Origin of the sequence: Okeania sp. KiyG1, assembly GCF_014132355.1 — a bacterium.
Lineage (GTDB): Bacteria > Cyanobacteriota > Cyanobacteriia > Cyanobacteriales > Microcoleaceae > Okeania.
In genome coordinates this window covers 57672-115342 of the sequence record NZ_BLZO01000011.1, presented here as the reverse complement: position 1 = coordinate 115342, position 57671 = coordinate 57672, and the positions used below count along the sequence as shown (strand labels likewise).

The window sequence follows — 57671 nt, the reverse complement described above, 5'->3', positions numbered from 1 at the left end:
TGCTTTAAGCAAATTACAAAGATGGGAAAATGCTGTTAATGCTTATAAAAATGCAATTAAAATCGATCGAAGTTTTCCTTGGTCTTACTACAATTTAGGTAATGCTTTAATAGAGTTAAAAAAATGGGATGAAGCTATATATAACTATATTTATGTGGTTAAGTTGCAGCCAGAATCACCAGGAATTTACAGTAAGTTAGGAGATGCTATAGAACAAAAATATCATTTCAATATAGATGCAGCAATTCAGGATTATCATCAAGCTATTCAGCACCGAGGGCAATATCTTATTTACGATAAATTACTGGAATTTTTAGAGGATAATCCAAATTTATTTGTAGAAATGGCAAATAATTTAGCTAAAGCAGATAAGAATAATGGGGCGATTATTTTTTATAAAATGGCTCTCGAGATTAATCAAGATGACTTAGACATTTGCCACAAGCTACAGCAAGTTTTAGATAAAAAATACCAGTTATCCCAAGAAATTTTAGAACTCCGAAGAAAAATAGAATTAAATCCAAATAGTCAGTCTTATTATAATTTAGGTATTGCCTTAACTCGACAGCAAAAATGGGATGAAGCAGTTGTAGCTTATCGTCAAGCTATTGAAATTAATCCAGACCTATCTTGGTGGTTTTATTACAATATATGGGAAGCTTTTGTGAGAGAGGATAAACTATCAGAAATACTCACTTTTTTCCAGAAATTTCAAAAGTCTAATCCTGATTCTTATTGGTCTTACTTCAATATAGGAGAGGCTTTAACTCGTTTGAATAAAATTGAAGAAGCTATACCTTATTATCAAACTACTTGTTATCAGCGAACTCAGAAATCATACCCTGAATTAGTATCTCAACCATGGAATTTAGAAGAAGTACAAGGACCGAATTTTATCATTATTGGAGTTCAAAAAGGAGGTACTACTTCCCTTTATAGTTATCTGACTCAACATCCACAAATTATTCCTCCGATTAAAAAAGAAATGGATTTTTGGTCTTGGAAATTTAATGAGTCTATAAATTGGTATCTAGCTCATTTTCCAGCAATTTCAAAAGGGAAAAATTTTCTGACAGGGGAAGCTAGTCCTAGTTATTTTGATTATCCGAATGCTGCAAGAAGAATTTTTCAAGTTTTCCCTAAAATTAAGTTAATTATACTTTTAAGAAATCCTGTGGATAGAGCCATATCTCAATATTATCAATGGCTACGATTAAACTGGGAAAATCGATCTTTTGAGGAGGCTATTCAATTAGATTTAGAGAAGCTAACGAAAGCTCCTGAAAAAGTTAATTATTGGATGAAGGAATTAAATTATTTAGCACGAGGAGTATATGTTGAGTTTTTTAAGGAATGGATGAGTTTATTTCCACGGGAACAATTCCTAATTTTGAAAAGTGAAGATTTTTATGCCTATCCAGAAGTTACTATGGGGAAGGTTTTAAAATTTTTAGATTTGCCAGAATATCGACTCTCGGAGTACAAAAATTATAATATGGGAAATTATTCTCCTATTGATGAATCAATCCGTAGGAGTTTAAATGATTATTTCCAAATTCATAACCACAGACTGGAAGAGTATTTAGGAATGAAGTTTAACTGGAATTAGGAGTAAATTCAGTTATCAGTTAATAGGTAAGCATTTCCTAGGTCATGCTGCGCAAACAGCGGTCAGCTATCAGCTAAGGAAGAAGGAAGAGGGCAAAAATTGATTTAATAGCAAATACATAACTTCTAACTTCTCTTTTTGGTCAAGTTTTATCTTAAAAAAGGTGTTTATAGAGTATAGTTTTAAGAGCAGAGTTTTATTGCTGAGAGCTGACAGCTAATAACTGAATGTTTACGTTAAAAGTTATCAGTAATTCCTGGAATAGGTAGGCAATAAAATACTGAATTTGATTTTTTATTCCCTCAAAAAGGAAGGCTTGATATCCGAAATTTTTGTCAAAAAAATAGAGATTAAAATCTGGGTGGACTACAATCAGGTTATGAGATTATTTCAAATATTTATTGATCGATCAATCCGTAGGAGTTTAAATGATTATTTCCCAATTCATAACCACAGACTAGAAGAGTATTTAGGAATGAAATTTAACTGGAATTAAGAGTAAATTTAGTTATCAGTCATCAGTCAACAGTTATTAGTACCTCTTGCAATAGGGAGGCAAGAAAATCCTGAATTTGATTTTTTATTCCTTTAAAAATTCAGCATGGAGACCCGATTTTTTTGACTTTTTTCCAAAAAAAATAGATTGAAATTTGGGTGGACTACAATCAGGTTATGAGATTATTTCCAACATTTATTGATGAATAAATCCGTAGGAATTTAAATGATTATTTCCAAATTCATAACCACAGACTAGAAGAGTATTTAGGAATGAAGTTTAACTGGAATTAGGAACAAATTCAGTTATCAGTACTTCGTGGAATAGGGAGGCAAGAAAATCCTGAGTTTGATTTTTTATTCCTTTAAAAATTCAGCATGGAGACCCGATTTTTTTGACTTTTTTCCAAAAAAAATAGATTGAAATTTGGGTGGACTACAATCAGGTTATGAGATTATTTCCAACATTTATTGATGAATAAATCCGTAGGAGTTTAAATGATTATTTCTAAATTCATAACCACAGACTAGAAGAGTATTTAGGAATGAAGTTTAACTGGAATTAGGAACAAATTCAGTTATCAGTACTTCGTGGAATAGGGAGGCAATAAAATCCTGAGTTTGATTTTTTATTCCTTTAAAAATTCAGCATGGAGACCCGATTTTTTTGACTTTTTTCCAAAAAAAGAGGTAAGCATTAAGCAATTAGCGGTGAGCTTTCCTCCTCCGGAGGAACTACGTTAACAGGAATTAGTAGTTTAAGGATTTGAGTAATATTGAGTCGTGAGCAAGTAGCTAATTTATTTCAGACTTTTAATTCTATTAAATCTTTCAACTCTGATTCCTCAAAAAAGGGCAATTAAGTTAATAGCTGATGGTTGATAACTGACACCTGTTTGCGCAGCATTCCGCAGGAAATGCTTACAAAAAGATAGATTGAAATTTGGGTGGACTACAATCAGGTTATGAGATTATTTCCAACATTTATTGATTTATCAATCCCTAGAACTTTAAATGATTATTTCCAAATTCATAACCACAGACTAGAAGAGTATTTAGGAATGAAGTTTAACTGGAATTAGGAACAAATTCAGTTATCAGTACTTCGTGGAATAGGGAGGCAAGAAAATCCTGAGTTTGATTTTTTATTCCTTTAAAAATTCAGCATGGAGACCCGATTTTTTGATTTTTTCCAAAAAAATAGATTGAAATTTGGGTGGACTACAATCAGGTTATGAGATTATTTCCAACATTTATTGATGAATAAATCCCTAGAACTTTAAATGATTATTTCTAAATTCATAACCACAGACTAGAAGAGTATTTAGGAATGAAGTTTAACTGGAATTAGGAACAAATTCAGTTATCAGTACTTCGTGGAATAGGGAGGCAATAAAATCCTGAGTTTGATTTTTTATTCCTTTAAAAATTCAGCATGGAGACCCGATTTTTTTGATTTTTTTCCAAAAAAAGAGGTAAGCATTTCCTCCGGAATGCTGCGCAAACAGCAATTAGCGGTGAGCTTTCCTCCTCCGGAGGAACTACGTTAACAGGAATTAGTAGTTTAAGGATTTGAGTAATATTGAGTCGTGAGCAAGTAGCTAATTTATTTCAGACTTTTAATTCTATTAAATCTTTCAACTCTGATTCCTCAAAAAAGGGCAATTAAGTTAATAGCTGATGGTTGATAACTGACACCTGTTTGCGCAGCATTCCGCAGGAAATGCTTACAAAAAGATAGATTGAAATTTGGGTGGACTACAATCAGGTTATGAGATTATTTCCAACATTTATTGATTTATCAATCCCTAGAACTTTAAATGATTATTTCTAAATTCATAATCAAAGACTAGAAGAATATTTAGGAATGAAACTTAACTGAAATTAATACCAATTCCCAAAAATAGTACTATACTTGTGCCATACTTCAGTTGTCAACTAATCAGCATAAGCAAAATTACTTTTTACTAATTTTAGCTAATTTAATGTTAATTATTCTTATGTTTGCTTCTCCCTCACTCCCCTACTACTCTACTACCCTGTTCAACAAAATGTAGAAAAGTTTTTGAGAAATGGTATAAGAGGGGAAAAGAGAGATTAAAATCTGGGTAGGCTACAATCAAGTTATAATATTATCTTTTATCTCAACGTTGGGATTTATACCCGCGCTCTCCTCGTCGGGAGCGTTGTAGAGAATTTAGAGTCATTGATAGATGGGAACCCACTTCTCAAAAATGCAGAGGTACTAATAACTGATAACTGATAACTGATAACTGATAACTGATAACTGAAATGACCACTATTATTTTCTCCTAAATTCTGACTGATAACTGATAACTGATAACTGATAACTGAAATGACTCCTTCTTCAATTCAAACATTTTAAAACAGAAATATGTATTCAAATTTAACTCCAGAAATGTCAGCTTTTAGTTTATATCAAGAAGCAGAATCTTATTTAGAAGCTGGAAAATTAGATGAAGCTTATTTATGCTGTGAAAAATCTCTAGAAATATTACCTGTTTATCCTTTGACTTGTAAAACATTAGGAAATATATTACAGGCAATGGGAAAGTTAGAAGAGGCGATAAGTTGGTATACAAAAGCTATAATGCAGCAGCCAAATTGGGCGGAGATATACATAAATATTGGAAGTTTATATGCTAAACAAAATGAATGGCAACCAGCTATAGCTTGCTATGAAACAGCTATTGAATTACAACCAAATTTGCCTGGTGCTTATCGAAATTTATCTAGGGTTTGCCAAAAATTAGGTAACTTAAGTTTGGCAAAAAAATATTGGTCTCAAGCTAAAAAAATAGAATTAGAAAAGACGGCTTTAGAAAAGGTGAATCATGGGGATATTTTATTAAATGAGGGTAAAACGGAAGAGGCAATAATTGATTATCGTGAGGCCATAGAATTAAATCCTAATTTATCGGAAGCTTATTCTAAATTAGGAGAAGTTTTAGTAGAGAGAGGGGAACTAGATGGGGCTATCAATTGTTATCAAAATTTAATTGAACTTTTACCGAAAAACTGGGTTTTATTTCACAAACTAGGAAAACTTTTCCAAGAAACGGGCAAATTAAATGATGCTGTTGAAGCATTTCAAAAAGCTACAGAATTTAATCCTAATTTTCCTTGGTCTCGCAAACATTTAGCAGATATTTTATATGAACAGGGTAAATTAAATGAAGCTCTTATTTTTTACGAACGAATAATTGAAAATAATCCTAATATTTGGGATAGTTACTGTAAAATAGGGGAAATATTTCTCAAGCAAGGAAAAATAGATCGAGCAGTTCTTATTTATCATCAAGGTATCAAGCTTAATCCCAATTTAGCAAGATTTCACTACAAGTTAGGAGAAGCACTAAGTCAACAAAAAAAATTACAGTTAGCAATTCAAGCTTACCGTCGTGCAGTAGAGTTAAGACCAGATAACTATCTGTTCCATGAAAAATTGGAGCGTTCTCTAAAACAAACAGATCTGTTCAAAGAAAAGGAAGAAATTAACTTTAGTCAAAGTAGTAAAACTATAAATTTTACTATTATCCCTACACGCGCTGGATTTACAGACCAATTACTTCAATTTATGATGTTCTATAAATTAGGTATGTCTTTAGGTTATGAATATATTCATACTGATTTCAACAGTAATCGTAGTTCTCAAAAAGTTTATGATTTTCTAGGGTTTAATCGATATTGGTCTGTTAATACTAAAAATATACATCTGAGTAATTATAGCTGGATATATTTACAGTTTAATGATGATAATTTTGCTGATTTAAAATCTATGAAGTCCCTAAATGAGTTACAGCAATATTGTCAGAATTTACTCGATAAACGTAATTTTAGTAATGATACTCTTGTGATTTTTATGCTAGATAAAGGCACGAGAGCTAGGGGAAAAATTTTATCATTAATTAATTCAGAAATTCATAGCTATCAAGACAATCTTAACTTCAGAAAAATTTACTTTGAAAATGATCGACATCAAGTTAAAATTCAGAAAAATTTTGATGTTCAAAAAATCAAGTTATTAGTTCACATTAGAACCGGTGATATAGCTCATATAAAAACTACTTGGGGTTCTTTTATCAAATCTATAAAGAGTTTAAGAGATGAAGAAAAAAATCTGGAAAAAGGTTAAATGATCTAAATTTTTTGTAGATACAGTAGATGCATTGTCTGTAGAAGATTACTATCAATTTGCTAAAAGTTTAATCTGCTATTTGGGAGAAGAAAATGTCTCAACCTGCATTTTTTCAGATGGTTATAAGCGTAGCTTTGATTTTATAAAAAGAAACATTCAAAAAATGAACTTGACTACTACGGAAGCTCAAGAAATTTTCAAACTTAGTAATTCCTATGAATCCAATCAATTTAGCAAATTTAATAGTCTAGAAAATTGTGCCTGCATAATTGGTGAGAATGATGAAAAACTTTTTAACTTAATTCATTCTTGTATGATGGCAGATATTTTTATCATTGGTTCTGAGCAAAGAATGATACCAAAAATCCTCTCTAATTATTCCGATATAAAGCGCCCACCTGTGATTTTTCTTTTATATAAAAATCGTAGTTTATCTTCAATAATGAAAACTCATTTTCAAGATTTACTACTTGATTATCGTCAGGTAACATTGATACCAGTTAATGTATATAATTATCAGATTAATGACTTAGTATCTAAAGTTATAGACAAGATAAATATTATTTAAAGGCATCAATGGGGAGTAGGGGAGTAGGGGAGTAGGGGAGTAGGGGAGTAGGGGAGAAATAAACATAAGAATAATTAACATTAACTAAGCTGCTAATTAGCAAAAAGGGACTTTGTCTGTATTATACCAATTTTAAAAAGAATGTTACGAATAGTAAGAGGAATAAAAAGATTTTACAGGATATACTCTTTGACAAAAAGGATGATTTATGCCTTTTAAATGGTATTTAAACCATTCATTCTGACTACTGACTTCCCCTCCTGGGAGGGGTTAGGGGTGGGTTGACTCCTAATAAATATCCTAGCTATTTGTAGCAAACATTTATCAATTTGGTATTAATTATTTAATAACTGAAACGTCACCTAAGTATAGCATTACTTTTGAGGTAAGCATTTCCTGCGGAATGCTGCGCAAACAGCTATTAGCGGTCAGCTATAAGCTTTTTAATGAATGAAGCAAGCATTCGTTTAATTTCTACTACATTCTCAACCAGATATTCGTACTCTGAAGCTTTGATAAAATTGCTTTTTTCTTCTTTAATAGTTGATGGCTGATAGCTGACGGCTGAATGCTTACGACTTTTACAGAAAAATTATGGTCTAAAGTCTCCCTTTTTAAGGGGATAAAAAAATAGGTAAGCATTTCCTAGGTCATGCTTACAAAAATAGAATATTCCTTATGTCAAACCTCCTTATTCCAGAGGTACTGATAACTGATAACTGATAACTGATAACTGAAATGACTCATTATCTGTAATATAGAAATTCATATTCACCAAACATAAAGAGTAAGAGTGTTGTCCAATTTTTCTGGAGCAAAAAAATAGTGGAACAGAAAATATCAATAGTCGATTTAAACCAAAAAGCAGAATCTTATTTAGCTCAGGGAAAATTAAAGGAAGCAGATGCCACCTGTAATGAAGTATTGGCAAAAATAGAAGATTTAGCATTAATTTTTAATACTAAAGGCAGAATAGTTGCAGCAATGGGTAATCTAGAATTAGCTGAGGATTATTATCAAAAGGCAATTGCCATTAATCCTGATTTCAGCCCAGCTCATTTTAATTTAGGTAATCTATATTCTCAACAAAAACAATGGAATTTAGCAACTGCGAGTTACGACAAGGCTATCAAACTTAATCCGGATGATTCTTGGTATTATCAAAAACTAGGAAGGGCATTAATGGAACTAAAAGAATGGAAGGAAGCTGTAAATGTCTACCATATTGCTATTGAAATTAATCCCAATATATCAATTTATTATAATAATTTAGGACAAGCTTTAGCTAAATTAAAAAAGTGGGATGAAGCAGTTATAACTTATCAAAAAGCCATAGATATCGACCCTAATAATTCTTGGTACTACAAGAACTATTGGGAAGCATTATTAAAGACAAATAAATGGCATGAAATAGCAGCTACTTATCAACAAGCTCTGGAAAAAAATCCCGATGCTTACTGGTATTATTATCAGCTAGGTTATATATTGCACAAACAAGGGTTAATAGATGAAGCGATCGCTTATTACCAAAAAGCCAAAGATTTTCAATCAGCTCTAGCTTTGGTTCATAAGGATTTAGGAGATGCTCTTTTAGAAAAAAGAAATTCGGATGAAGCTATTGCTTGTTATATAAAAGCTATTCAATTACAACCTGATTTATTTGCTGCTTATACTAAACTTAGAGCTATTCATCGTTATCAGCTAGTCAAATTAGATCAAAATCAATTAAACCAGTTGATTAATTGTTACCAAGAAGCTATTAAGATGAAGCCAGAATTTTCAGAACACTATTTGAACTTAGCTAATATCTTAACTCAACAAGGTAAAATTAAGGAAGCTAGTAGTTACTATCAAAAAGTTTTATCTACAAAACTAACAAGAAACCGTCCAGAATTTGTCAAAAAATATGGAGATTTTATCGGCTCAGGCAAACCAGATTTTCTGATTATTGGCACAGTTAAAGGTGGTACATCATCTCTATATTCTTATCTAATAAAACATCCCTCAATTTTACCTGCTGTTAATAAAGAATTACATTTTTTCGATCTGAATTTTCACCAAGGAATTGATTGGTATTCATCTCAGTTTCCGGAAATTCCAAAACAGTATAATTTTTCTACAGGAGAAGCAACACCTAACTATATGTATTCTTTAGAAGCAGTAAATAAAGTGTTTAACTATTTTCCCAAAATTAAGTTAATTGCTATCTTAAGGAATCCTATAGAAAGAGCAGTTTCTCATTACTATATGATTAAACAACAAGGAACAGAAAAAAGAAGTTTTGAAGAAGTAATAGCTAAAGAAATGAAGAAATTGTCAAAAACTACAAATCAATCTCAAATTATTAATGCAGATTTTCTGCGGAGTATCAAACCAAAATATTTAAGTCTGGGCTTCTACTTATATTTTATTCAAGAGTGGATGAATATTTTTCCAAGGGAACAATTTTTAATTCTGAAAAGTGAAGATATGTATGAAAATCCCGCAGCTACTACAAAGAAAGTTTTTGATTTTTTAGGGCTACCAAATCATCAATTATTAGATTATAAACATTATTTTTCTGGTTCTTATTCTCCAATTAATGCAGATATATATTGCCAGTTATGTGAATTATTTCAACTTCATAATCAAAAATTAGAAGAGTATCTAGGCATGAAATTTGATTGGAAGTAATTTTCATTCATTGATAATGGATAATGGATAATTGATAATTACCTCTGGTGAAAACCCTTACGGAATTGAATATAAGGAAATATTATTTCTTCTCTTGGTTGATTGGATATGGCTCCGAGACCTGGCCATCCCACCCTTCGGGAAGCTACGCTTTTTCCTGCGGAATGCTACGCAAAAATGTCGCGTAGCGTTAACGTAGTTATGCGCCAGCAAAACGACCACTTTTTTTCCCTTAAAAGGGGAAGCTTCAAGGAGCGAATTATTTAATTATTAATTATTATTTATTCGGTAAGCATTCAGACATCAGCTATTGTTTTTGATCTTGATTTAAACCCGATATTAAGAGTTCTTATTAAGCCAGAATCCAGTCATACCAAATGTAAGCATTTCCTGCGGAATGCTGCGCAAACAGCTATCAGCAATTACTAATAAATAATTAGGCTTTGCTGAAGAAAGTCTTTTTGCTCTTTGTAGGGAGTAGGGAGTAGTTAGGAGATAGAATAAATGGGAATTATAGAGTCAGTAGCCAAAAGAATAGTAAGAGTGATTTTTCTGTCATAGCTACCCGAAAATCCTTACTTTTTGAATCTGAACAACTCAAAAGCTAATACTTTTTCAAGACATAAAAAGCCTCAAACTAATATCAGTCAATGCTTTAATATTTAGGCTTTGCTGAAGAAAGTCTTTTTGCTCTTTGTAGGGAGTAGGGAGTAGTTAGGAGATAGAATAAATGGGAATTATAGAGTCAGTAGCCAAAAGAATAGTAAGAGTGATTTTTCTGTCATAGCTACCCGAAAATCCTTACTTTTTGAATCTGAACAACTCAAAATCTAATACTTTTTCAAGACATAAAAAGCCTCAAACTAATATCAGTCAATGCTTTAATATTTAGGGTTTGTGTATGGAAAGTCTTTTTGCTCTTTGTAGGGAGTAGGGAGTAGTTAGGAGATAGAATAAATGGGAATTATAGAGTCAGTAGCCAAAAGAATAGTAAGAGTGATTTTTCTGTCATAGCTACCCGAAAATCCTTACTTTTTGAATCTGAACAACTCAAAATCTAATACTTTTTCAAGACATAAAAAGCCTCAAACTAATATCAGTCAATGCTTTAATATTTAGGGTTTGTGTATGGAAAGTCTTTTTGCTCTTTGTAGGGAGTAGGGAGTAGTTAGGAGATAGAATAAATGGGAATTATAGAGTCAGTAGCCAAAAGAATAGTAAGAGTGATTTTTCTGTCATAGCTACCCGAAAATCCTCACTTTTTGAATCTGAGCAACTGAAAAGCTAATACTTTTTCAAGACATAAAAAACCTCAAACTAATATCAGTCAATGCTTTAATATTTAATCAGCAAACCCTAATTACTTCTAAGGTTTTGTCTAAGGAATTTGGCAGTAATTTTTTATTATTTTTAAACTTCAAAGGTTACTTTAACCTTCCCCAAAATTACCGAATAATTAATAATTAATAATTAAATAATTATGGTTTAAAGCCTCCCCTTTTAAGGGGAAAAAAGCGGTCGTGAGCGGAGCTTCCCGAAAGGTGGGATGACGAGGTCTCGGAGTCATATCCAATCGACCAAGAGAAGAAATAATATTTCCTTATATTCAATCAAGGACGGTTTTAACCAGAGGTAGTTATCAATTATCCATTAATGAAAGTACTTTTGAGGAAGCGTGAGGTACAGTTTTAAAATTAATCTTTTTTTTCCTACTCCCTACTCCCAAAGTCCTAAAATTTTGTACTTCATCAACTAGAAAATTGCTGTAATAGCTAATAGCTAATAGTTGACGGCTGAATTTTTACTACCAAATTAATATGAAGCTGCATAGAATAATATCTTGATTGAGGTTGACTGTAGATCGAGATAGACAAGTTAATAAATTTCATAATTCTGTGCCACTTCACATAAAATTGGTATATTTCCCAACATCTACAACCTACGACCTAACACCTAATAATGCTAATAGCTGTTAGCTCCGCATTCCGCAGGAAATGCTTACCAGCTAATTAGAAAAAACTATATTTTATGAATATGATAACTATAGCGCTACGGCTAAAGAATAGAGAATGGACAACAGCGAATAGTGAAGAAAAAGTCTATGAATAAAGAAATTTAGTTATAGATGATTTTTCCTTATCTGTCTTCATATATTTGCGTAGTGCTACACTATATTCTAGACTTTAAGATAACAGTCAAATTTCAGGTCTTAACTTCCTGATTTATACATAATTATTAATGGGGAGACTAGGAGCTGATTGCTACTATCAATATCTCTAGCAATTTGCGGCAAGAACTGAAAAAAAAGGGGATTTTTTTGACTTAGCCAAAAAAATACTTGACAACATGGTTGGAGGTGATTTGATTGTACGCCAAAAAATTGAAATTAAAACTCAGTAATCAGAAGCGTTCAAAAATGGCTCAATGTGCTAGTTATGCTCGTTTAGTTTACAACTATGGCATCTTGATGGTTAATGGAACTTCTGCCATGACCAAAGTTAACAAACGTGCAATGCGAACTTAGCTTGAGTTGCGCATTACGCATTTTAGAAGCTAAAAAAGTCTTTACTAACTATGTGAAAAAGCAACCAGAATCTGCCTGGATAAACAATTATTCGTCTCGCATTTACCAAAGTGCTTTAGTAATATTAATTTAATGGAAAATTCAGAGGTAGCAGCATTAAAATTAAACCAGCAAGCAGAAAATTATCTGATTCAAGGAGATTTTGAAAAGGCTTATAACGCTTGCTTAAAAGCTTTAGAATTAGTTCCAGATTTTGCACCAGCTAGTAATACCATAGGGCAAATTATGGAAAAAATAGATGCCTTAGACTCAGCTATTGATTGGTATAAAAAAGCTCTAGAAAAACAACCAAATTTAGCTGAAATTCATGCAAATTTAGGTAAAATTTATGTCAAACAACAGCAATGGCATCAAGCTATTACTTGCTACGAAAAAGCTACTAATATACAACCAAATTTTGCCAGTGCTTATAGTGCTTTAGCACAAATATTTACTCAAACAGATAAGCCAGAGTTAGCTGCCTCTTATTTGTATAAAGCACTGAATTTAAAGCCAGAATTGGCAAAAGATTTAGAATATCTGAAATTGGCAAAAACTCTATTAAAATACCAGCAAAAGAAAGAAGCGATCGCCTGTTACGAACAAGCGCTTAAGTTAAATCCAAATCTATCCCAAGCACATCATAATTTGGGGGAAATTTATAGTGGCGAAGGAAATTGGCAAGAAGCTATATTAAACTACCAAAAAGCTATTCAACTTAATCCCAAATTTTCCTGGTCTCATCACAGCTTAGGCAAAGCTTTCACCAATATTCAGCAGTGGGAAAAAGCTATTTCCTCTTATGAACAAGCAGTTCAACTAAACCCTGAAGCTGCTGTTACTTATCATTGTCTTGGAGATGCTTTAGTCAATCAAAAAAAATTAGATGCAGCAATTACTGCTTATCAAAAAGCCATAAAATTACAGCCTGAAACTTGGGTAGTTCATCATAAATTAGCAAATATTTTCCAAGAAAAAGAGGAATTAGATAAAGCTACCCTTGCTTACCATCAAGCTATTCAATTAAATCCAAATTTTCTCTGGTCTTACTACAGTTTAGGAGAAACATTCATCAACTTACAAAGGTGGAATGAAGCAGTAACAGCTTTTCTTTATGCCTTTAAAATTAATCAAGATTTGTCAAACATCCATGAAAAATTAGGATACGCCCTCGAACAACAATCTCAATCAAATTTACCAGAAACTATTCACTATTATTCCCAGATTATTCAAAACCCTCAACTACAAAAATCCAGCACAATTAAAGAATTATCAATTCAGCCAGAAGCACCAGAATTTTACTTAAAATTAGGAAACTTACTAGGACAGAAAAATTTATTTAATGCAGCAATAATAATTTATAACCTGGGTTTGCAAGTCCAGCAAAATCATCCAGAAATTACTAACAAACTGACTCAACTAGAAAACAAAAAAAATCAACGAGACCAGGAACTTACCAACTGCCAAAACACCGTCAACAAAAATCCCAAAAATTTCCGTTCTCACTATCAACTAGGCAACATATTCTTCAAACTTCAGAGATTTGATGAAGCCATAAAAACTTATATACACGCCATTCAACTCAAACCCGAATATCCCTGGTTTTTCTTCTATTCAAACTTATTAAACTTTATTATTAAACAAGGAAAACTCAAGCAAATATTAAAATTATTTCAAAAAATTACTCAAGAAAATCAAGACAGTATTTGGTCTTACATTAACCTCGGAGAAATTCTCACAGCAACAGGAAACCTAGATGCAGCAATCAAAAATTATCAAACCGCCTCCTACAACAAAACCCGTCAACTTAATCCCTCCTTTGTTAAACAACATTGGAATTTACAAAATGCCAGAGGTCCTAACTTTATTATTATTGGCGCTCAAAAAAGTGGTACAACTTCACTAGAAAATTACATCGCTCAAAACCCCCATGTAATACCAGCAATAAAAAAAGAAACACATTTTTGGTATCGAGACTTCAACAAAGGAATTAATTGGTATCTTGCTCACTTTCCTCCAATTCCTAAATCAGAAAATTTTATCACCGGAGAAGCAACCCCTAACTATCTAGAAAATCATCAAGCTGCCGAGCGAATATATAATGTATTTCCAGAAGTTAAACTATTAGTAATATTGAGAAATCCTATAGATAGAGCCTTTTCTCAATACCATCATTGGATTAGACTAAATTGGGAAGACCGCTCCTTTGAAACAGCCATAAATTCCGAGTTAGAAATACTCAGAAAAAATCCCGAAAAACCAGAGGGAGACAAAAATTATTGGCAGAAACCAGGTAACTATATAGGACGTGGTATTTATATAGAATTTATCAATAAATGGTTAACAGTATTTCCCAGAGAACAACTACTGATTTTAAAAGGAGAAAACCTTTATGAGAAACCTGTAGAAACCATGAAACAAGTTTTTGAATTTTTAGGAATGCCAGAACATCAACTGTCAGAATATAGAAAGTTAAACCCTGGATCTTATTCACCAATAAATAATCAGATGCGCCAGAGGTTGAGTGAATATTTTCAACCTCATAATCAGAGGTTAGAAGAATATTTAGGAATGCAGTTTGACTGGGAATAATACTGAGCTTGCTTCAGTTTTATGGAATAGTTACAATAAAAGTAAGTAAAATTAAACTATGTAATGATTATTAGTCGTAGGAGTAGGTAATGGGAAAATTTAAACTTATAAAAGACGAAAAATTACTGACAGAACCTCTCAAAAAAGATATTAAATGGACTCCTAAAAAATTAACTCTTGCTGGAATATGTTTATTAGTTCCCTATACAGCAATATTAGTCTATGTAATTTCTTCTGGTGCTCCTTTAGGTTTAATAATTTTGATGATCTCATTTCCTGTTGTATTTTTTGGGGGTTTTTCTCTACTATATTCTTTAACAAAAAATCTATGAAATGGCTTTGCTGCATGAATAGGCAATAGAACAGAGTTCAGTCCGCCTCCTCTGTTCAATTAACAGTTAACAGTTATCAGTTAACAGTGACTATCCCCTGAAGTTAGTAGCTTAAAATCAGGAGTATTTTAATTTTCATCCCCTCACAAAGAGAGACTTGTTCACTCTCTTTCTTAAACTCTTTTTCTTAGTGATTAACTAGACTAAAACTTAATGAAAGTAACTTATATGATGTCCGTTTAATTAGCGATAGAATTCCGTTCCACTTTCCTACGGAATGCAAATCAGGAATATTTTAATTTTCATCCCCTAAAAGACCATCGGAAGAGATAAAAGCAATTGATAAATTTGGATAGAATTAAAACTTACTGTAAAATTATGCTTCTTTAAGCTTATAAGAAATTATTCATTATTTGCTGATAGCTGACTGCTAATATCTGTTTGCGCAGCAGTCCGCAGGAAATGCTTACCTTATATGATGTCCGTTTAATTAGAGCTTGCTGATTAAATTTAAAAGGATTGACAGGTAAAAGTTTTAGCTTTTTTACAGCGAAAAAGAGTGCAACTTTTTCAGCTTTAGCGACCAAAAAGTTAGAATAAAAGGAAGAATAATTGCAGAAAAATCAAGGGATAAAATATCCGACTACCTCCTCTAAATTCCTCCTGACTCCTGACTCCTACCCCATACCAAAATACTTTTTCAGCAAACCCTAATTAGCAATAGAACTTCGTTCCACTTTCCTACGGAATACTACGCAAACGCGAACAAAAACTTCCTTCTTCTCTCCTGACTCCTGACATAATATTATTAAAAATTATTTAGGGTTTGCTGATTAAATCTAAAAGCATTTACAGGTAAAGGTTGAGCGCATTTTTTAGTTAAAAAAAGTCCAAGCTTAATGGTGGTAATGGTTCAAAAAATTAGCATTTTAGGCGGCTTTGTTGCGCAGAATAATCAAGGGATTATTCTTCCTTCTACCTCCTCTATAATTCCCTGTTCCTCCTGTCTCCTGTCTCCTGTCTCCTGTCTCCTACCCTTACCCATAAGACTTTTTCAGCAAACCCTATTTACATCCACATAGGAAAAGGATTTAATTCCTCTTCCTTTAAAGACTCTTTCAACCATCCCATTTTAACCGGAACATCATATAATCTTCCTAACCCTAATCGCTTCCACATATGACGCATTCCTGGAACAATGACCTTAGCTACCCTCAACCCAACATCACTACGAGTCTGGTCTAATACTAATAGTTCCATATCATTTTTCTCAACAATTTGCTGACACAATTTAACATCTTCTAATAGGTCGTCACTAGCTAATTGAAAATAATCACTACTTTTTTTAGCAATAACTTCATTATTAGGAACCAAATAAGGTTGATTAATTAAAGTTGCGGTTTGCCACCATTTAAGAGCTAATACATCAGCAGAAGGGGGATAATTCGTTGTGCCATCCTCCTGAAAAGATACTACATTAGGCAATATTTGATTCGCCTCAGTCAACGCTCGACTAATAGCAATTTCTGGGTCAAAATGCGCCCCATATCCCAATACAATATCTTCTACCTCTCTATCCTTTCTAGGACTAATAGCAGCAAAACAAGGAATATTCAAATCGCTCGTAATATCTAACACCCATAAATCCCGATTCAGACTTTGATAATATTGTTTTAACTGCTGAAAATAAGGCTGGTCAAAACTGTCTAAATCCACTTGAGGTGTTGACAACCGATTGTACCACCATAAAGCCACACAATCTCTTTCTACCAACTCCATAAAACCTTGTAAAATTGCCTCCTCTATCGTATTTCCCGCAGCACAACCATTAGAATCAGACCAACAATCTAATAAATCAGAAGAATCAGATTCAGGATAACCATAGTAACAGTAAGAAGTAGGTAAATATTTAAACTCTTGAGCTGTCAAAGACCATACAGGAGTCCAATCAATTATTCTCGTTTCATCAAAAGGTTCTGGTACTTTTTGAAACCACCCTTTACACTCAACATTCCACTCTTTTCGATTTTGATATTGTTCCTCGCTAAAAATCATGCACTGATTTGGATGAATAGCTTTTTCTACCAACTTTTCATAACTCCCTTGCTCCCTAATTTCATCTCCTTGAAAAACCCCAGAATAACGTTCGATCGCCTCACAAAAACCGCTTGCTCTTGCTTGACTATCGGTTCTTCCTTTCCCCGCACTTCTACCACCCATATTTTGCCGTAAACTATCTAAATTGTTGAAAACATTGCGAAAATGATGTTTAGCAACATAAGTATGAAGTAATCCTTGACTGGGAATTTTAGCTAATTCTCGTACAACACCTGTAATCGGACTAATATGATGTTGATACTTTCTCAAAGTTTCTTCGGGAGAACAAAAACGATGTCCGCCATCAGCAGTAAAGGCTTTTTTTCGATGTCCTAAAACTACAGGTAAAGGTTGTTTATTAAATACATTTCCGCAGCTATGACATTGAGGACGTTTAACTAAAATGTGGTTTTGAGTTTGTAGAGTTAGATGGTCATAAGTAATCAGATTTCCTACTAATCTAGGATTGCCTTTTTGGATAATCCATTTAAAAATTTCTGTCGCAGCTATATTTAAAGTTGTTTGAATTGTTGCCTGAGAAAAACCAAGGGGAGGAGTTAAAAGTTTTGCTCCTTCTTTCTTTCTATTAATAAACTCTTCAATCGGTCGATTATCTCGCCAACGTTGGGCAAAACAATCCCAACATCCTGTTTGATTAGGTTGGAATAAAGGTCCAATCCAAGCAATAGTTCCTAATGGTTTGATTAACATCCAAGGAGCTTGAGAGGCTAAAGCTTGTTGATTAAATTCAGCTAAATCAGGATGGAGATAATCGTCAGTTAGAATAATCGTTAAATCTCCGTCTTCAGCTACTTGAATATGAAAAGATTTTAACAGAGAAATAAATTCTTCATCTGTTACCGAACCTAATGTTTTGACAGTAACTTTAGTCGATTGTAATTGATGACTAGCTTGAGACTGAAGAATCTGGAGATGATGACAAAGAATAGCTAAATTAGACGGTAATAAATCATTGTTTTCTAATAGATATCCTTGTTTGTGTAATTGAAATATAGCTTGTTGGATTTTAATACTAAAATTCAGAATCTCTTGAAAAAATTAGGATTTTCTTGTGTTAATTCTTGGTCTTGTAGAATTTCTAATTGTAGAATATCGATAATTTCATCAACATTTCGCTGACCATCAATTAACTGAACTAAACGATAATAAAGAGGGTCTTGTAAACAGACAGATTCTCTTTCAGATATGAAAAATACCGTATCTGGTTCTAGGGTTTCAACTAAGTAAGCGGGATTAAAATTAGGTTGATTGAGCATATTTATTATTTCAGTTATTAGTTAACAGTTATCAGTTATCAGTACCGACCACTGTTTGCGCAGCATGACCTAGGAAAGTCAGAGACTTTAAATCTGGAATTTTCTTTTTTATCCCCTTAAAAGGGGAGACTAGAGACCTTATTTCTTGGTCAAATTTTCTTGCCAAAATAATTTTATTCTATCAAGGGTCATTTCAGTTATTCAGTTATCAGTTATCAATTGTAATCAGGACTTACGCAAATTGACTGTCAAACCACCATCTGTAGGGGGTAATGGCATTCGCCCTCTCTATATATAGAGTCTCTGCGTAAGTCCTGTGTAATAATACTTTTCCTTCTTCCCTCTTCCCTCTTCCTTCTTCCTTCTTCCTTCTTCCCTCTTCCTTCTTCCTTCTGCTATACAGAGAATCACGAGTAAATACTGATACATGAATTGAATTATTACTCAGTATCACGTATATTTGCAGATACGCTGATTATCTTATAATTATGGCTTTTACCTATTAATACTTAAGCTCCTCACTTACCTTAAAGATTGTGTAAATTATTACTATTTTAGTGGCGGATCGGCTTCTTAGTAGCTTAGATTGGAATTGTAGAAAAACAAGAGGGTCAAGGAGCAAAGTAGATGAATAAGTACACATCATTCCTAGCATTAGCAGCAGCGGTCGGATTTTTGGGAGCGCCAGTTTCAGCAAATGCTTTTACTCTAGGAGGTGTTATCAATGGCGAAGCAGATTTTAATAAACTAGGTGCAACAATAGATGTTGCTGCAGAGGGACGAATTGGGGATCTATCAGGAGCAGCAGAACATGAATTTAACATCCATTACGATAATGAAAATGGCCATCAAATAGTTCCCACTGAGTACCGTTCCTTTGATTGGGTAAACGGACAAGGAGAAGATTTTACTCTGACATTCGATGACGGTACACTAACCTACGAAATTGGTGGAAAAACTTTGGAATACAGTATTACAGATACTTTAAACGATTTATTTATCCGCACAACAGCTCGTAAACAAGATAATAGTGTTGTGGTAGATAATCTAATCCTAAATGGTCAGGCGATCGCGGAAAATTCTAGTTTTACCTGCTCTGAAGGATGTGATTATTGGAATAGTTCCCAATATTTATGGTTAACCGATCTAGAGGAGAGTTTCACATTGACGGGTACAACAACTATGACTTGGACTGGAGATCCTAGAGACCTTAAAGATAAAGATAACCCAGCTCCCCATCGTTCGGAACTAGCATTTCAAGTTAAACTAGGGGATGTGATTATAGGAGAAGGATTGGCAGATGAATTAGCAACAGTGCCAGAACCAGTTTCTATGTCACTATTTTCTGTTGGTGTTGTGAGTTTAGCAATGGCTAGTTTGCGTCGTCAGCAGAAAGGTTAACGAAGTCAGAAGTCAGAAGTCAGAAGTCAGAAGTTATTACGGTGATTTGAGCAAACCTCTAAAAATATTTGGCCTTAAAAGGTGAGGTTGCACGACCCAATTATTTTGATAACTGATAGCTGAAATGACTGGTCTTTTTAGATGATTAAATAACAATTTGAGGAGGTATTAAACAATTAATAATTAATAATTAATAATTAATAATTACCTCTCCCTAAAAGGAAGAGGATTGAATAAAAGGAAAGTTTTTTCTTGTTTCTCCTTTAAAGGAGAGGCTTTAAACCTTAATTATTCGGTAAGATTTATGATGCCTTTCGATTTAGATAGCACTAATAATCAAAAATTATCTGGATATGAAGTTCTATCCCCAAATTTATCTCAGGGGAAAATTTTCAATACCAAATTCTTTTAGTGGAAGAAGATGATAACTCTCATCTCGGAATCAAAACAACAGTATATACAGGAACTAAAAAATATTTAAAAGAAAAGTTGCCAGGAATAGGAAATGAAAAAATAGACAATTTTCCCCATGAGGGATTAGACATGAAGGCAGTGATGAAGTTTAAGAAAAAAAGCATAGATGATAAGATGTTCATCAATCAATATCATGCTTTGCGGAGGCTTCTGGCAGCTAGAAAATTATCTCAATTGATTGCTGAGACATGGCTCAGGGACGATCAAATAGAGGCTACCATTGATGAAAAGACATCATTAGTAGACCCAAAAATTAGTAGTAACCAAGAGGCTGAAATAAAAGAAGAGAAAGTATTAGCATTAAAGATTATTAGGAAACTATTTCTGAGTGCTAATAGACCGCCAGATCGTACTAAGTCTGAATCTTCAGCAACTAAATCTGACCGTCAAATGATTATCAAGAAAAATCAAGAAAGTTGGCGAAATATCTGTTTGAATTTGTTGTTTTGTGGACAAGCTTATTACAAAAAAGGCGATCGATATATAGAAGTATTAAAGAGTCCCATTATGTCTACTTATGAAGCGTCTTGTTTATACAGTATTCAGGTCGTTTGGAACAGCTTTGTAGGGACTATGGAAGACATTCAGCAGGTAGGAAAGAATCAACCTCCTTTCTATAGAGTGTTTATTCCTTATCCTCAACGTCCTAATGTAGTAGAAAAGGCAGATTGCGATGACGATGGACTATTTCAACCCATACTAACTGCCGATACTATCAAAAATTGGGCATATTCACAAGATATAGTACGGAAACCAAAATCTACAGAATTCCCATTTGCAAAGAAAAAGTGGAACTCAAAAGATGGTATTCATATAGAATATGTTTTACCTCCCTATCCTTATTTACCAATGAGTTGTTGTACTTAAATTAAGCCTTAAAAAAATGAGTCATAAGTAAGCAAAGTGGTAAACTTCACTCGATCGCCTGACGATAATATTGTCACTGTCAATGTTATATTGCGGCTGACCCATCTGAAGCTTATCTTTCTGGGATAATTGAATTTATTGGGTCTGATAATTTAACATTTGGCTCAGATTATCCACATATTTATCGTCAGCCAGATATTGTGAAAAATGTTGTTGAACTTGAGGGAAACTTATCTCAGGAGATAGTTAAAAAGATTGTTTGGGATAATCCTAAATGTTTCTATAAAGTTTGAGGAGTTTGAGGTAAAATTTGCAGGTTTCAATTTGCTAGGATATAGTCTAAATACCTTTCTCCTTTTTTGGAGAACTGGTATCATTAAACTAAAAATTTCAGACTCTTTTAGAGAAAAGATTTTTCAACTTTAATAAAAGACTATTAGGTAGGTTGCACTATGGTATTATCGCCCGAAAATTTGCGTGTAAGCGATCGGCAAAAGTCTTCAGAGTTAGCTGAAAACCAATTGTTAGAAAACTCAAACTCTGACAAACTATTTCAAGGTTCATTTCTGCGACATGCACTGACTCGAACAAAGATGATTTCTCAAATTATTTCCTATATATGGTTATATGCAGAATCAGATCCTTTGGCCAAACAAGCTAGACACTGGTTTCAAAACCCTACAAAAAATTTTGATAAGTTAGAAAACCATACTTCTACAGATAAATTGCCTTCTTTGGCAAAATTAATGGGTGCAAAACCTCAAGACAAGACTATATACGGTGAATTTTTGAGTAAAGTTTTTGCTGACGTTAAGGATGAAAGCAAAGGTCTTTATAACTTTCCACTTTTTAATAAGCATGACATTGAGTCTGGCATAGTAGTATTTAAAACTGATGCTACTATTGCTAATGGGTCTATTCAAGATCCTACTCCAAATAGTCCTAATGTTTTGACAGTAATGATTGCCTTTCCACCTTGCCCACAATTTAGTGAAGCAACACTCACAAAAGAAGAATTATCAAACTGGCTTAACAACCGAGATAATAGTAATTATACACCTCCTAATTCATATATTCCTTGCTGTTGTTCTTAGTAACTAGGATAGACCCAAAATTTGGGTTTAAAGTCCTATTTCCACAGGCCAAAAAGAATATCTAACCGCAATACTTTAATAATCTCTCATTAACCAAACACAGTTTTAATGGGAGATTCTTTGCTTTATTGGCGGCTATTAAGTAGACTTGCTTATGGCGGTTGGATGAAGAGTACAAAAATTTATATTGGGAAGTCAAAGATATGGTGAAATTCTTACCTTCAGAGTATTTTCGCCTAATAATTAACAATTAATAATTAATAATTACCTCTTCTTATAAAGAAGAGAATTGGCTAAAAGGATTTTTTTTCTTTCGCCTGAAGCACACTTGTATTGCATTGTCTTATTGTGACATACGCATGAGTAGAGAAGGAAGATGTTAACTAGGAGGTTTATAGAACCCATTTGATATCTATTTAAAATAAAGATGGGGTTGATATTTATGTGTAATCTGACTGAAAAATAAAGAGGAAGTAGGAAGTGGAAAATTTATCGCTAGATCATACTCCCCTTCTCTAAAAGTAACGCTAACTTGCCGTCACAAAAAAGATGTTTTATAGCCTCTATCTTCATCTACAGTTTTTTGATTTAGTCACTAGAAAATATTTATAATTAGGGTTTGCTGATTAAATCTAAAAGCATTGACATATAAAGGTTGAGCGCATTTTTTAGTTGAAAAAAGTCTAGCCTTAATGGTTGTAATGGTTCAAAAAATTAGCATTTTAGGCTCATAGTTGCGCAGAATAATCAAGGGATTATTCTTCCTCCTACCTCCTCTATAATTTCCATTTCTCCTGTCTTCCCCTCCTGGGAGGGGTTAGGGTGGGTTGTCTCCTACCTTCCTCCTGGGAGGGGTTAGGGTGGGTTGGGAGGGGTTAGGGGTGGGTTGTCTCCTACCTTCCCCTCCTGGGAGGGGTTAGGGTGGGTTGGAAGGGGTTAGGGGTGGGTTAAAAGACTTTTTCAGCAAACCCTAATTAGGGCAAATAAAATTTAAAAAACTTCTGCTCCCTGAAACTGTTTAACCTGCTGAATATTAGCAGACTCTCCACAAGTTCTAGGTGTAGGAAATATTTTTTCAGGATTAGCTAAACCCTTGGGATTAAAAACACTCCTTACCCATTGCATCGTTTCTAAATCTGTCTCATTAAACATTAAAGACATATAACATTTCTTATCTGAACCAATGCCATGTTCTCCAGATAAACTACCACCAACTTCTACGCAAATCTTGAGAATTTCTCCACCTATTTCTTCCACAGTTTCAAAAGCACCTTCAACAGCATCATCATATAAAACTAACGGGTGAAGATTCCCATCCCCGGCATGAAATACATTAGCAATACGATAACCATATTTTTGACTAATTCCTTCAATTTCACCTAAAACATAAGCCATTTTTGTCCGAGGAATTACTCCATCTTGTACATAGTAATTTTTACTAATATTACCAGCAGCAGCAAAAGCAGCTTTCCGTCCTTTCCATAACTTCATCCGTTTTTCTGGTTCATGAGCAGTAGTTATTTCTATAGCTCCATTTTTTTCGCATATTTCTTTGATGCGCTTTTTGTTTTGTTCAACTTCTACTTCTAAACCGTCTAATTCTACTAATAAAACAGCAGCAGCATTTCGCGGATATAGATTGGTTTTGACCACATCTTCCACAGCATTAATACTGAAATTATCCATAATTTCCATCCCCCCAGGAATAATGCCAGAACTGATAATATCTGACACAGTTTGTCCGGTAGATTCAATATTAGGAAATCCTGCTAAAAGCACGCAAACTGATTCAGGAGATTTGAGGATTCTGAGAGTAATTTCTGTAGCTATTCCCAGGGTACCTTCGGAACCTACAAATAAACCTGTTAAATCATAACCAGGCATCTCTGGAATTTGTCCGCCAATATCAACTATTGAACCTTCGGGAGTAACTATTTTTAACCCTAAAACATGATTAGTTGTCACACCATATTTGAGACAATGAACACCCCCAGAATTTTCGGCAATATTCCCACCAATAGAACAAATAATTTGACTAGAAGGGTCAGGAGCATAATAAAAACCAGCTCCACTAACTGCTTGTGTTACCCAATTATTAATAATTCCTGGTTGTACAACAACTTGTTGATTTTCTAAGTCTATTTTCAGGATTTTCTGCATTAATGAAGTGACAATTAAAACACAATTTTCTATTGGTAATGCTCCTCCAGAAAGACCAGTTCCTGCACCTCTAGGAAGCCAAGGAATATTCAAGCGATCGCATATTTTTACTGCTTCTGCGACTTGTTCAGTAGTGCGTGGTAATACTACTAATGCGGGACGTTGACGATAGCTAGCTAGACCATCACATTCATATACTAATAATTCTTCTTTGCGTTGAACTACGCCTTTTTTGCCTACAACTGCTTCAAATTGTTTGGCTATTTGTTTCCAATTTTGTTTTGTTTGTTGTTTATCTTTAGTAAGCATTTTAGTTTTATTTATAATACTTGAATTTTCATGAGGGGTTACACAAGGTATGAGGTATAAACGCTATATATCTGTAACGTTATAGTTTTTGTTTACTATATATAGTGTTTTTGTGTGACTCGTCTTAAATTAAGATTTTTTAATTATACCATCCGATCAAGGATTTTTTCTAGGGAATGGTTGAGTATATTAATTTATTTTTACAACAAAAAAACAAAGTATGTAACAAAAATCAAAGTAGCTAATACCAAGGGTGATAAGTACTTGTTATAAATAGTATTAGCAGGGAAGAATTCATTAATGGATAATTAATAATGGATAATTGATAATTACCTCTGGTTAAAACCGAGAGGATTGAATATAAGAAAATATTATTTCTTTTGCTTTTAGTTTTAGATAAAAACTTTACTAATTGAACCAGAATTTATACTTACTATAAAAGCTAGCTGAAACAGTCTATATTCATTTAAACCCTGAAGCTAAGAGCTGAAAGCTGAAAGCTGACAGCTAATAGCTGTTTGCGCAGCATTCCGCAGGAAATGCTTATACCAATTTGATAAGTGTTTGTTACAAATAGTAGGGACGTTGCATAAGGGCGTCCGTACGAAAGAAGGAAGAAGGAAGAAGGAAGAAGAAGGAAATATTGAAAAAAAGGTAAAAAAGATATGAATAACTATTCAAAATGCACGATAGCCACTATTTTTAAGTATGTCTGGTCGAGAGGCACTTTTCATAGCATTCTTTTTTCAAATTGGTATTACTGTATAAGTATTCAACCAGACATAATATGTAAGCATTCAGCCGTCAGCATTCAGCTATCAGCCATCAGCTATCAGTTTTTTTTATTACCTTTAAAGGAGAAAAAAGTAATTGAGAGATTTCCAATAGACATCTGGTAAAAATCAAAAATAAAATCAATTATTACCCATAAATTATCAATTATTCCTCCCTGTTCCCTGTTCCCCGTTCCCTCTTTTCTGGAAATTTCCAATAATTAGTTGAAAATGTATTATGAAGTTAAGCCGATGGTTGCTTTGTTAATTAAAAAGCTGAGAGCTGACTGCTTATGGCTGAATACTTACAGCTTTACTTTACTAATTGAGTCAGAATTTATAGTTCCTATAAAAGCTGGCTAAACAGTCTATATTCATTAAAACCTCCTTCTTTTGCTGAGAGCTGACAGCTAATAGCTGTTTGCGCAGCATTCCGCAGGAAATGCTTACCATAATATTACTTACTATTTATCTGTAATTACTATATCTTTTTTCCATTCTTCTGGAATGCCGTAAATTTGAGATTTTTTACAACGTTTGAGATAAAGTTTTACAGCTTTGTCTTCGGGGTTGATGTGGAAAATATTTAAGAAAATTTCTTTTGCTGCTGAATATTTCTGTTGATAATAAAAAATAATAGCTTGTTCAAATTCAGTTTTGGTTTGAATTTTTAATTGCTTTTGTGCTTCAGCATCTCCATCCAAAATTTCAAATACTGCAACTGCTTCTTTTTTGCCTTTGACTTTAACTCTATCTAAAAACGATAATTAAATTTATCGAATTCTTCTAAATCAAATAAAGTATTTTGACTGATTAAAATATTGGCTCCATAGAACTTAGTTAAATTTTCTAAACGAGAGGCTAAATTAACAGCATCGCTGATTACTGTACCATCAATTCTTTTACCACCTCCCACAGTTCCTAACATTAGGTCGCCGGTATTTATTCCAATGCCAATTTTAATAGGTTGCTGCTGGATTTTTTGGCGTTCTTGATTATATAAATCCAGACTTTTTAACATATTAATTCCGGCACTAACCGCATCATCTGCTCTTCTTCCAAAAAGAGCCATAATGGCATCACCAATATACTTATCAACAAAGCCTTCATTCTCTAAAATTGCTGGTTCCATTCGAGACAAATAAGCATTAATGAATTTAAAGTTTTCCTCTGGAGTCATAGTTTCACTTAAGGTTGTGAAAGAGCGAATATCAGAGAATAAAATTGACATTTTTTTCTTGACATTATCCCCTAATTTGACATCCACAATACTCTCGCGTCTTAAAAAGTGTAAAAAACTATGGGGAACAAAACGACCATAAGCAGCATTTATTTTAGCTAAACGAATATGAGTTTTAATTCTGGCAAGTAATTCTGGTTTAGAAAAAGGTTTCGTTAAGTAATCATTTGCCCCTGAAAGAAAACCTTCGACTAAATCAGAAATTAATGGTTTTGCTGTTAACATCACAATTGGTAATTCACTTTGTAAAAATTTTTCCCTCAGCTTCTTTGTCACTTCATAACCTGTCATGTGAGGCATCATTACATCCAGTAAAATTAAATCTGGAATCAAGCCATTTTCAATTATTTCTAATGCTTCAATACCATTATTAGCTTGAGTAATAGCATAATTTTGTAAAGCTAGATTATTTATGATAACTTGGAGATTTACTGGTTCATCATCCACAATTAAAATTTTAAAGTCTCCACTTTCGGCTACTAAACCTTCTAAAGCTATATCTTGATTTTTTTGCCCCAATTCTGTAATTAAAGATATTGGTAAAGGGCAAGAAAGTTGTGGAAAATCAACTGTTTGATTTTGAGATATTGGCAAAGTAAATTTGAACTTAGACCATACTCCAATTTCTGATGAAACATACAAATTACCACCATGTAATTCTACTAATTTTTTAGTAATAGCTAAACCTAAACCTGTTCCATTATATTCTCTAGCTGTAGAGCCATCTGCTTGTTCAAATGATTCAAAAATTCTCTCTAATTTATCCTCTGGAATGCCAATACCTGTATCGGCAATAGTAATTTCTAGTAGGGGAAGTTGATTAGTAGATTCAATTTCTTGATTTTCTAAAAGTTTAGCCGATACTTCAACAGTACCTGACTCTGTAAATTTAATTGCATTACCAATTAAGTTGTAAAAAATTTGCTGGAGTCGATTTTCATCAGCATCCACAAACGGCATATCATGACTAATAGAATTAATTAGTTGTAAAGACTTTTTGCCAATCATGGGACGAGAAATAGTCAGCACTATTTCTGTTAGTTCTCTAACTCCCACTGGTTTTATTTGCAACTCAATATTTCGATGTTTAAGTTTAGAAAAATCTAGAATATCGTTAATCAAATTTGATAATCTTCTACCAGAAGTAGCAATCATAGAAAGATTAGTTTTAACTTGGGATGGCAATTTTCCTGCGGCTCCATCTATCAATGATTCTGCAATGCCAATGATTCCATTTAAAGGAGTACGAAGTTCATGGGATGTATTAGCTAAAAATTCATCTTTTAATTTATCCAAACGTTCTAGTTGTTCATTCTTCGTTTTGAGAATATCAAAGGAATTTCGTAACTGAAAAGCCATAGAATTAAAAGCTTTACCAAGGACACCTACTTCATCCTCGCGTTGTAAATTTATTATCTGATTAAATTCTCCTTCTGATAAAGCAGTAGCTGCATCTTTTAATTGTAAAATTGGCTGCACCAACCAACGAGATGTTAAAATTCCAATTGCCGTTGCTAAAAGTAAAGCTAATAGACAAAGTACAATCGTAATCTTTGTCTGTTGATATATTTGTTCTAGAAAATCTGTTTCTGGAATTACTACTACTATCAACCAATCTAAACCATATTTATCTTGAAAAGGTTTGACATTAATAAACTCTCGTTGACCTTCAAATTTAAATTCTAGATATTGTTGACTATTAATTGATTGATTGAAGTTAAACTCTTTGGCTAAATATTTTGCTGTAGCTCTAGTCAAATCATTCTGGCTTTCAGTAGCTTTAACTCGTTGGGCTCCATAAGCTTTATTTGTAGTATGAAAAGGCTTTTCGCCCGTAGAAGTAGCCACTAACATTCCCGAACGCTCAATAATAAAAACTTGTCCTGTTTTACCAACTTTTAAGCCACCTAAAAAATCTCCAATTTTTGACAGATTAATATTAGTTAGTAATACACCCTGCAATTTTCCCTGCTGATTATAAAAAGGCATCGATGCACCAAGATAAGCAGTAATACCAGCAGTATTAGGATAAATTTTACTCCAAATAAGTTGACCGCTTGCCACAGCAGCTTTATACCAAGGTCGAGTGCGCGGATCGAATTTAATACTGCTTAATAACTCAACCCGCTCGCCAAATTGATTTGTAGAATAAGTTTCAAAAATATAGTTACTTTCTGCGGTGGAAACTCTCACAGTCAGAGTACCATTATCAAATCTTTCCGCCCCCAAATTGACCTTATTTTCTAACCCTAATCCCGTAAAAGTTAAAACATCAAAAATTTGTAGTTGTTGCCAAAAATAATTTTCTAATAGAGAGGTATTTTCTAAATCTAATTGACCATTACGAATAGCAGCAGCATTAATTTGATTAACCTGATGAGGAACACGAAGATAAGCTTCTAAACTTTGTTCAACCCTAGCAACTTGTTCATTTAATAGTTGAGTAACTACATCATTAACAGCTCTCTGGCCATTTCTCATGGAAATATATCCCACCAAACTTACCACCCCAAAAATTTGCACTACAAATGGCACTATTAGAGTGATACGGATGGGAACTTTTCCGGAAATTTGAGCAACTAATTTAGTCAGAGATTTTAAATACATGTTCAACAATTAATAATTAATAATTAATAATTAACAATTACCCATCCTTGAAAAGAAAAGGATTGACTAAAAAAAAACTTTTTTTCTTCTCTTGGTCAATTGGATATGACGAGGGGATTTCACTTTGTTTATTTCTGAAGTTATTCTATTCCCTATCAAATAGGCTAATAATTATTTATCTCAAAATTACACAACGCATGAGTGTTAAAAACTAAATATTTCTACGGTTATATAGCAGTATTAAATAATTTATAAAAACAAATAAATAGACCGAAATTCAGAAATTATTTTCCCGTATTTCATATTCTCAGTTCAGATGCTCCTTAATTTGAAGATATTTTATGCCTAACTAAAATAAGATTATTATAGTTTTTGTTTACTATATACTACAGCAATTCTCAAGAAGCGTCAGGTACAAAAATCCTTCGTTTTACGGAGTAGGGAGTAGGGAATAGAAAATAAAAAAAATAACTGTACCTTAGTAACTTGAGAAATGCTATATATGAAGTACAGATATTAACAATTAATGTTTCCTGTGAGGACATCTTGCCCGCTATAGCATATTGCCAGCAATGGGTGTACCTCACCAATATGGAATCCGCTATATATAGTATCTTTTCATTTCTTCTGTATATATATAATACCAAGCGTGAAAAAAGAATGTTACGAATAGTAAGTGCGATAAAAAGATTTTGCAGGAAATATATCTTTGACAAAAAAGAGAATTTACAACCTAAAAACTGGTATTGAAGCAATTCCCATACGACTCCTGACTCCTGACTCAGTGACTCCTAAGAAATAGCCTAACTATTTGTAGTAAATATTTATCAATTTGGTATAACAGCAGTTATAAATGTATTTGACTTATAAGATAGTTGCAAGCTTGGGAATATCAATAATTAAACTTTTTATTTTTTGCCTCTTCTTTATTCTTTGTGCTATAACTCATAATTCTAAGTTTTGACAGTATTTTCAGATATATTTTCTGATGTATAACAAATGATTAGGTTGAATAAGTTCAAAATATATCAAGATATTTTTATTTATGCTTGATTTAATAACTCTAAAAATTCGGCTATAACTTTATCTGGTTGTTTAGTACAGGAGGAAATATCATAATTTTGAATTAATTTAATTTCGGCATCCAAGTTTGTATCTGGGTAAAAAGGTTTGTCACTAATTTGAATAATTCCTATTTTTTTCTGTGTAATATGACGAAATTAACTATTTTATTTTCTCTACCTGTGGCAGTGGTCAATCTAATTTTTGTATTAGGGAAAAATATAATATTGGCGCGATCGAGTGCTTCGGCAATTTTTACTTCTGCCTGAGAATTAAAATCTAAACCATTCCAGTTAACTGTGTTTTTCAAGTAGGATTTATTTTGTTGGTGATCGGCTTTAGTACTTGTACTTTCCTCCTCTAATTTTTTACCATTTGTCAGTACGATTAACTCATGTAAATCTGTTTGACATAAGTTAGCTTCATTTACACTTAAATTAGTTCCACTGAGATTTACTCCTATTATTTGATTTTGATTTGATATAACTTTCTGTCTCTGTAAATATCGTCGAATAACTGACCGAAGATTATTTTTTTACCTTTTCATTAAAAGCTTTAGTTTTCGATAATTTTTTCCATAATTTTGCTGCAACAGACTTAATATATTCACTATCATAGGGAGAACTTTTCGCCATTTCTTCATAAGACTGTTTACCTTGCCAACATTCCCTAAAAATAAACTCTTCAATATCATTCAGGCAGTCTTCATCATCTAAGACATCTTCTACAATAGCCAGTGCTTCTTCCACATTCATTCTTGTCAACTTAGGAATTAGTTTTGTATTGTACTTTAACATAGCTTTGAATAATGCGCTACTTTTTGTCACTTTTTATCAATATTTATCACTGACAAAAGAAAAATTTAGTTGTTAATATATACCTATTTGTTATTTTTGCTATCCATTTAAGTAAGTGAGCATAAATAAACGCAATATTAGAGGGTGGATTTTTAGAACTCGTAAGCGCTGAAGTCAAAGCTTTCGGTTAAACCCGCCCCGACAATTTTTTTAACGTTTAATTAGACCTACCTACTTACTAAAATCATGTCATATATAATTTTCAACTTTCATACAACTATTTTGTATGAAATTATTGTCAGTTAAACTGTTCAGTTAAATCAATCTTTGCTTTTAATTTTTGACTTTTCTGAAAAGATATAGGAGTTGTTGTATAAGAATTATTCTTTGTATTCTTTTGATGCCAATTTCTCTATGAAATAGTATCTGATTTATCTACTCGACTCCCTAAAAAATAGGGATGCTTCATTCTCCGAAAAAATTTTCATTTTCCTAGTACACGAAGGATGAAATTTTGCTACTAGCTGTGTAATTTATTAAATTGCTAAGGTCAAGGGAAATATTTTTACTCATAACTTTTAATTATGGAGCAATATATCAATATTCATTCCTTCTCCAAGAACAATCAGTTAATAGCTGATAGCTGAATGCTCTGATGAGTGTGGCTTATTGAAATCAAATAAATCAAAAAAACCGATAAAATTTCCGTAGTAAAGGAATCTTAAATCAGAAAATTTTAGAGTAAAGCAGTCTTGGCTGACAAAGGCAAAAATTAGTTGCACCATTCAAGAGAAAAAGTATTAGTTATCGATTACTTCATCAATACTAAACAGGAGGTATTTAATTGAATTCTGACAAATTTACCATGCAGATAAGTTTTTTTTTGCTTTTGAAGTGTCTGCTAAACAGGAAAAAGAGTTTTTCGACTCTTGGAAACAATTAGAAACTAACTTAAAACAAACTGGTAGTTTGATTGACGCTAAAACTTATATAGAATTTATCGATCAAAAAAATAACAATCAGTTACCAATCCGGAACTGGTCAATTCAAACTTCATGGTACTCTTGGAAAGGTTTTTTTTATGGGATGTCAACAGCAGAATTTCAGAATTTTATTCACAAGTGGGAAATTGCAGAAGCATCACCTACCAGTTATCCAGTAATTAGGGAAAATCAAGTATTAAAGAGCGAAAATAAACTAATCAACCAAAACAAAAATAACCATAAATTAAAAAAATTCCAACTAATCTATTGATGGTAATACTTTGGGTTGTAGCAATTATTATTGCTGGAATTATGCTGTTTTTTAGGTAATAGGTTAAAAAGTTTAGCTAAGGAGTGAAATAAAATGCGAATATTTTTAGGTATTTTGATAATAGGGTCTCTTTGGGACTTGGTTACAAGTTTTCTCGGCATAGTAGGGTTATTGGGAGTGACTAATTTGAATCAAGGAAATATTGGTATTTATATGACTGCCATAGTTGGTAGCGCTTTAATTTTAGGATTGAGTATTAGTACAAAAGATATTTGGTCAGAATGTGAAACAAATATAATATACCTAGTGTTAAAAGTAGTTCATGTGGCTGCCATTATTTTTGATGCTTATACCTCTTTTTTAGGAACTGCGCAAAATATTTTATTACACGATAGTCGCACAGCTTTTCTCACTATAGGTTTAGAAGAAGCCTGGGAAATGACAAATGTTGAACAAAAAATAGCACTTTTATTTGTGACAGTATTAGTTACAATTAGTCCTATTGCATTCTCAACATTGAGAGATTAAAAATTATTGATACCAAATTAAAAAAATAATTACAGTCAAACTACCTACAAAACCTAGCAAAACTCTTAATACCAATTTAATAAAATATTACTACAGTCAGAGAGTAGGGAATAGGAAAAATGGAACAGATAAGTATTAAAAAAAAGAAGATAAATGGTTTGAATTTTACAATATATGCTTCTTGTTATCGGTGCATCTCAGTTTTAACAAAACACACTTTATCCAAGGCTGAAACTTTTATTATCTCCTTACCTGAGTTATCAATTTACAAATATTAAATGCACCCTTTGATGATTTTCTGACTGTAGAAATAAATTACCGATTTAGATGGAACAACCTTTGAGTTAATTTCATATCAGAGATTTCCACTTTTTCTAACTCTTGTACAAGTAATCTTTTATAGAATGCTTCGCAAACATAAATTGCCCATACTCTTATCAACAACTTTTTAGCAATATTTTTTGAAGCTGGTTTAGATATAAATAGATGGGGAAACTAAACTTATGAATAAACCCAATTAATAATCTTATTAATTTAACTCCGATGAACAACTGGCTACCAGGTACTACTTTAAATAACGGCAGATATTCCATAGAAAAAAATTTAGGAGAAGGAGGCTTCGGCATCACCTATTTAGCATGGGATAATCAGAATATCGGCACAAAAGTAGTTATTAAAACCTTAAATAATCGGGTACAAAAACTACCTGATTTTGGTAAATTTCAAAAGCGATTTCGATACGAAGCTGAACAACTAAAAAAATTCCAGCATCAGAATATCGTCAAATTTTATCATTCCTTTCAAGAGGGACAACTCTATTGTATTGTCATGGAATTTATAGAGGGAGATAACTTAGCTGATGTTATCAATAAACAAGGAATATTACCCGCACAAAGAGCACTCTATTATATTCAGCAAATTGCTAATGCACTAATAGTAATTCACAGCAAAAAAATTCTGCACCGGGATATCAAACCAGAAAATATTATATTGCGCAAAAACACACAAGAAGTAGTTTTAATTGATTTTGGTATTGCCCGTGACTTTATTCCCAATCAAACCAACAGCTTCACCCAATTTTATACACCAGGTTATGCACCTATAGAACAATATACTCGCAAACATAAACCAGGAGAATATACAGATATTTATGCTTTAGCAGCCACACTTTATGTACTTCTCACTAACTCTCCATTACCTAACTCTATAGATAGATATCATACTCAATTAGCCATACATAAAACCCCCTTACCAAAACAAATCCGCTTCGCTTTAAAGTTGATTTTCAAGCTGATAAAAAAAACCGGTAAACAAGACCTATTAGTAGAACCAAAACAAATCAATAAAAAAATTAGCGATCGCGTGAATAATGCCATTCTTAAAGGAATGGAAATTCAACCTGAAAACCGCCCTCAGACTGTACAGGAATGGTTGACATTACTTCAAGTTAAACCTCAGAGTCTTATGTCTCAAATATCTCAGGTTTCTCGAACAATTATGTCTCAAATGGCTACCTTAAATATTCCAGGTATCAAACCTCTTTATCAAAATTCTGTCAAAACTTTTTATCAAGGACAAGCAAATATATTACCAATTGGAACAGGTATACTCATATTTATTGTTGTGACTTATATCTATTCTCCCAAGCTGAATTTTTCGATAACTTCTCGCCCTTCACCCCCTCAACCTACTCCTATCCCACAACAAAAATCTCATCCCACTACACAACCTCAAAAAGTACCCCAACCTTTACCCGAAACTAATATTCCAGATATTCCCCAAACAACTATTAACTATATAGATAAAAAAGTAGATTACACAACTTTGGAAAACCTATTATCATCCGATAAATTTCAAGAAGCAGACCGAGAAACATTCAAAATTATACTTTCACTGGTAGATCGAAAAAAACACTATTGGCTTAATTTAGAAGATATCGAAAATATCCCCTGCAAAGACTTAGATAAAATTAATCAATTGTGGATTAAATATAGTGATGGTAAATTTGGATTTAGCATTCAAAAACAAATTTGGAGCGAGGTAGGAGGTAAACCAGGAATTCATAATGTAGCTATCGCTGACATTTTTATCAAGCAAGTAGGGTGGGGCGAGAAGTATAAAAGATATAAAAATATTACATATCAAATTTCAGCTCCTTACGGACATCTTCCTTTTAGAGTTACTTCTCATGTTTGGAATTTTGGCGCTCCTTATCTAGCAGAAAAACTCGCAAAATGTAACATTTGATAGTCGAGATTATTCCTACTCTAAAAAACTGAATAACTTTTTTGATAATTAGCACCCTAGTTATTATTAATTATTCTTATGTTTACTACTCACTCTCGGACGTTGTATGCAACGTCCCTACTCTCCTATTCCCCATCCTAGGAGGGGTTATACCAATTCCCAAAAGTAATGCTATACTTAGGTAACACTTCAGTTATTAAGTAATTAAAAAGAGCCGAATAATTTTTTTGCTAATTTGAGTAAATTTAATGTTAATTATTCTTATGTTTATTCTTCCCCTCCTGGGAGGGGTTAGGGTGGGTTAACTCCCCCACTCCCCTACTACCCTACCCAATAAAATGTATAAAAGTTTTTGATAAATGGTATTAGGGGTGGGTCACCAGTTCAAGAAAATGTAGCAAATATTTATCAAGCTTGGTATTAGTAGCTCACTAATCAAACAATTATCCCATTTTTAAAAGTCATTATATATAGAAAATACAAGAAAAATAACATCAATTAATTGCTAGATTAATTACTTATCAAATATTCCAAATATTAATCCTGAATCAAGGGAAAAACATCAGGATAAGCTTGCCAAACTTTCCTGACAAAATGTTGTAATTTTTGGTGTGAAATTTGCAGACTTTTCTCTTGACTGTCTAGCAATTCTAATTCAGTCAAAAGTGGCATAAATTCTGTATCAATAGCTTCCCTGAATAAACATATCGGCCAAACCAAATCAGCACCATCTCGCAAATCCCATAAATTTGATTTTTCTAAATTGTTTTGATGATTTTCACTCCTAACTTCTGAAGTAGATAATTTCAATAACAAAGGACGAACCCAACACATTTTGCGTTTTTCTAATACTTGAATTACTTCTGCATATAAACAAGTATTTTCATACTCCAAACAAACAATTTGCCTAGATTGAAAATTAGGGATAAAATTTGTGAATACTGACTTCATATACAAAATATCCTCATATAGCAGTCTTAAATGTACAGGGATTTTCTACTAAATTAAGTACAAATTTTTAGAATTTTTGGAAATAATAAATAGCGGTCGTTCTTAAACTTTTCCTAACTATCCGTGTAAACTTCTATAAAGTTGTACAGAAATACAGAAAAGGTAAAAAAGATAGGAACTACAAAAATTTGAAGTTCTGTAAATGTAGTGATATTGATAAGTAAATCCCTTTCATTTTTAGAAAAAAACTATAAAAATTACTACTTGTATATCACTACTCAAATATTTAATATTATGATGTTATAGCAGTCAAAAGAAAGAGCGCGGATATATCAAAAACTTAAAACTCAGGCAACGCCAGATTCTTCCTTCTTCCTTCTTCCTTCTTAATTCTACTATATATGAAATATGAAAAAGAATGCTACGCAATATCTCCCTTAAACCTCTTTGACAAGAAAAAGGGTAAATAACAAAAATTTTAGTATTTCATATTAGTTTTGGATTTTTTCCAAATTATTGATAACTATCATACTATAACATTTTTCAAAAAAATCTTACCGAATGATTAAGGTTTAAAGCCTCTCACTCGCCGTGGAGAAACAAGAAAATATTTTCCTTTTATTCAATCCTCTTCCTTTTAGGGAGAGGTAATTATCAATTATCCATTATCAATTATCAATTATTGAAAAATAATGTAGTTAACGAAGAAGGCTTGAGTTATCTAGAAAAGAATGAATAAGTTAGAAAAAGCAATAACAATAACAATAACAATAATATATTTCCTCGCTGAGTTAGCTCAATAACTTTTGACAAAAACAAACCAACCCCATACAAAAATCATCTATTATTTGTAGCAAACATTTATCAAGCTAATATTATATATTTTTTGAGAGTATTCAGGTGTGCTGAAAATTTAGGATAATCAAGAATCTTTTAAAATCACTATAAATAAATAAAAGCCTTTTCCATATTCTTAGGTATAGAATATTGATTTTGCCATAAAATTTAAAAACTTTAGACTCACAATGAAAGTTAATTATTCACCCTGATTAGCGAGAAAAATATATTTATTATTCCTTCCTCTTTCTTCTCTGATTTACCAAATAATCAATATTTAGGGTTTGCGCTCAAAAGTCTTTTAGTAGGGGTAGGAAACAGGAGACAGGAGACAACCCACCCCTAACCCCTCCCAGGAGGGGAAGACAGGAAGAACGGGGAATGAGCGAGGAGGTAGGAGCTAAGTTTTGTCCCAAGATTATTCTGCTCAACTATGAGCCTAAAATACGCTCTTTCTTTGAGCATGAAGAGCTGAAAACCAGGCACTTTTTAAAGGCCCCAAAAAGGCACTTGTCTTTATATGTCAATGCTTTTAGATTTAATCAGCAAGCCCTATTTATAACCTCTGATTTAAAGAATAGATGGGTGCATCTCATATTTGTAAAAATACTTTTTTCCTATTCCCTGTTCCCAGATCCGGTGTTCCCTAAAAGCGATAAATTTTTGGCTTTATTCACGCATTGAGATACACCCGAATAGATAAATTAAAAAAATATTGTTAGCAAATTCTATCCATTTTCAGGAGGAGTAATAATTAATAATTAATAATTAATAATTAATTGTTAATTGTTGAATGCCCATCTATATTTTTAAGCGCTGCTTCTAAATCCATAGTTAAATTTTGTGCCTGCTTTTTACATGAACCATAAATATAATCTTTTACAGATAAAGGAACACCAATACGAACCATAACACTACAACCACGACGTGGAATAACTGGATTGTAATTCAAAGATATAGGCACTATTTTAACATCAAGATTTTCTTGATAAGACTCAGCTTGTAATCCGATTCTAGCTAATCCTGTTTTGAGAGAATGAACTTGGCGATCGCGGAAAATTTTACCTTCAGGAAATATCACTAACATTTCCCTATTTAACATTAATTCTACTCCATGACGAAAACAAGAAACTGTCAGATTTTTTGGGTTAACAGGAAATCCACCCAAACGCCTAATAAGCCAACCTTGTAAACCTCTAACTTCATCCATACTAACCATAAATCTTAGGTCTCGACCAGTCACTAACCTACCTGTTGTATAAGGTATAATTAACCCATCCCAACGAGAACGATGAGTAGGAGCTAAAATCACAGCTCCATCTTTCGGAATATTCTCTTTTCCAATAATATTTATTCTACGAAAATAAAACGGCATTAGTATGTGACGACCTAAAAAATAAGACAAAGATGCTAACCAAGGAGAAATGCTAGAATATTTTGAATTTATTGGAGAATGTACTTTCCTTAAAAAAGCTTGGATAAAGTCAAGATTTATCATAGTTTTTTAGCTCAATCATCTAACTTAATTTCTTGACTCTAAGCTAAATTTTATTCCTGGTATAGTGGCATTCTTAAATGACACTTATTCTACTGTCAACTATGATATAAATTAACACCTCAGTTATCATCTTTTTGATTTTTATGGACCTATCTTATACTAAATCCGGTTTTCATAAACCTTTTATCTTTATCGCGTAACAGCTTGATATAAAAGATTTAGTCAATATTAAAAAGTTGGTTTTACAACCGGATTTAGGATTACTTTCAAAGTTAGTTACTTTACTAAATAAACACAAACTGAATAACTTTTTTGACAATTATTAGCTAGTTATTGTTAATTATTCTTATTTTTACTTCTCCCCTACTCCCCTACTCCCCTACTCCCTCACTCCCCACTCCCCCACTCCCTACTCCCTTACTCAAGAAAATGTAGCAAACATTGATCAAATTTCTATTATTTACCGAAGACGAGCAAACCAAGACTGTAATTCTTGACGACAAACAGATTCCATTACTCCTCCCAATACAGCCAGACGATGATTAGAAAAAACGCTATCTGGAAAATTAGCAACAGTTCGTATTGTGCCAGTTTTCGGATCGTCTGCTCCATAAACCAATAAACCTATTCTTGCCTGCAATATTGCCCCTGTACACATCGGGCAAGGTTCTAGATTAACGTAGAGAGTACATTGATTTAAGTGCCAATTCCGCAAAATTTGTCCCGCTTGTCGCAAAGCCAATATTTCTGCATGAGCAGTAGGGTCAAAATCTCGCTGCCGTCGGTTTTGAGCTTCTGCAATCAACTTGCCATCTGAGTTTACTATTACAGCTGCAACTGGTACTTCTCCCGCATTACCAGCAATTTTGGCCAATTCTAATACTCGACTCATCCACTTTTGATGGACTATATAACTCGAATGGTCAATCATCGTAAAACCCCTGAATACTTATCATATATTTGAGAGTGGGGGAGTTAGGGAGTAGGGAAGTGGGGGAGATTGAAGTAATTTAAGAAATTATCAACATAACCAGATTCTATATAATTTCTAACTTCTGACTTCTGACTTCTGACTTCTGACTTCTCAAAGGAGTGGGAGAGATTGAATATTAAAGTAATTTAAGAAATTATCAACATAACCAGATTCTATATAATTTCTAACTTCTGACTTCTGACTTCTGACTTCTGACTTCTCAAAGGAGTGGGGGAGATTGAAGTAATTTAAGAAATTATCAACATAACCAGATTCTATATAATTTCTAACTTCTGACTTCTGACTTCTGACTTCTGACTTCTCAAAGGAGTGGGAGAGATTGAATATTAAAGTAATTTAAGAAATTATCAACAAAATATCTATCAAAAATCGAGCTAGTGAGGACTCCCGGTATAATCTCCGATTTACCAGGAGATGAATCGCGACCAAACAAACAAGCCAGCACTCTATTGATATAGAATTATGATGCAATGGGAACATCATAACACTGAGTTGTCACTGCGGCCTTTGCAGCTCGTGGAGCAAATTGACGCTCGTTGGTGTACTGTCGGGGACTGGCAACAGTCTAGATAAGTGCCACTCAAGCTGTCACCCTAAATCGTGAAGTTTGGCAATCTCCCATTATAATCTTTGATTTAACGGGAGATAATGTCAACAACTTCTAAAAATATGAGTAATCAGCCTTTGCAAATAAAGTGGCAAATTGTTAAAGAGTATAGCGATATTCTTTACCACAAAACTGATGGAATTGCCAAAATAACTATTAATCGTCCCCACAAGCGTAATGCTTTTCGTCCTAAAACTGTGTTTGAACTTTATGATGCTTTTGTTGATGCTCGTGAAGACCCAAATATTGGAGTGGTTTTGTTTACAGGTGCTGGACCTCACACAGACGGTAAGTATGCTTTCTGTGCTGGTGGAGACCAAAGTGTAAGAGGTACAGCAGGTTATGTTGATGAAGCTGGAGTACCACGACTGAATGTATTGGACTTACAACGCTTAATTCGCTCCATGCCCAAAGTTGTCATTGCTTTAGTTGCTGGATATGCTATTGGGGGGGGTCATGTTTTGCATATTATTTGTGACTTAACTATTGCTGCTGACAATGCAATTTTTGGCCAAACTGGACCTAAAGTAGGTAGTTTTGATGGTGGTTTTGGGGCCAGTTATTTAGCTAGAATTGTTGGTCAGAAAAAGGCACGAGAAATTTGGTTCCTCTGTCGGCAGTATACAGCTCAAGAAGCTTTGGAAATGGGCTTGGTTAACTGTGTTGTACCTGTAGAGGAACTAGAAATAGAGGGTATTAAGTGGGCATCAGAAATTCTGGAAAAAAGCCCGATCGCTATTCGTTGTCTCAAAGCTGCTTTTAATGCTGACTGTGATGGGCAAGCTGGTCTACAAGAATTGGCTGGTAATGCTACTCTTCTTTACTACATGACAGAGGAAGGAGCTGAAGGTAAAAAAGCATTCCTAGAAAAAAGACCTCCAGACTTTCGTAAATACCCTTGGTTACCTTAGATTGAAGTTTTCCCCGGCTAAAGACACCAAGATTCTAAATATCACTATTTAAGCTTCCTCTTTCGTCGAGTCGGCTTACTTGTCTGAGTTTCCCTATTCAAGAACAGGTCGGTCTCTTTGCTAGGCGTTATTTTCCCTGCGCCCCAGGATAGGTAAGGATAAAAATGTAGCTTTTTTTTACCGAAAAAAATGGGTTTAAAGCCCCGTCCTGAAAGGACGGCTTTTTTGGCAAGTTAGTTGTCATTTTCTGGCTTTTAATGCTACATCTATCGTAGGTAAAAACAATAAAACCATGCTGGTTTATGAGATGAAATTAGAAGGAGAAAAATTCCAATACGAAAAGCTGGATGAGGCTATTCGTACGGGGCGTTTTGTCCGCAATAGCATCATCAAAGCATGGATTGACGGGCAGGTTAAGAGTCGTAGTGATGCCTACAAATACTGTAAAATCTTAGCAGATAATCTAGATTTTCCCTGGGCAAAAAAACTGAATTCAATGGCAAGACAAGCTCATGCTGAGAGGGCTTGGGCAGCTATTGAAAGATTCTACAAAAACTTTCAACAATTAATAATTAATAATTAATAATTAATAATTACCTCTCCTTGAAAACGGATAGGATTGACTCAAAGGAAATTTTTTTTCTTTTTCCCCTTAAAAGGGAGGCTTTAAACCACAATTTATCGGTAAAGCTAAAGTGCCTGGTAAAAAAGCGGTGCGACCCCGCGACGACGGAAGTCGCAAGGGAACGCGCACCAAGAGAGGGTATCCTAAGTTTAAAAAGTATCAGGTTAGAGCCTCGGTTGAATATAAAACCTCTGGTTGGAAACTTTCAGAAGATAGACGTTATTTGACTTTAACGGATAAATTTGAAGTTGGTACTTTTAAACTATGGGGAAGTCGCAACCTTCATTATTATCAACTCAAACAAATTAAACGAGTTAGAATAATTAGAAGGCATGACGGTTATTATGCTCAGTTTTTAATTGACCACATCAGGGAGGAAAAAAAAGAATTAACAGGAAAACAAACGGGATTAGATGTAGGTTTAAATCATTTCTACACCGATTCTGAAGGTAATCAAGTCGATAATCCTCGGTTTTTCAGAAAGGATGAGCGCCAAATCAAAAAGCTACAGAAGCGTTTATCTGGTACTAAAAAAGGTAGCAAAAACAGGATAAAAGCAAGGAATCGGTTGGGTAGAGAAGGCGCGGGTGCGGAACCTGCGTCCGCACATAGAGCGCCGTCGCATCTCAAGGTATCACGCAGACGTAACGATTGGGCTTGTAAAGAAGCGCAGCACGTCATCGAGTCTAACGACTTGGTAGCGATAGAAAACCTAAAAGTGCGTAACATGGTTAAAAATCATCATTTGGCCAAATCAATTAATGATGCAGCTTGGTATAAATTCAGGGAATGGTTAGAGTATTTTGGCAGCATTTATGGCATTCCAGTTATTGCAGTTGAGCCATTCAATACATCTCAAAACTGCTCAAACTGTGGCAAAAAAGTAAGCAAAACCTTAAGCACTAGAACCCATAAATGTCCCCACTGTGGTTATGAAGCAGATAGGGACGAGAATGCCGCAATTAATATTCTCCAATCTGCTCTCAAGCAACTATCAACTACCCCGGGGCGCGGGGAAAGTAACATCTCTGGAGAGACTGGCCTCTGTCTGGATGGGGAAACCCAAACAGATAAGCCGACTCGACGAAAGAGAAAATCTGGATAGTGATACTTAGAATCCTCTTGCCTTTAGGCAGAGGAGAACGTCAAGTAAGATATTAACTTATATTTCTCATAGTAACTAACTCCAATTTTGTTAGTTAGTTGAGCTAAAAAAATTGGAGATCAACCTTATTCTTAATAAAAGGGTATCAAGCACTTTCTTGAAAGAAAAAACAAACAAGGCTTTTAACTTTGATTTCAAGTAACACTAACTACTTCCAAATTTTGCTCAATTTGCTGATTCCAGATAGCTATGGTCTCAATATTTTCCCAGGATTTATTAAAGGGAGATGAAGCTAATGAACAAGCTTTCCAATTACTTTCAACTGGCGTTGTTAACTTTTGACAAACACCACCACGTCTTCCTTCTGGTAAATAGTATCGACAATTACGACAAACTAAAGTGGGTTTCATAAAAAATTTTCCTAAATTTAATTAAGTCTATCTTAATATTTTGAACCCTAGTGACTGGTGGTTTTAATCTATTAAATCCATTGTGATATCTAGATTCTGAATATCCCTATCAATTGAATAAAATTTATATTATTTTTATAATTGCTTTATAAACAGAAACATTTATGTAAAATCTTGTAAGAGAAAATGTATTTATTCATACATTATTTCGGGAAACTTGATAGGGATCAAGTTAAACGGTAACTCAGATCAAAGTAAAATAGATAATATTTAAACCCAGTAATGGAAAAGATTTTTGCCTCAAAGCCCATAAAGATAGATGAAAAAAAACTATCAAAAATTTTTAGTCACCTACTTAGTATAGAAATTAATGTTTTTGTCTTTTCAATTACGTTTTAGGAGTTAAAATTATGAAAGAATTAAAGCTTAACTTGATGACCACTGTTTAGTGGCACAAATTGCACATACTGACCAACGTTGAATTTCTCCTGGGGGTGTAGGACATTGGCATTGAGGACATAGAGGTAAACCTTGAAAGCGGGTATTGATAGTTTTAGCCCAATTTTTAAATGTGGCTTTAGGACTTTGATTTTTGTGAGTCGAGTCTTCCAAGGTTACTTTTTGAGATTGAGGAATCATGCTAGGATGCTCTAGCCAATCATTTTTTTCAGTTTGTCTCGACTTATGAGAGTCAATTGGATGCCAGTGAGCAGCAGAAAACCTGATATTGTCCAGGGGTGTGGGTAAAAAATGATTGAGCTTATCTAAAAGTTGGGGCACCCGAAAACTAAGTTCTTGAGACAAAGCAGCACTAGATGTTGCTACATATAAAACTCCCCGGTCTATATATAGAGGTTGAGTTTGGGTAGCCATAACTCCTAAAACTTGCTCCCAATATTCCATCAGCTTCAGAAACTGTTGTTGTTGGGGCGATCGCTCCATAATTTGGAGATAGCCTAAAATCTGATTGAGAGATTGAAAATCCATAGTAGTTTTACGATAGTTGGGACATTCTATCTAAAATATAAAATGTATTGAGTAAGTAATAGGAGTTCTCAAATGAGTCAAAGTTCTTTGGTTAAGTCCACTAAAAGCTCTACAGACCAATTGAATCCCACTTTGCAAGCTGTAATGGACAGCTTAGATGTACAACTAGAAGCAGAATTAACAAGATATCGCAAGTACCGCAGGCAAACAGAACAATTACAAGTTTCTCAGCAAAATAGTAATAAACAAATTTATAAAACACCCGAATTAATTTCTGTATCACCAGGAGATGACCAAACAGCATCCCCATTACCTTTATCGGAACCAAAATCATTACTAGAAGACTCTAAAATATCTAATACTTCAGCTAACAAAAATTCACCAGTAGAGATCGAACCTCCAACTCCATCAGAACTTACTATGGCCAACAGAGGTGATGCAGAAGATCGGGATGGCCAGAAACAGACATCTCAATTAGATACAGATAATTCCACAGCGCCAGATGACAACCTTGAATCTTCAGAAAAACTTCTAGAGAGTTTAGACGAATTAAAATCGCGTCGTCAGGAGCAACCTAATTACTTAGCAAGTTTGTTTACTCCTCTAGGAATAATTTCCATGTTTCTGTTTTTGATTTCTTGTACAACTTTGGGTTATGTTCTGATGAACCCATCAGGTCTGAAAAATCTTGGTTTAGACCGTTTGTTAAGAAATACTTCAGCTCAACAAGATACAGATGAGACTACTGCTGGTAATGGTCAAAATAGAGAAGAGCAACCTTTACCAAAATCTCCTGACTTGGCATCTCAAGAATTTGTAGATTTAGATTTGAACACCCTAAGTAATGTTAATCCTCAACCTAGCCAGTTTCCATCTCCCACTGCCACATTAAGACCTGCGGTACCACCTCCAATATCGGGAAGTTCTAATACTGTGGCACAACCTACTTATAAACCAGGTGCAGAACTTGATAATCTCAGCAGCACCTTATTACCTCAGTCTACTCAATCTGCTAATCAACAATCTGTTGTAACTACTCCATCTTCTCCAGTGCCATCTCCAACAGTAGACAGTTCTCAAATAACTACTCCTATACAGTCAGAGAATGGTTGGTATTATGTTGTTGTAGATTATGTGAATGAAGAGTCTTTATACAATGCACAGCAAGTAGTCTCAGATGCTTATATTCGTGAAACCCCTAATGGTATGAAGATACAAATGGGAGCTTTTTGGGACCCAGAAAAAGCAAAGGAATTTCTCCAAGAATTACGGCAGGAAAAGGTTAATGCGAAATATTATAAGTTACCACGTGAGAATTATTAAAATTGTTGGCCTAAGTAATTTTAATCACCACTCAAAATTGAACACTTAACTCCATTAGACCTCTCCAGAAAAGAGGGAGTAGGGAGTTTGTAGGGACGTTGCATACAACATCCCTACAGAACAGGGAGAAAGTATTGATGATTTTTGCCTGATAATTGATTTGATTTTTGACGACTGTGCCTATGTCTATTGAACTAATAGTTAATATGATGTGGCTGATATTTTAACTAGACTGATATGGATTTCAATATAACTACTAACTACTGAAAAAATAATCAACTGGATACATTGAAGTGAGCTTTGTCTTCCTCTTAAACTTTGCTAAGATTGACCTAATTCCCAAAAATTCATTCCTTCCTTGATTCAACAGCGCCCTATTTTTTTAGCTGACCCGCCAAGAAGCCTCACACCATAATTTTAATTTGGTGTGAGACTACTTGGCGGTAAATTAGTGGGAGGAGATGTCCCACTAATTTACAATATTATTCTGGGGTTTTCTGATTTTCAATGTACTTTTTCAAAGTGGAAATTGTTACCCCACCGCAAGAAGCAATAAAATAAGAGCCATTCCATAAAACATCGCATCCAGTAAATAGCATTAAAATGTTGCTGAAAATTCTTTTCTTAATCGTCGGCTTGTAACTGTTTTAACGTTATTAACTAGCTTGCTTAACATAACGTTGGGATGATACTGAAACAAAATATGAACGTGGTTTTCTTCCCCATTAAATTCTACTAATTTACACTCCCATTTAATTAATAATTCTTCCAAAATTTTATTTAAGCGAGCCAGCATTGATGCTGTAAAAACATCTTTCCTGTATTTGGTTGTTAAGATTAAATGGGCTTTTAAATCTGACACTGAACGACCACTTGATACAAAATCCGATTGCATATTAGTTGTCATTTTCAAAATTTGGTGTTAAAATAAAAGCATACACTAAGTTAAAGCAGATATGCGCACTGCCTACCAATACAAGTTAAGGCCGAACAAAGAACAAATAGCCACAATAGAACTGTGGTTAGAATTGTTACGTCGGCAGTACAACTATAGATTAGGCGAGCGGTTCTCATGGTGGTCAGAAAACTGTTGTCCGGTTAACGCTTGCCCCTTAGTGATGCCAATTCCTCAACTAAGAGATAATCCAGATTATTACTCTCAGAAAAAGGATTTGGTCAATACCAAAGATAAATTTCGGGAGTACAAATTAATTCATTCTCAGGTATGCCAGGATTGCATTAAACGGGTAAAACTAGCTTTTGTGCTTGTGGTTTAAAGCAGATAAAAACGGGCAGCGATTAGGCAAACCAAGGTTTAAAGGAAAAGGACGTTATCGCAGTTTTACTTATCCTCAAATCAAACTTAACTGTATTGAAGGAAATCAGATTAATTTGCCCAAAATAGGAAAAGTAAAGTTAATTCAGCATCGTCCAATACCAGAAGGTTTTCAAATTAAAACAGTAACAATTAGCCGTAAAGTAGATGGTTATTATGTAACTTTATCCCTAGAAGACAAATCAGTTCCAGCTTTAACAACTAAAGTTGAACCTACATTAAAAAACACTCTGGGAATTGATATGGGACTGAAGGAATTCTTAGTAACAAGTGAAGGAGAATCTGTCCCCATACCCCAATACTATCGAAAATCTCAGCAGCGATTAAAGACTCTACAGAAACGTTTATCTCGTAAAAAGAAAGGTAGTAAAAGATGGTTAAAAGCTCTTCTGTCTGTAGCGAAACAACACAAAAAGGTAGCCGATAAACGTAAAGACTTTCATTTCAAAACAGCTAATGAATTGTTATCAAAAGCCGAAGTTATCGCCCATGAAAATTTAAACATTAAAGGGCTAGCAAAGACTCGTTTGAGTAAATCAATTAATGATGCTGGCTGGGGACAATTTCTAACTATTTTAACTGTCAAAGCCGAAAATGCTGGACAGAAAACTATAGCAGTGAACCCCAAAAATACCAGCCAAAATTGCTCAAACTGTGGAAAAAAAGTTCCCAAAAAATTAAACATACGAACTCATTCTTGTCCGCATTGCGGTATTGCGATCGATCGTGATGTGAATGCAGCAATAAATATCAAAAATAGGGCGGTAGGGCATTCCGTCCTTAAAGCACGCGCTTGTCCGACGGGGTACCGGGACTGGGAAACGAGAAGCCCACACTATACCGCAAGGTTAGTGTGGGAGTATGTCACTCAATTAACTATAGCAATAGACAGCTAGTTTAGGACTTATATAGAATCCGGTTATATAGTATATGTTGATAGTTGATAATTTCTATAATTACTTCAAGCCTTTAATCTCCCCTACTCCCCTACTTCCCTGCTGCTCCCCTACTCCCCCACTCCCCTCTTCCCTCCACGGTCGGGGTTAGGGTGGGTCCCCTACTCCCAACTATACAATAACTATTCAACCGGATTCTATATTATGCGGATGATGATCCAAATCAAGGGAAATGTTTTTCCCACTTTTTCCTGTTCTCTGTTCCTTGTTCCCTGCTTATAGATAATATCACAATATAATAAATAATAATGAAGAGGGATAGTCTTTATGGGACTTTTAGACCGTGTTTGGCGGGTAATTCGTGCTAATGTTAATACTTTAATTTCTGGTGCGGAAGATCCAGAGAAGGTTCTGGAGCAGACAGTGACAGAGATGCAAAATGACCTGGTGAAACTACGTCAGGCAGTGGCACAGGCGATCGCTACTCAAAAACGTACTGAACGACAATATTCTCAAGCTCAGTCTACTGCAGATGAATGGTATAGGAGAGCGCAGTTGGCTTTGCAAAAAGGCCAGGAAAATTTGGCACGGGAAGCTCTAACTAGGCGCAAGTCATACCAAGAAACTGCTACAGCGATGAAAGTTCAGGTGGAACAGCAAAAACAGGTAATGGAAAAGCTGAAGCAAAATATGAGACAGTTGGAACAAAAAATTAGTGAGGCCAAACTAAAAAGAATATGTATATTGCTAGGGCACGTTCTGCTAAGGCCTCGGAAAAGTTAAATGAAATTTTGGGCACTGTGAATACTGGTAATGCTTTGAGTGCTTTTGAGAAAATGGAAGAGAAAGTAATGCAGCTTGAGGCTAAGTCTGAGGCGATCGCTGAGTTGGGAACTGATAGTTTAGAAAAACAATTTGCTTCTTTGGAAGAGGGTAATGATATTGAGGCTGAGTTGGAGGCGATGAAGGCGGAAATGTTGCCTAGAGGAACTAATTCTCAAAATCCAACTTGATTTGGCAAGGGGTCTCCTGTTATAACGTCTGATTTAACGGGAGGGGAATTGCCAACAGCAAATTAAACAGGTATCGATTGATGTTCAAGTCCGAGAAAAACAGAATAATTATTTGTACGCCTTTTCAACCACTTACCAGAAAATTGGGTTTAAAGCCTCGCCCATAAGCGGGCGACTTTTTAGTCGTTTATTTTATTTCAATAAAAACTAACCATAATAAATGTCATTCTCATCGGTTAAAAAAATTAACTCACAAACGAAATAGTCGAGTAGAAAATTATCTCCATTAATATAATTAAAAAGTAATTTCTGATGTCTTCGACCAAGGAATAAAGGGTTTGCCGTTTAACCCTGTGGTGGTCGATCCACTTGTGTTCAACTAAGCTTTCAGGTTTTTGAGTAAGCTTGAGTAAGTTGAGTTAAGCGGTAGTTTGCGGAGAAAGAAAGACTTAAAATGAATATATAGCTATGGGGAGAGTCTCCTTATCTATATAAATGAAAAATTTGGCCTATAGTAGTTAGTATTGGCCAGTAAGAGCTAGAAGCTAAGTTAAACATCAAAGGAAAAATAAAATTATGGGATTATTTGATAGAATTGGTCGCCTTGTCAGAGCTAATGTTAATGACATGGTAAGTAAAGCTGAAGATCCTGAGAAGGTGCTAGAGCAGTCTATTATTGATATGCAAGAAGATTTGGTCCAGTTGCGTCAGGCTGTTGCTAGTGCTATTGCTACTCAGAAACGTAGCCAACAACAATATAATCAAGCTCAATCTCAAGCTAATCAATGGTACTCCCGGGCACAGTTAGCTCTACAAAAGGGAGATGAAAATTTGGCCAAGGAAGCTCTACAGCGTAAGAAGACTTATTCTGAGACAGCAGACACTGTAAAAGTATCTTTGGACAGTCAAACAAGTCAGGTAGAAGTTTTAAAGCGGAATTTAACAGCTTTGGAAGGTAAGATTTCTGAAGCTAAGGCTAAGAAGGATGTGCTGAAAGCGCGAATGACTGCGGCTAAAACTCAGGAGCAACTCAATAATACAATGGGTTCTCTGAATACGAGCGGGGCAATGGCAGCTTTTGATAGGATGGAAGAAAAGGTTTTACAAATGGAGGCTCGCTCCCAAGCTGCAGCAGAGTTAGCTGGTGGCAGTGGTTTGGAAGAAGATTTCCGAAAATTGGAAGCTAGTAGTGATGTTGATGATGAGTTAGCGGCGATGAAGGCACAACTCTCTGGAGGTTCTGTAAGTCAGAATCAACTACCCGCGTCAAATCAGGGTTCAGCAGAAAAATCGGAGGTTGATGCTGAACTGGAAGATTTGCGTAAACAACTTGACAAAATGTAAGTTTTGTTTATTTCCTAAATGTGCTGATATTTTGGCAATACTTTGAGCCTTGATGGATATTATAGCGATTTTCAAATATATAGACTACAGTGGCCTGCTAATGGATACTCCCTAATCCAAGAGAATTTTGTAGTCTACTTAAATGAAAAGTGTTGTAAGTATAATCTGTCAAGGCATTTTTCTGTTAAATTACACAATTTTGTTCAAAAATACTGAGATTGCAGTATTGGCATAGTTATCAGACTGGGCTATATACTATATGGCAATAGATAGATAGGTTAGGACATAGAGTGATAATCATCTTTAGACAGGGGAATGTTTTTCCTGTTTTTTCATGCTTCCTGCTATAAATAACTTAGATTTGCTTTTCCTCAAGTTAAATCAGCTAAAAGTGATTATAGGACTTACTCATAATGACTATTAAACTTAAGCTAATTTATGATTCAATTACAAGTAAAATTTATGCCTTCTGCTTTCATTAAATATTTATTAACTTAATTATGTCTAAATTACGCTGGCTAATTCTCAGTTCTTTTGCTTCTGGATTTGGTCTTTGTTCCGTTTTCTTTGCCCTCTTGACGGTCTTCAATGAATTAAATATTTACAACGTTTTGAAGCTGACTTTTGCCTTAATTTTTTGATGGTTAATTTAGTATTTACAGCTCATTATTTTTCTCAAATTTCCCGAGAATTATACATGAGAAATAAAATGCAAACACAAATGAAGATGAGGGCTAAACCCACAAGATATCGATATTAATTTTTGAGTCAATCATTACTGTACTTTAAATATAGCTTTCGGGAATATATAACAGAGTATTTATAGTAAATAGTTACTAAGGTTAGTACAATATCATGTCTGTTTAATTAGCGATAAAAAAACTATTCTCTCACTTCAATGGCAAATCTTTCTCATTCTTCCTGCTCCCCACTCCCTGCTCCCTTATTCTTATTTATCAGTATTCAACCAGATACGATCTAATACAAAAATATTGAGCAAAATATTTATAGATATTTTTATAAAAAAGACACTTTTTATCAAGTCATAAAATTGCTAAAGAGGGCAGAAGGTTAGGTTAAGTGGTTGCAATTTTCTCGAAAAATACGTTAAAAAGTATCTAAACTTGCTAATTTATTACTAGGGCTAATTACTAAAAATGTTTGATTTTATTAATCCTATTCTTGGTCGTCATCCAGAAAAAATCAAGGCTAACGTTGAAATTTATACTTGGCAAACTTGTCCCTATTGTATCAGGGCAAAACTTTTGCTGTGGTGGAAAGGTGTCAACTATACAGAATACAAAATAGATGGCAATGCAGCTGCCAGGAATACTATGGCTGAACGTGCGAATGGATATCGTACTGTGCCACAGATTTTTATCAATGACCAACATATTGGTGGCTGTGATGAGATTTATGCTTTAGATGGAAAGGGTGAGTTAGATCCTTTATTGAGTAAGCCTGCTGCTGTATAAATTTTGGATTATTTGAGAGTAAGAAAAATTAAATTATTATAGGATTATGCGCTAGGAAATAGGGAACTTTCAACAATTAATAATTAATAATTAATAATTAATAATTAAGGCTTGCTGATTAAATATAAAGGCATTGACAGGTAAAAGTTTTAGCTTTTTTTCGCTGTACAAAAGTGCAAATTTTTAAGCTTGAACGACCAAAAAGTTAGGATTTTGGGCATAATATAGCAATGAGCGCTCAGGTATTTACAATGTCCAGCTTAAAATGCAGTAAGCGAAAAGGTGTACAAAAAATAATGTGTAAATATGCCAGCGCACATTGCTATAATTGCAGAAAAATTAAGGGATAAAATATCTGACTACTTCCTCTATAGTCATTCTGAATAAGACTGAAACACTTTTTCAGCTGAAACTCTTTCAAGGCAAGAAACCCTTGTTTCAATCTTAACTGGAATGACTATAAGAGACTGTTTGTAAAAAAAAGCTAAAGATGGCCATGAAGAGGTATTTAAGGTAGGAAAATAAAAAAATCAATGATAAGTGTCAAATCAATGTCCCGAAAATCTTATGCCAGTGACCTAAGCGATCGCGAGTGGGAACTACTAGAACCTTTGCTACCCAAACCTCAAAAACGAGGGCCAAAACCAAACGCTAATCTCACAGAAGTAGTTAATGGTATCTTCTATATCCTTTATTCTGGTTGTCATTGGCGTTCTTTGCCCCATGATCTACCACCTTGGCAAACTGTATCAACTGAATGTACGTAAATGGCAACGACATGGTGTTTGGGAGGAAATAAATCATACTCTACGGCGAGAAACAAGAATACTTGAAACACGACACCGAGAACCTACTGCAGCAGTTGTCGATTCTCAATCGGTAAAAACAACGGCAAAAAGGGGGAGGTATATGGCTATGATGGCGGCAAAAAAGTAAAAGGCCGTAAGCGTCATATATTGGTTGATACTCAAGGGTTACTACTAGGGGTACAAGGAGCGTGAAGCAAATATGGGAGAACGCTTGGGAGCTATGGCATTGGTCATGGAACAGGCTGATAATATTTCTCGCATAGAATTAATTTGGGCTGACTCTGGTTATAGTGGACCGAAATTTCAGCTAGCGATCGCACAGCTGATTTCAGCACAAGTGGAAATAATCAAGCGCAACAGTAAAGAATTTGAAGTCTTGCCCAGGCGATGGGTAGTAGAGAGAACTTTTGCATGGCTACTTCACAACCGACGTTTAGTTCTCGACTATGAACAACTACCAGAGATTAGTGAAGCTCTGATTTACACTGCAATGATTAGATTAATCTTACGAAGGCTTAGTGCTAAAAAATCTGGCTGTTCTTAAGATTTGTTTTACAAACAGTCTCTAACTGTAAGCATTCAGCTATTAGCAGTCAGCTATAAGCAATTAGTAATGAATAATTACTTCTAAGGTTTAGGAAGGGAACTTTAACAGTAACTTTTATTCTGTCTCAATTTCTAAATTATTTTTACCTTCCCCAAAATTAATAGCTGTTAACGCAGTTCCGACCATAGGAGGCTAGCTAATAGCTGACAGCTGTTTGCGCAGCATTCCGGAGGAAATGCTTACCTATAGCTTAAAACTCAGACAAAGTAATACTTTTCCTTCTTCCTTCTTTCTTCTTCCTTCTTCCTTCTGCTATAGCAATAAATCTGCTGCAAATTTATCTAAATTATCTAACCGCCATCTAGCATCTAGTTGGCGGTTTGTTTGTAATTCTAAAACTCTTATTCCACTACTAGGTAGAGTCTTTAAAAGTTTTTGTAATTGCTGCCAAGAATATATATTCTGATGTTCTACATCATAAGTATTACATAGCTGGGCAAAATTAATATCTTGGGGAGTAGCAAAAAATTCTGTAAAAGGTGGTTCAAATTTAGCTATTGGTAGCATTTCAAAAATTCCACCTCCCTGATTATTAATCAAAATAATAGTTAAATGACCGACTAATTTATTTCTTAGTAAAAACCATTCGTATCATGTAAAAGTGCTAAATCTCCTGTTAATAAAATACTGCTTTGTTGGCGATGAGCAATACCTAAAGCAGTTGATAAAGTACCGTCTATTCCATTTGCGCCTCGATTGAAAAATGGCTTGATTTGGGAATTATTAGGAACCCAGAAAAATTCTACATCTCTGACTGGCATACTATTAGCAATAAATATTGGTGTACCTTGGGGTAATATTTGAGAAATTAACCAAGGTATTTTAGGTTCAAATATTTGATTGATTGCTGCCATTTTTTTGTCAATCGCCTCTCTAACTTTTACTTCGGCATTGCACCACAAACTTAAGTAATTGCCATCGGAGTTACTATGGAAAAGTTTAGGAGTAAAAATTTTAGCTAGTTGTTCTACTGAAAGTCGTAAATGATTTGTCTTTCCATGAAGCGGGTCAAAATTATCCTCGCTTTGATCGATGATTAATCTATGAGGGTTAGTTGTTTCTAGCCAAATTCTTAATTGTTTACTTGTTGGTAATTCGCCGATTTGTAAAACTATTTTAGGAATAAGTTTTTGTGCTATTTCCTGATTTCTTAAAATTAAATCATAAGTACTAATCAAATAGGGATTTAACCGAGAATAGTTTCTCAGAGGAGATAAACCTTCAGCTAAAACTGGGAACTTGAGAATTTGAGAAATTTGAGCGATCGCTTGACAATATTTTTGAGGATTTTTGGGTTGTGCTAAACCTGCAATAATTATGCCTTCGCCAGATTGAAGTTGATTTTTTAAATCTAATGTTAAGTCAAAATTCGGCAAAAATTCTGTTGTGAAAATTGGCTGTACTGTAGCAAAAAAGTTTTGGGGGAATTGTGCTTTTAAGGAAATAACTTCTGGTTGGAGTATGGGAGGTAAAGGGTCTCGAAAAGGAATATTAAAATGCACAGGTCCAGGTGTCGGTAAAGTTGTTTTTCTCCAACCATGAATAATTGTTTGTCTTAAATATTCAAGTATTTTTAGTTCTATAGAAGGCAAACTTAATTCAACTTGCCAGTTGGGATAACTGCCATATAATTTGACTTGATCTATTGTTTGACCTGCATGACAATTTCGTAATTCTGGAGGTCTATCTGCCGTTAAAACTAATAGTGGGATACGACTTTCTTTTGCCTCTATTATGGCAGGATAAAAATTGGCAGCAGCAGTACCAGATGTACAGACTATTACCACAGGTTGATAATTTTTTCTTGCTATTCCTAGAGCAAAAAATGATGCAGAACGTTCATCAAGAATAGGAATAGTTTCGATTTTTGGGTGAGTAGCAAAGGCAAATGTTAAAGGTGTGGAACGGGAACCAGGGCTAATAATTGCTGTAGTTAATCCTAGATATTGTAATGTTTCTACTAAAATTGATGCCCAGACTGTGTTTATATTTCTAAAATCAATTGCCATTTTTGAGTTTTGAACTACTGAAACATATAGAATATCAATTAACTAAACCTTTCCTTCCCTCTATCAGTGTTATTTAAAGAGGACTCCCATTATAATCTTTGATTTAACGGTGAGATGAATTTAAACCAGCAATTAATTGAGCGGTAGCGAATCCTTTAATTGAGCTTGAGGTCGTTTTGGCAAGCTTTTGCAATAATCTTGAATTATTTCAGACATTGATACTTGCATAATTTCTGCATAATACTCTAGTCTTTCTTTTTCATCATCAGTTAATCTTACTACAAAATTTTTTTTCCTAACCATTGACTGTATATACAATTTGCGTTACACTATTAGTATATCTAGAAATATAAAATATTGTCAAGTGATAGCTTTAACTTATCAGTACAAACTTAGACCAAATCAACAACAAGAAGCAGAAATTAATCAGATTCTTGATGTATGTAAAAGTGTGTATAATTATGCTTTAAGAGAGCGTAAAGACTGGTTAAGTTCAAGAAAATCGCCAATCAATAGTTGTTCAATTATTTCTGAATATATTATACCTGCTGACACTCCTTATCCTAGTTATAATAATCAAGCAAAAAGTCTAACCATAGCTAAGAAAACTAATCCTAAATTAAAGTCAGTTAATGCTCAAGTATTACAACAAACTTTAAAGAATTTAGATCAAGCATTTTCTAAGATGAAAAGTTTGGGTAAAGGCTTTCCTAGATTTAAGAAAAAGTTAAGAAGCTTTGTTTTTCCTGCAATGCTTAAAAATTGTTTAGGTTATACTAAAGTTAAATTACCTCAACTTGGTTGGATTAAAATTAGAAAAAGTAGACCTTATCCCGAAGCTATGACAGCTAAACAAGCTAGGATAGTTAAAAAAGCTAGTGGTTATTATTTGATGATTACTTTTACTTCCTCAGAATCAGTGCCAGATAATCCAGTAGGCAAAGTCTCATTAGGTGTAGATGCAGGTATAGAAAATTTTGTAGCTACTTCCACAGGACAATTAATTAAATCTCCTAAGTTTTTGTTAAGTCAACTACGCGAGCTTAAATTGCTGCAACGAAGACTTAAGAAGAAAACAATTAGGTCAAATAATTGGTTCAAATATCAAAACAGAATAGCTAAACTACATGAAAAAATAGCTAATACTAGACGTGATTGGCATTTCAAATTAGCTCATCAACTTTGCAATTTAGCTGATAATATTTTTGTAGAAGATATTAACTTTAATTCTTGGTCTAGAGGTATTATCAGGAAGCAATCTTTAGATAGTGGAATAGGTCAGTTTATTAACGAAATATTACCTTTTGTTTGTTGGAAACGAGGTAAATATTATGCAAAAGTTGATAAAAATCATACTTCTCAAGAATGTCCTAGATGTGGTCATAGACAGAAAAAGAAATTGTCTGATAGAAAGCATAATTGTAGCAACTGCGGTTATCAAATAAATCGCGATGTAGCTGCTGCAAAAGTAATTAGAAATAGAGGACTAATAGCGGTAGGGCATACCGTTAACCAAAATGCTTGTAGAGACGGTCTGGCGGGGGTACAACTCAGCTTGTTTGATTTGTTACCTAGTTAAGAGTTTGAAACAAGAATCTCCCGTTATAATCTTTGATTTAACGGGCGAGTGTCAATTCGTTTATTAGTTGGCTGATATATTCGTAACGTTTGTTGTTGATGAGTTTGAAGTCTAAGAGGATTCTGGTTTGGTAGCGAATTATGTCTAGTTTGGGATTGAGAGATTTTAGTAGGTTGATTTTTTCTGAGGCATATTTGGCAATAATTAGAGATTCTAGAAAGTTGTATAAACCGTTAATTATTCGATCGCCGATTGTGTATTTATGAGTCTTGGGTAGTCTGTTGATTATTGGTACATACCAGATGATTAAGTCGTAAGTTTTTTGGATAATCGATAGTTCGTTCATTTCAACTTTTAGTCGGATTTCGTCAACCCTGTCAGCCTCAAATCTTGCTAATTAATTTTGATTAATCTGGCAATTGTTCAATTTCGTCTTGAATTAAATCTGGTAAATTTTCTGTATGAACGTGCAAATGACAAACAGACCCAGTTAGTTCTGCTAAAATATCACCTTTTTGTTCATCTGTTAGATTTGGCAGTTGTAGCTGATTTAGTAAAAATAGAACTGTCTCGCATTCTTCTCCTAATTCAGCCAATAATACTGATAGGGTTGAGTTAACATTTAATGGCTTTTCGAGTTTATAAATCATTTACCGCGCCTCAATCTTTTTTCTGCTCTGGCTAAACTTTTTTCTAATCCGGAAATTTCTTTTTGCCAATATGAAATTAAGCCTTCATCCGGAATAGCTTTCTCTTGTTCATCTGCTATTTTTTGATGGTGTTTGTTAATCTGTTGCCGAATACTTTCGACAGATTTACGAAACTTTCTTTTAGACAATTAATTGTAACCTCTAGAGAAATTTATTATTGCCAGTTTGAATCAGGGGTTATTAGCAATTGTAGCAATTTTTTGGATTGTCAAGCGATCGCTTTTTTCAATGCACCGTTTTTTGGTAGAGCTTCAGAGAATGTTTGATCTTGATGGTTGTCTGGGAAGCGATGCTTTTTTGAGTGCTTCGGAGAATAATTATTGCCTGGTTGTCTAGGAAGCGATCGCTTTTTTCGACGCACCTTTTTTTCTGAGTGCTTCAGAGAATGTTTGATTTTGATGGTTGTTTCGGGGGCGATCGCTATACTCCTAAGTTTTGGTTATAGGTTTGGGCTTTTTAGTTTGAAA

Annotated in this window: 39 protein-coding genes and 6 pseudogenes (1 of these 45 only partly in view); 25 read left to right on the top strand and 20 right to left on the bottom strand. The window is 34.0% G+C overall.

The window, feature by feature from the left end; all coding sequences use genetic code 11:
* The 7 genes from SAGCYANO_RS01160 to SAGCYANO_RS01130 form a co-directional block, all read left to right on the top strand.
* Positions 1–1609 carry the 3' portion of a tetratricopeptide repeat-containing sulfotransferase family protein gene (locus tag SAGCYANO_RS01160; protein ID WP_202218408.1) on the top strand. It extends 263 nt beyond the left edge of the window, so only the last 1609 of its 1872 coding nucleotides appear in the window; its start codon lies beyond the left edge, outside the window; it ends in the stop codon at positions 1607–1609.
* Between the two features lie 2890 nt (positions 1610–4499).
* Positions 4500–6260, top strand: coding sequence for a tetratricopeptide repeat protein (locus SAGCYANO_RS01155; RefSeq protein WP_202218407.1), 1761 nt, complete (start codon positions 4500–4502; stop codon positions 6258–6260).
* A gap of 34 nt (positions 6261–6294) precedes the next feature.
* The gene (locus SAGCYANO_RS01150) at positions 6295–6831 is read left to right on the top strand and encodes a hypothetical protein (protein WP_202218406.1); all 537 of its coding nucleotides are present in this window, start codon (positions 6295–6297) and stop codon (positions 6829–6831) included.
* A gap of 825 nt (positions 6832–7656) precedes the next feature.
* Positions 7657–9504: a tetratricopeptide repeat protein gene (locus SAGCYANO_RS01145; protein WP_202218405.1), complete on the top strand. Its 1848-nt coding sequence runs from the start codon at positions 7657–7659 to the stop codon at positions 9502–9504.
* A 2365-nt stretch (positions 9505–11869) separates the two neighbouring features.
* Complete coding sequence (locus SAGCYANO_RS01140) at positions 11870–12028, top strand: hypothetical protein (protein WP_202218404.1); 159 nt, start codon at positions 11870–11872, stop codon at positions 12026–12028.
* A 132-nt stretch (positions 12029–12160) separates the two neighbouring features.
* Complete coding sequence (locus SAGCYANO_RS01135) at positions 12161–14659, top strand: tetratricopeptide repeat-containing sulfotransferase family protein (protein WP_202218403.1); 2499 nt, start codon at positions 12161–12163, stop codon at positions 14657–14659.
* An 89-nt stretch (positions 14660–14748) separates the two neighbouring features.
* Complete coding sequence (locus SAGCYANO_RS01130; protein WP_202218402.1) at positions 14749–14991, top strand: hypothetical protein; 243 nt, start codon at positions 14749–14751, stop codon at positions 14989–14991.
* A 1068-nt stretch (positions 14992–16059) separates the two neighbouring features.
* Here the strand turns inward: SAGCYANO_RS01130 and SAGCYANO_RS01125 are convergent.
* The 3 genes from SAGCYANO_RS01125 to SAGCYANO_RS01120 form a co-directional block, all read right to left on the bottom strand.
* Positions 16060–17799, bottom strand: a complete 1740-nt coding sequence (locus tag SAGCYANO_RS01125) for a TOMM precursor leader peptide-binding protein (RefSeq protein WP_237395502.1) — start codon at positions 17797–17799, stop codon at positions 16060–16062.
* Positions 17800–18128: 329 nt separating this feature from the next.
* The gene (locus SAGCYANO_RS43795) at positions 18129–18365 is read right to left on the bottom strand and encodes a hypothetical protein (protein ID WP_237395492.1); all 237 of its coding nucleotides are present in this window, start codon (positions 18363–18365) and stop codon (positions 18129–18131) included.
* Positions 18366–18597: 232 nt separating this feature from the next.
* Entirely contained in the window at positions 18598–18819 is a 222-nt protein-coding gene (locus SAGCYANO_RS01120; protein WP_202218401.1) for a hypothetical protein, read from the bottom strand.
* Positions 18820–18992: 173 nt separating this feature from the next.
* Here SAGCYANO_RS01120 and SAGCYANO_RS01115 point away from each other — a divergent pair, with 173 nt between their 5' ends.
* The 4 genes from SAGCYANO_RS01115 to SAGCYANO_RS01100 all read left to right on the top strand — a co-directional run bounded on the left by SAGCYANO_RS01115 (position 18993) and on the right by SAGCYANO_RS01100 (position 22201).
* Positions 18993–19766: a choice-of-anchor W domain-containing protein gene (locus SAGCYANO_RS01115; RefSeq protein WP_202218400.1), complete on the top strand. Its 774-nt coding sequence runs from the start codon at positions 18993–18995 to the stop codon at positions 19764–19766.
* A gap of 411 nt (positions 19767–20177) precedes the next feature.
* The gene (locus tag SAGCYANO_RS01110) at positions 20178–21107 is read left to right on the top strand and encodes a hypothetical protein (protein WP_202218399.1); all 930 of its coding nucleotides are present in this window, start codon (positions 20178–20180) and stop codon (positions 21105–21107) included.
* Between the two features lie 89 nt (positions 21108–21196).
* Positions 21197–21400, top strand: coding sequence for an amidohydrolase family protein (locus tag SAGCYANO_RS01105; protein WP_202218445.1), 204 nt, complete (start codon positions 21197–21199; stop codon positions 21398–21400).
* A gap of 159 nt (positions 21401–21559) precedes the next feature.
* Positions 21560–22201, top strand: a complete 642-nt coding sequence (locus tag SAGCYANO_RS01100; protein WP_202218398.1) for a hypothetical protein — start codon at positions 21560–21562, stop codon at positions 22199–22201.
* A 990-nt stretch (positions 22202–23191) separates the two neighbouring features.
* On the opposite strand, the gene glcD is transcribed toward SAGCYANO_RS01100, so the two are convergent.
* The 5 genes from glcD to SAGCYANO_RS43785 form a co-directional block, all read right to left on the bottom strand.
* Positions 23192–24670: a glycolate oxidase subunit GlcD gene (glcD, locus tag SAGCYANO_RS01095; RefSeq protein ID WP_202218397.1), complete on the bottom strand. Its 1479-nt coding sequence runs from the start codon at positions 24668–24670 to the stop codon at positions 23192–23194.
* Between the two features lie 1237 nt (positions 24671–25907).
* On the bottom strand, positions 25908–26147 hold the full coding sequence (locus tag SAGCYANO_RS48930; protein WP_307785792.1) for a hypothetical protein: 240 nt from the start codon (positions 26145–26147) through the stop codon (positions 25908–25910).
* A 50-nt stretch (positions 26148–26197) separates the two neighbouring features.
* The gene (locus SAGCYANO_RS01090; protein WP_307785791.1) at positions 26198–29290 is read right to left on the bottom strand and encodes an ATP-binding protein; all 3093 of its coding nucleotides are present in this window, start codon (positions 29288–29290) and stop codon (positions 26198–26200) included.
* A gap of 1192 nt (positions 29291–30482) precedes the next feature.
* Positions 30483–30662, bottom strand: a complete 180-nt coding sequence (locus tag SAGCYANO_RS43790; protein ID WP_237395490.1) for a hypothetical protein — start codon at positions 30660–30662, stop codon at positions 30483–30485.
* Between the two features lie 217 nt (positions 30663–30879).
* Positions 30880–31179, bottom strand: a complete 300-nt coding sequence (locus tag SAGCYANO_RS43785) for a hypothetical protein (RefSeq protein WP_237395488.1) — start codon at positions 31177–31179, stop codon at positions 30880–30882.
* Positions 31180–32043: 864 nt separating this feature from the next.
* Here SAGCYANO_RS43785 and SAGCYANO_RS01080 point away from each other — a divergent pair.
* The 3 genes from SAGCYANO_RS01080 to SAGCYANO_RS01070 all read left to right on the top strand — a co-directional run bounded on the left by SAGCYANO_RS01080 (position 32044) and on the right by SAGCYANO_RS01070 (position 35178).
* Positions 32044–32403: a hypothetical protein gene (locus SAGCYANO_RS01080; RefSeq protein ID WP_202218396.1), complete on the top strand. Its 360-nt coding sequence runs from the start codon at positions 32044–32046 to the stop codon at positions 32401–32403.
* 93 nt (positions 32404–32496) lie between these two features.
* Positions 32497–32931 (top strand): hypothetical protein, encoded by a 435-nt coding sequence (locus tag SAGCYANO_RS01075; protein ID WP_202218395.1) that lies wholly within the window; start codon positions 32497–32499, stop codon positions 32929–32931.
* A gap of 543 nt (positions 32932–33474) precedes the next feature.
* A complete protein-coding gene (locus SAGCYANO_RS01070; protein WP_202218394.1) occupies positions 33475–35178 on the top strand; it encodes a serine/threonine-protein kinase in 1704 nt (567 codons plus the stop codon).
* Between the two features lie 537 nt (positions 35179–35715).
* Here SAGCYANO_RS01070 and SAGCYANO_RS01065 read toward each other — a convergent pair.
* The 3 genes from SAGCYANO_RS01065 to SAGCYANO_RS01055 form a co-directional block, all read right to left on the bottom strand.
* On the bottom strand, positions 35716–36129 hold the full coding sequence (locus tag SAGCYANO_RS01065; RefSeq protein WP_202218393.1) for a hypothetical protein: 414 nt from the start codon (positions 36127–36129) through the stop codon (positions 35716–35718).
* Positions 36130–37741: 1612 nt separating this feature from the next.
* The gene (locus SAGCYANO_RS01060; protein WP_202218392.1) at positions 37742–38464 is read right to left on the bottom strand and encodes a 1-acyl-sn-glycerol-3-phosphate acyltransferase; all 723 of its coding nucleotides are present in this window, start codon (positions 38462–38464) and stop codon (positions 37742–37744) included.
* Positions 38465–38924: 460 nt separating this feature from the next.
* Positions 38925–39395 carry a nucleoside deaminase gene (locus tag SAGCYANO_RS01055; RefSeq protein ID WP_202218391.1) on the bottom strand — a complete coding sequence of 157 codons (471 nt, stop codon included), beginning with the start codon at positions 39393–39395 and terminating at the stop codon, positions 38925–38927.
* A 747-nt stretch (positions 39396–40142) separates the two neighbouring features.
* On the opposite strand from SAGCYANO_RS01055, the gene menB reads away from it, so the two are divergent.
* The 3 genes and pseudogenes from menB to SAGCYANO_RS01040 all read left to right on the top strand — a co-directional run.
* Positions 40143–40976: a 1,4-dihydroxy-2-naphthoyl-CoA synthase gene (menB, locus tag SAGCYANO_RS01050; protein ID WP_202218444.1), complete on the top strand. Its 834-nt coding sequence runs from the start codon at positions 40143–40145 to the stop codon at positions 40974–40976.
* A gap of 292 nt (positions 40977–41268) precedes the next feature.
* Positions 41269–41541 (top strand): annotated as a pseudogene (locus SAGCYANO_RS01045) (hypothetical protein); the annotation flags it as partial.
* A gap of 127 nt (positions 41542–41668) precedes the next feature.
* Positions 41669–42706 (top strand): annotated as a pseudogene (locus tag SAGCYANO_RS01040) (RNA-guided endonuclease InsQ/TnpB family protein); the annotation flags it as partial.
* Positions 42707–42900: 194 nt separating this feature from the next.
* Here SAGCYANO_RS01040 and SAGCYANO_RS01035 read toward each other — a convergent pair.
* Complete coding sequence (locus tag SAGCYANO_RS01035; RefSeq protein WP_202218390.1) at positions 42901–43116, bottom strand: hypothetical protein; 216 nt, start codon at positions 43114–43116, stop codon at positions 42901–42903.
* Positions 43117–43542: 426 nt separating this feature from the next.
* Complete coding sequence (locus SAGCYANO_RS01030) at positions 43543–44103, bottom strand: DUF721 domain-containing protein (RefSeq protein WP_202218389.1); 561 nt, start codon at positions 44101–44103, stop codon at positions 43543–43545.
* A gap of 72 nt (positions 44104–44175) precedes the next feature.
* Here SAGCYANO_RS01030 and SAGCYANO_RS01025 point away from each other — a divergent pair, with 72 nt between their 5' ends.
* Positions 44176–45426, top strand: a complete 1251-nt coding sequence (locus SAGCYANO_RS01025; RefSeq protein WP_202218388.1) for a hypothetical protein — start codon at positions 44176–44178, stop codon at positions 45424–45426.
* A gap of 482 nt (positions 45427–45908) precedes the next feature.
* On the opposite strand, the pseudogene tnpA reads toward SAGCYANO_RS01025, so the two are convergent.
* Positions 45909–46321, bottom strand: a pseudogene (tnpA, locus tag SAGCYANO_RS01020) (IS200/IS605 family transposase).
* A gap of 61 nt (positions 46322–46382) precedes the next feature.
* On the opposite strand from tnpA, the gene SAGCYANO_RS49875 reads away from it, so the two are divergent.
* The 6 genes and pseudogenes from SAGCYANO_RS49875 to SAGCYANO_RS00995 all read left to right on the top strand — a co-directional run bounded on the left by SAGCYANO_RS49875 (position 46383) and on the right by SAGCYANO_RS00995 (position 52843).
* Positions 46383–46703 carry a helix-turn-helix domain-containing protein gene (locus SAGCYANO_RS49875; protein ID WP_375339853.1) on the top strand — a complete coding sequence of 107 codons (321 nt, stop codon included), beginning with the start codon at positions 46383–46385 and terminating at the stop codon, positions 46701–46703.
* A complete protein-coding gene (locus SAGCYANO_RS01015; protein WP_375339852.1) occupies positions 46693–47658 on the top strand; it encodes an RNA-guided endonuclease InsQ/TnpB family protein in 966 nt (321 codons plus the stop codon). Before SAGCYANO_RS49875 ends, SAGCYANO_RS01015 begins: the two co-directional genes overlap by 11 nt.
* 327 nt (positions 47659–47985) lie before the next feature.
* Positions 47986–48671: pseudogene (locus tag SAGCYANO_RS01010) on the top strand (PspA/IM30 family protein).
* 576 nt (positions 48672–49247) lie between these two features.
* Positions 49248–50015, top strand: coding sequence for a PspA/IM30 family protein (locus tag SAGCYANO_RS01005; protein ID WP_202218387.1), 768 nt, complete (start codon positions 49248–49250; stop codon positions 50013–50015).
* Between the two features lie 1157 nt (positions 50016–51172).
* Positions 51173–51490 carry a glutaredoxin 3 gene (grxC, locus tag SAGCYANO_RS01000; RefSeq protein ID WP_202218386.1) on the top strand — a complete coding sequence of 106 codons (318 nt, stop codon included), beginning with the start codon at positions 51173–51175 and terminating at the stop codon, positions 51488–51490.
* A 551-nt stretch (positions 51491–52041) separates the two neighbouring features.
* Positions 52042–52843 (top strand): annotated as a pseudogene (locus tag SAGCYANO_RS00995) (IS5 family transposase).
* 315 nt (positions 52844–53158) lie between these two features.
* Here the strand turns inward: SAGCYANO_RS00995 and menD are convergent.
* Both menD and SAGCYANO_RS00985 read right to left on the bottom strand, forming a co-directional pair.
* Positions 53159–54915: pseudogene (gene menD, locus SAGCYANO_RS00990) on the bottom strand (2-succinyl-5-enolpyruvyl-6-hydroxy-3-cyclohexene-1-carboxylic-acid synthase).
* Between the two features lie 132 nt (positions 54916–55047).
* Positions 55048–55218, bottom strand: coding sequence for a DNA-binding protein (locus tag SAGCYANO_RS00985; protein ID WP_202218385.1), 171 nt, complete (start codon positions 55216–55218; stop codon positions 55048–55050).
* A 61-nt stretch (positions 55219–55279) separates the two neighbouring features.
* On the opposite strand from SAGCYANO_RS00985, the gene SAGCYANO_RS00980 reads away from it, so the two are divergent.
* Positions 55280–56494, top strand: a complete 1215-nt coding sequence (locus SAGCYANO_RS00980) for an RNA-guided endonuclease TnpB family protein (RefSeq protein WP_202218384.1) — start codon at positions 55280–55282, stop codon at positions 56492–56494.
* A 37-nt stretch (positions 56495–56531) separates the two neighbouring features.
* Here SAGCYANO_RS00980 and avd read toward each other — a convergent pair whose 3' ends face one another.
* The 4 genes from avd to SAGCYANO_RS00960 form a co-directional block, all read right to left on the bottom strand.
* Positions 56532–56840 (bottom strand): diversity-generating retroelement protein Avd, encoded by a 309-nt coding sequence (gene avd, locus SAGCYANO_RS00975; RefSeq protein ID WP_202218383.1) that lies wholly within the window; start codon positions 56838–56840, stop codon positions 56532–56534.
* A gap of 61 nt (positions 56841–56901) precedes the next feature.
* On the bottom strand, positions 56902–57144 hold the full coding sequence (locus SAGCYANO_RS00970) for a hypothetical protein (RefSeq protein WP_237395486.1): 243 nt from the start codon (positions 57142–57144) through the stop codon (positions 56902–56904).
* Complete coding sequence (locus SAGCYANO_RS00965; RefSeq protein WP_202218382.1) at positions 57141–57332, bottom strand: hypothetical protein; 192 nt, start codon at positions 57330–57332, stop codon at positions 57141–57143. The genes SAGCYANO_RS00970 and SAGCYANO_RS00965 overlap by 4 nt, the downstream gene beginning before the upstream one ends.
* An 80-nt stretch (positions 57333–57412) precedes the next feature.
* Complete coding sequence (locus tag SAGCYANO_RS00960; protein WP_202218381.1) at positions 57413–57565, bottom strand: hypothetical protein; 153 nt, start codon at positions 57563–57565, stop codon at positions 57413–57415.
* Between the last annotated feature and the right edge of the window lie 106 nt (positions 57566–57671).

Bases quoted from the DNA above. Each gene is read 5' to 3' on its own strand.
- SAGCYANO_RS01155 (WP_202218407.1), top strand. From the start codon at position 4,500: ATGTATTCAAATTTAACTCCAGAAATGTCAGCTTTTAGTTTATATCAA.
- SAGCYANO_RS01135 (WP_202218403.1), top strand. From the start codon at position 12,161: ATGGAAAATTCAGAGGTAGCAGCATTAAAATTAAACCAGCAAGCAGAA.
- SAGCYANO_RS01130 (WP_202218402.1), top strand. From the start codon at position 14,749: ATGGGAAAATTTAAACTTATAAAAGACGAAAAATTACTGACAGAACCT.
- SAGCYANO_RS01125 (WP_237395502.1), bottom strand. From the start codon at position 17,799: ATGTTAATCAAACCATTAGGAACTATTGCTTGGATTGGACCTTTATTC.
- SAGCYANO_RS43795 (WP_237395492.1), bottom strand. From the start codon at position 18,365: ATGCTCAATCAACCTAATTTTAATCCCGCTTACTTAGTTGAAACCCTA.
- SAGCYANO_RS01115 (WP_202218400.1), top strand. From the start codon at position 18,993: ATGAATAAGTACACATCATTCCTAGCATTAGCAGCAGCGGTCGGATTT.
- SAGCYANO_RS01100 (WP_202218398.1), top strand. From the start codon at position 21,560: ATGGTATTATCGCCCGAAAATTTGCGTGTAAGCGATCGGCAAAAGTCT.
- glcD (WP_202218397.1), bottom strand. From the start codon at position 24,670: ATGCTTACTAAAGATAAACAACAAACAAAACAAAATTGGAAACAAATA.
- SAGCYANO_RS01090 (WP_307785791.1), bottom strand. From the start codon at position 29,290: ATGTATTTAAAATCTCTGACTAAATTAGTTGCTCAAATTTCCGGAAAA.
- SAGCYANO_RS01075 (WP_202218395.1), top strand. From the start codon at position 32,497: ATGCGAATATTTTTAGGTATTTTGATAATAGGGTCTCTTTGGGACTTG.
- SAGCYANO_RS01070 (WP_202218394.1), top strand. From the start codon at position 33,475: ATGAACAACTGGCTACCAGGTACTACTTTAAATAACGGCAGATATTCC.
- SAGCYANO_RS01065 (WP_202218393.1), bottom strand. From the start codon at position 36,129: ATGAAGTCAGTATTCACAAATTTTATCCCTAATTTTCAATCTAGGCAA.
- SAGCYANO_RS01060 (WP_202218392.1), bottom strand. From the start codon at position 38,464: ATGATAAATCTTGACTTTATCCAAGCTTTTTTAAGGAAAGTACATTCT.
- SAGCYANO_RS01055 (WP_202218391.1), bottom strand. From the start codon at position 39,395: ATGATTGACCATTCGAGTTATATAGTCCATCAAAAGTGGATGAGTCGA.
- SAGCYANO_RS01035 (WP_202218390.1), bottom strand. From the start codon at position 43,116: ATGAAACCCACTTTAGTTTGTCGTAATTGTCGATACTATTTACCAGAA.
- SAGCYANO_RS01030 (WP_202218389.1), bottom strand. From the start codon at position 44,103: ATGGATTTTCAATCTCTCAATCAGATTTTAGGCTATCTCCAAATTATG.
- SAGCYANO_RS01025 (WP_202218388.1), top strand. From the start codon at position 44,176: ATGAGTCAAAGTTCTTTGGTTAAGTCCACTAAAAGCTCTACAGACCAA.
- SAGCYANO_RS49875 (WP_375339853.1), top strand. From the start codon at position 46,383: ATGCGCACTGCCTACCAATACAAGTTAAGGCCGAACAAAGAACAAATA.
- SAGCYANO_RS01005 (WP_202218387.1), top strand. From the start codon at position 49,248: ATGGGATTATTTGATAGAATTGGTCGCCTTGTCAGAGCTAATGTTAAT.
- grxC (WP_202218386.1), top strand. From the start codon at position 51,173: ATGTTTGATTTTATTAATCCTATTCTTGGTCGTCATCCAGAAAAAATC.
- SAGCYANO_RS00985 (WP_202218385.1), bottom strand. From the start codon at position 55,218: ATGGTTAGGAAAAAAAATTTTGTAGTAAGATTAACTGATGATGAAAAA.
- avd (WP_202218383.1), bottom strand. From the start codon at position 56,840: ATGAACGAACTATCGATTATCCAAAAAACTTACGACTTAATCATCTGG.
- SAGCYANO_RS00970 (WP_237395486.1), bottom strand. From the start codon at position 57,144: ATGATTTATAAACTCGAAAAGCCATTAAATGTTAACTCAACCCTATCA.